This is a genomic window from Nocardia sp. NPDC058658 (genome assembly GCF_042716665.1).
Lineage (GTDB): Bacteria > Actinomycetota > Actinomycetes > Mycobacteriales > Mycobacteriaceae > Nocardia.
In genome coordinates this window covers 674,334-732,004 of the sequence record NZ_JBHXRR010000001.1, presented here as the reverse complement: position 1 = coordinate 732,004, position 57,671 = coordinate 674,334, and the positions used below count along the sequence as shown (strand labels likewise).

The window sequence follows — 57,671 nt, the reverse complement described above, 5'->3', positions numbered from 1 at the left end:
CCCGGACCGCGGACCTGATTGTCGCGCTGCTCGGCGTGCTGAAAGCAGGCGGCGGATACCTGCCGATCGACCCGGCCTACCCCTCGGACCGCCTCGCCTTCGTCCTCGCCGACGCCGCACCGGTCGTCGTGCTCACCGATTCGGCTACCGCAGACGTGCTACCTCGCCCGGCACCACCGTTGCTGTTCGTGGATACAGCCTTGACATCGGACAACGTCGAAAAGATCGTCGGCGTCGCACCACAGAATCTGGCGTATGTGATCTACACGTCGGGCTCGACCGGTGTGCCCAAAGGTGTTGGTGTAACCCACCGTAACGTGGTGAACCTGGTCGCTCAGGCATGGGCGATCAACCCGGCCGATCGCGTGCTCGTGCACACCTCGATCGCCTTCGACGCCTCCACCTACGAGATCTGGCCCGCCCTGACCGGCGGTGCGACGGTGGTGCTCACCGCCGAGCAGCGCTCTGACCTGGTCGAGATCACCCACCTGGTCGAATCCCGTTCGGTGACGAAGATGTTCTCGACGCCGCCCATGCTCTCGGCTCTGCTCGATCACGACGAACCCCGGCTCGACAACCCGCTGCGGACTCTGCGCGAGATCATCGCAGGCGGCGCCGAACTGACCGCGACGCTCGTGCACCGGCTGAACGCGAAATACCCTGGCGTACAGGTGATCAACGGGTACGGACCCACCGAAACGACAGCGTGTGTGACCGACTATCACGCAGGCGCCGAGGGTGACGGTGCCGTGCCGATCGGTGTTCCGGTGGCCAATACACGGGTGTATGTCCTGGATTCGTGGTTGGTGCCGGTCCCTGTCGGCGTTCCGGGCGAATTGTATGTAGCGGGAACACAATTGGCGCGCGGCTACCACGGACGTGCCGCCTTGACGGCGTCGCGGTTCGTGGCGGACCCGTTCGACCCGGGCGGTGGCGGTCGGTTGTATCGCACCGGTGATGTCGTGCGCTGGAAAGCCGACGGCGTGCTGGAATTCGCGGGCCGGGTCGACGATCAGGTGAAGATCCGTGGGTTCCGCGTCGAACCGGGTGAGGTGGAAACCGTTCTCGCACAGCATCCTGCGGTGTCTCGCGCCGTGGTGGTGGCGCACGACGCTGAGGTCGGCGGCAGCCAGTTGGTCGGATATGTGGTCGCCGACCGAACGGGCCCGGTGATCGGCGAAGACGAATTGGTCGGCCAGTGGCGCCAGGTCTACGACGACGTGTACGGCGCTGATACCCCCGCCACGGGTTTCGGCGACGACTTCGGCGGTTGGAACAGCACCTACACCGGTGCGCCGATCCCGTTGGGCCAGATGCGGGAATGGCGCTCGACCACCGTCGATCGTATCCGTGCGCTGCGGCCCGAGCGTGTCCTCGAAATCGGTGTGGGCTCGGGGCTGCTGCTGTCGCAGGTGGCACCGGACTGCGCCGAGTACTGGGCGACCGACTTCTCGGCCGCGACCATCAGCACGCTGCAGCAGCAACTCGATCCGACGCTCACCGACCGCGTCTTTCTGAGTGTCCGAGCGGCCGACGACACCGACGGCCTGCCCCAGCACTACTTCGACACCGTGGTGGTGAACTCGGTGGTCCAGTACTTCCCCGGCGAACGGTATCTGCGCCGAGTCCTCGAGCGCGTGTTCGAACTGCTCGCTCCCGGCGGGGCGGTGTTCCTCGGCGACGTGCGTAACCTGGCTTTGCTGGAGGAGTTCACCACCGCCGTGCAGGTCACCCGTGAGGGCGGTGAGGATCCCGCGGTGGTCGAGGATCGGGTCCGTCGTGACATCGCGGCGGAGAAGGAACTCCTGCTGGCACCGGAGTACTTCCTCGCACTGGGTCGTGACCTGGGAATCGGCGCGGTAGATATCGAGCTCAAACGCGGTTTCGCGGTGAACGAGCTGACCCGATACCGCTACGACGTCGTTCTGCGTAAGCATGCCGAACAGCCGCTGTCGGTCGCAGAGACGCCGAAAATCGAGTTCCACGACCAGGATTCACTCACCACCCTGCTGCGCACGGACCATCCCGACGGTCTTCGCGTCACCGGGATCCCACACGCCGGACTCATCGGCCAGATCGCGGTGACCGAGCAGATCAGATCAGGACTCCCGGTCTCGGCCGATGATCGAACCGACCTGCTCGGCGCCGGTTTCGAAGGAATCCTCGCCGCCGATCGGCGAGGTGTCAGTCTACTGCCCGAGGACCTGCACGCGCTCGGTCGGGAACTCGGATACCGGACGGCGGTCACCTGGTCGTCGGAACCCGGTCGGATGGACGCGGTCTTCCTCGAAGCCACCTCGGCGCAGGACCGAGTACTGACCGACGTGTACCTGCCGTCGGATGTGGTGGGTGATCCCGCCGCGTACGCCAACAGCCCCCAGGACACGCTGCTCCCCGCCGGCGTGCGCGCGTTCGCGGCCGAACGACTGCCCGACTTCATGGTGCCCACGGTGGTGATGGTGATCGACTCGGTGCCGTTGACCACCAACGGCAAGCTCGACCGCGCGGCGCTGCCCGCACCGGAGTGGGTGTCGGCCAGCAAGTATCGGGCGCCACGCTCCGACCACGAAAAGACCCTGGCCGAACTGTTCGCCGAGATCTTGGGGGTTGGCCGCGTCGGCATCGACGACAGCTTCTTCGCACTCGGCGGCCATTCGCTGCTGGCGACCAGGCTGACCAGCCGAATCCGGTCGGTGCTCGGCGTCGAAGTGCCGATTCGAGTGATGTTCGAGGCCGCCACGGTGGCCGAACTCGCCGCGCGGTGGCCGCAACTGGCTCCCACCCGGCGACCGGCTCTGCGCAGGATGAATCGAGAGGTGAGCTAGTAATGATTCCATTGTCGTTCGCCCAGCGCCGGTTGTGGTTCATCCATCGGCTGGAGGGGCCGTCCGCCACCTACAACATGCCGGTGACGGTCCGGCTGGCCGGCGTCTTCGACGCATCCGCCTTCGCGGCCGCGGTCGGTGACGTCGTCGCCCGCCACGAAAGCCTGCGCACGATCTTCGTCGAAGCCGACGGGGTACCGACCCAGCGCGTGCTCGATCCCGGCAGCGTCGAGGTGCCGGTGACCGTCACCGACGTCACGCCCGCCGAGCTGGACCGGGCGGTCACCGCGGCGACCCGCTACGCCTTCGATCTGTCCAGCGAGATCCCCATCCGCACCAACGTGTTCCGCTGCGGCACCGAGGAATGCGTGCTGGTCCTGCTGATCCACCACATCGCCGGCGACGGCTGGTCGATGACGCCACTGCTGCGCGACCTGTCGGAGGCCTACGCGGCACGTCGAGACGGCCGTGAACCGCAGTGGGAGCCTCTGCCGGTCCAGTATGTCGACTACACGCTGTGGCAACAGGAACTGCTCGGCTCGCCGACGGATCCCAACAGTGTGCTCTCGCGCCAATTCGACTACTGGCGTAGGGAACTGGAGGATCTGCCCGAACAACTGCGGTTGCCGACGGATCGGCCACGGCCACGAGTCGCGAGCTATGCCGGCGATGTGGTGGTGGTCGGCATCGACGGCCGGATCAGAGCCGGAGTCGAACGCTGCGCGGCGGGTGCGGGCGCGACGTCGTCGATGGCATTGCAGGCGGCCTTGGCTGTGCTGTTGTTCAAACTCGGTGCAGGCGAGGATATTCCGATCGGATCGCCGATCGCGGGTCGCACCGACGACGCGCTGAACGACCTCGTCGGATTCTTCATCAACACGTGGGTGCTGCGAACTCGAGTGTCGCCGGGGGCCTCGTTCAGCGAGATCCTCGGCCAGGTCACCGCGAAAGCGCTTGCCGCGTACGAGAATCAGGATGTCCCGTTCGAACTGCTGGTGGAGATGCTCAATCCCGCCCGCTCGGCGGCACGCCACCCGCTCTTCCAAGTGCTGTTGAGCATGCAGAACAACACCGCACCCACGCTGGAACTGGCGGGGGTCGGATTCGAACCCTATGCCATGGCCGCGACGACCTCGCAGTTCGATCTAACCTTCACCATCACCGATCAGGTATCCGGTAACGGTGCCGGACCCGGGTGGGGCCTGCATATCGAGTACTCGACCGACCTGTTCGATCGGTCCACGGTCGAGGCCATGGCGTCGCGGTTCGTGCGGCTGCTCGGCTCGATCGCCGTGGACGCGCACCGGGCGGTGGGCTCGATCGATGTGCTCGACGCCGAGGAACGCGAAGACGTGCTGCACCGGTGGAACGACACCACTGTCGAGCTCACCGAGACCACCCTCATCGGACTGTTCGAGGCCCAGCTCGCGCGGACGCCGGATGCGGTCGCGCTCGTCTGCGGCGACACGGAACTCACCTACGCCGAACTCGACAGTCGGGCTGAACTGCTCGCGCGGGTGCTGGTTTCGCGTGGGGTGGGTGCCGACAGCATCGTCGCTGTCGCTCTGCCGCGGAGCGCGGACCTGATCGTGGCGTTGGTGGCGGTGGTGAAGGCCGGTGGCGCGTACCTGCCGATCGACCCGGCGTATCCCTCGGACCGCCTCGCATTCGTCCTGGGCGATGCCGCCCCGGTTGTCGTCGTGACCGACCGTGCGACGGCGAATCTCCTGCCGCACCACGATATTCCGAATCTCTACCTCGGCGAGGAAGAGCATTCGAGTGCTGAGTCCCGGAGCGTTCCGGGGGCGCACAATCTGGCCTATGTGATCTACACGTCCGGTTCCACCGGTGTGCCCAAGGGTGTCGGGATCACCCACCGCAATGTCGTGAACCTGGTCGCGCAGGCGTGGTCGGCCGAGCCGGGGGATCGGGTGCTGGCGCATTCCTCGATCGCGTTCGACGCCTCGACCTACGAGATCTGGCCCGCCCTCTGCGGCGGTGCGACCCTGGTCGTCGCCGCAGAACAACGTTCGGATCCGTCGGAGATCGCCCAGCTGGTCGAAACCCTCTCGGTGACAATGCTGTTCGCTACACCGCCCTTGCTGTCGGTATTGGTCGAGCAGGCGCAGTCGACACCTGGCAACCCGTTTCACACTGTGCGACAGGTGAATACCGGCGCTGACACCCTCACCCCGGGACTGGTGTGTGCGATGCGCCAGGAGTTCGGCGATGTCCGGATCGAGAACCTGTACGGTCCGACCGAGGCAACGGTCGATGTGACGTCGTATCGGGTGCCAGACGGTGGCGTGGACACGGTCGTGCCGATCGGTACCCCGGTCGCCAATACGCGGGTGTACGTACTGGATTCGTGGCTCACGCCGGTGCCCGTCGGGGTCGCCGGTGAGCTGTATGTAGCCGGTACACAGCTGGCTCGCGGCTATCAGCGACGACCGGGATCGACCGCTGCCCGATTCGTGGCCGACCCGTTCGATCCAGCCGGTGGTCGGCTGTATCGGACCGGCGATGTGGTGCGCTGGAATGCCGACGGCCAGTTGGAGTTCGCCGGGCGCAGCGATGATCAGGTGAAGATCCGGGGCTTCCGGGTCGAGCTCGGCGAGGTCGAATCGGTACTGGCCCAGCACAGTTCGGTCGCGCAGGCTGTGGTGGTCGCCCATGAGACCGACACCGGCGGCAAACAATTGGTCGGGTATGTGGTCGCCGATCGGAATGCTGTCCTCGACGGTGCCGAGGTGCGCGGCTTCGCAGCCGAACGGTTGCCGGATTTTATGGTGCCGACCGTGGTGATGGTGATCGACGCCGTGCCATTGACCACCGGCGGCAAAGTAGATCGCTCCGCGCTGCCGATCCCGGAGCTCAGGTCGTCGGTGCCCTACCGCGCGCCGAACACCGCCGAGGAACGCAAGGTGGCGGAGTTGTTCGCCGGTGTGCTCGGGCTCGACCGGGTCGGCGTCGACGACAGCTTCTTCGCTCTCGGCGGCCACTCTCTGCTGGCAACCCGGCTGGCGAGCCGGATCCGGGCGGAACTGGGCGCCGAGGTGGCGATTCGGACGATCTTCGACGCTCCGACGGTGGCGCAGTTGGCGACCCGGCTGGATTCGGGCATCCGGGTGCGCCCGGCACTGGTGGCGCTGCCGCGACCGGACGAGGTTCCGCTGTCGTTCGCGCAGCGGCGGTTGTGGTTCATCCACCGGCTCGAAGGCCCCTCCGCGACCTTCAACATCCCGCTGGCGGTGCGGGTGCGTGGGCTCGACGTGGCGGCCTTGCGTGCGGCGATCGCCGATGTCGTCGCCCGCCACGAAAGCCTGCGCACCGTCTTCGTCGACACCGGCGGGGTGCCCCGACAGCAGGTCCTCGACAGTGTCGAGGTCCCGTTCACGGTCGCCGAACCGGACTCCGACGAGGTGGACGCGGCGGTCACCGAGGCAGCACGGCACACCTTCGACCTGACTTCGCAGATCCCTTTGCGCACCAGTGTCTTTCGATCCGGAACCGACGAGCACATCCTCGTCCTGCTCATCCACCACATCGCCGGCGACGGCTGGTCGATGGGCCCGCTCCTGCGAGACCTCTCCACGGCGTACGCGGCCCGCCTGACAGGCCTGGAACCGCAGTGGACACCGTTGCTGGTGCAGTACGTGGATTACACGCTGTGGCAGCAGGACATGCTGGGCTCCTCGGACGACCCCGACAGCATGCTGTCCCGGCAATTCGACTATTGGCGTGGCGAACTGGCCGGACTGCCCGAACAATTGCGTGTGCCGACGGATCGGCCGCGCCCACGGGTCGCGGGCCATCGAGGCGACGTGGTGTCGTTCGATATCGATCCCGAGCTCCGCGTCGCAGTCGAGCGGTTGGCGGCTCGCGAGGGCGCGACGGTGTCGATGGTCCTGCAATCGGCCCTCGTCGTGTTGTTGCTCAAACTCGGTGCGGGGGAGGATATTCCGATCGGCTCGCCGATCGCGGGCCGGACCGACGAGAACCTCACCGACCTGGTCGGGTTCTTCGTCAACACCTGGGTGCTCCGCGCGAAGGTGTCGGCATCGATGTCGTTCGTCGAGGTCGTCGGTCAGGTCAGGGCGAAAGCCCTGTCGGCCTACGAGAACCAGGACATTCCGTTCGAATTGCTCGTCGAACTGCTCAACCCGCCCCGATCGGCGGCGCACCACCCGTTGTTCCAGGTGTCCCTCGCGTTCCAGAACAACGCGTTGCCCGCCCTGGAGCTGCCGGGCGCGGGATTCGAACCCTACGGAGCCTCCGTGGCGAGCTCCCGGTTCGACCTGTTCTTCAATATCGCCGACGGCGCCGCCGGAGACCGGTGGAGCGGACTTGTCGAGTACGCGACCGAGCTGTTCGATCGGTCCACGGTCGAATCGATGGTCGCCCGGTTGGTGCGACTGCTGGGTCTGGTCGTGTCGGCACCCGATGTGGCGGTGGGATCGCTCGACGTTCTCGACGTCGACGAACGTGACGCGGTGCTGCGCCGCTGGAACGAGACCGCCGGAGACGCCGTCGACACCACCATGATCGAGCTGTTCCGGTCGCGAGTGTCGCGGACCCCCGATCTGGTTGCCGTCCTCCACGGCGACACCGAGCTGACCTATCGAGACCTCGACCTCCGTGCGGAACGGCTCTCACGGGTACTGGTCGCTCGCGGGGTCGGCGCGGATCGTGTTGTCGCAGTGGCATTGCCGCGGTCCGCGGAGTTGATCGTGGCCATGCTGGCGGTCTGGAAGGCGGGCGGTGCGTACCTGCCGATCGATGCTGGCTACCCCGCGGATCGCTTGACGTTCATCCTCACCGACGCCGCACCGGTCGTTGTGCTGACCGATGCCCCGACCGCCCCACTGCTGCCGCACACGACCGTGCCACAGGTCTGCCTCGACGCGCCTGGCATCGCTTCAGGGGACACGTCTGTCCCGCATCGCGCTGTGGTGAACCCGCAGAATCTGGCGCAGGTGATCTACACGTCCGGGTCCACTGGTGTGCCGAAAGGCGTGGGAGTCACGCACCGGAACCTGGCCAATCTGGTTGCCCAGGCATGGCGGACGGAGCCGGGGGACCGGGTGCTGGTGCACTCCTCGATCGCCTTCGACGCGTCGGGTTACGAGATCTGGCCCGCACTGTGTGGTGGCGCGACGCTGGTCACCGCCGGTGAGCGGCGCTCGGATCTGGACGAGATCGCCCACCTGGTCGAATCCCGTTCGGCCACCCTGATGTTCGCCACCCCGCCGCTGCTGTCGGCGCTGCTCGAACACGTCGAAACCGTGCCGGGCCGTCCGTTGCGGAGTCTGCGGCGGGTGGTGGCAGGCGGTGCCGAGCTGACAGCGGCCATCGTGCATCGGGTGCACGCGCAGTACCCCGACCTCGAGGTAGTGAACGGTTACGGCCCCACCGAAACGACAGCGTGCGTCACCGACCACGTGGCAGAGCTCGGCCTCGACGGAGCGGTGCCGATCGGGCGGCCGCTGGGGAATGTCAGGGTGTTCGTGCTGGACGCGTGGCTGGCGCCTGTGCCCGCCGGTGTGCCCGGCGAACTGTATGTCGGCGGCGCGCAAGTGACCCGCGGCTATCAGGGGCGGGCGGATCTGACCGCGGCCCGGTACGTCGCCGACCCGTTCGACCCAGTCGGCGGTGGTCGGCTGTACCGCACCGGTGACATCGTGCGCTGGACGACCTGCGGACGGCTGGAATTCGGGGGACGCGTCGACGACCAGGTGAAGATCCGCGGGTACCGGGTGGAACCGGGTGAGGTCGAAACCGCACTGGCGCAACACCCTTCGGTCTCCCAGGCGGTGGTTGTCGCACACGGTGATCAACTGATCGGCTACGTGGTGGCCGAGGCGTCTACGTCCGATGAACTCGATGCAGGCCAAGTCCGCGGGTTCGCCGCCGAGCGGTTGCCGGAGTTCATGGTGCCCGCGACGGTGATGGTGATCGACGCGGTCCCGCTGACCGCGAACGGCAAACTCGACCGCGCCGCACTGCCGGACCCGCAGTTCGCCGCATCCGCGCGCTATCGCGCACCCCGAACCGACCAGGAACAGATCCTGGCCGCCGCGTTCGCCGAGGTGTTGGGGCTGGAACGCGTCGGCGTCGACGACAGCTTCTTCGAACTGGGCGGCGACAGCATCCGCTCGATTCAGCTGGTGTCGCGGGCGCGGGAAGCGGGCCTGGAGATCAGCCCGCGCGAGGTCTTCGAGTATCGAACAGCAGCCGGGTTGGCGGCCGTCGCTCGCGGCCTCGGCGCCGCGAACTCGCAATTGGCGGAGCTCGACGGAGGAGCGGTGGGCTGGCTGCCGTTGCTGCCCGCGGCTCGATTCGTGCGCGAGCTGGGGGCGGGATTCGATCGATTCACGCAGTCGTTGACGGTGGAACTGCCGGTGGGTATCGACCGGGCGGGGCTGGTGGCGACATTGACGGCGGTGCTCGATCGCCACGATGTGCTGCGGTCCCAGTTGGTCGATGACGGCCGGGGCGCAGGGCTCGAGGTGGCGCCGGTCGGCGCGATCGACGTCGACCCATTCGTGTGTCACGTCGAGATCCCCTCGATCACAACGGATTCCAGCGACCCGTTCGACGATCAAGCCGAGCTCATCGCGGCACAGGTGGCTGCGGCCACGGGCCGGTTGGCGCCGTCGGCGGGGGTGATGGTGCAGTTCGTGTGGTTCGACGCTGGACCCACTCGCGCGGGCCGGTTGTCGATCGTGGCGCATCACCTGGTCATCGATGGGGTGTCGTGGCGAATCCTGTTGCCGGACTTGGCCATGGCGTGGCAGATCGTTGTCGCGGGATCGGTGCCGGTGTTGCCTGCCGCGGGAACATCGATGCGGCGATGGGCGCACGGGCTGGTCGAGATGGCGGCAGCACCCTCGGTGGTGGAGCAATTGCCTTGGTGGCGTGCGGTTCTCGACGGACCGGATCCGATGGTGGGCGTCCGCCCGCTGAATCCGGCCATCGATGTCATGGGGACTGTGCATCGCGTCGCTGTCGAGATACCGACGGCACAGACCGAGGCGTTGTTGACCACCTTGCCCGCGCTGTTCCACGGTGGAGTAGAGGACGGGTTGCTGGCGGCCTTGACAGCAGCGGTCAGTCGCTGGCGCCACGACCAGGGCGTGCACGAGGACTCGGTGCTGATCCGGCTGGAGGGGCACGGACGGGAAGAAGATGCCGTTGCCGGTGCCGATCTGTCGAGCACGGTCGGCTGGTTCACCAGCGTGTACCCGGTGCGATTGACGGCGACCACCCCCGAATGGAACCAGGTCTGCGCTGGCGCCGCTGCCGCGGGAACCTTGTTCAAGTCGGTGAAAGAGCAGTTGCGTGCTGTGCCGGACAAGGGCATCGGCTTCGGGCTGTTGCGGTATGCGAATCCCGCTGCCGCGCCTGAGCTGCAGCACCTTTCGACCGGCCAGTTCGGGTTCAACTACCTCGGTCGGTTCACCGCCACGGACCTGTTGCCGCAACGTCTGCGGGGAGCAGGGTGGGCCCCGGCCGGGGCGGGCGCCAACGCGGCACCGGATCCGGCGATGCCGGTGATGTCGGTGGTCGACGTGACCGCGATCGTCGTCGACACCGGTGATGGTCCGGTGCTGCAAGTGGTGTTCTCGGCGCCGGACGGTGTGCTGGATCGCGCCGAAACGGCGCACCTCGCCGAGTTGTGGCGTAGCGCGGTGGTGGGCCTGGCCGGGTACGCCACTTCGTCGGCGGGCGGACTGACTCCGTCCGACGTGTCGTTGGTCGAACTCGGTCAAGCCGAGATCGAGGGGTTGGAGCAGCGGTATCCGGGGTTGGTGGATGTGTGGCCGTTGACTGCGATGCAGTCGGGTCTGCTGTTCCATCAAGCCATGGCGAGCTCGGGCTCCGACGCTTATCACATGCAGGTCGTCTTCGGCCTGACCGGAAACATGGATGCCGACCGGATGCGCTCGGCCGGGCAAGCACTGCTGGACCGGTACCCGAATCTGCGCGTGGGATTCGTTGCGGGTACCCGAGGAAAGCTCGTGCAAGTCATCGTCGACAACGTCGAATTGCCCTGGCGTGTCCTGGATCTCCGCGCGCTGGCCGACGCCGATCGCGCCTCGGCGTTGCGGCACATGCTGGCCGAGGACCGCGACGCACAGTTCGAGATGGCGACGCCGCCCTTGCTGCGACTGACGCTGGTCCTGATGTCCGAAGACCGTTCAGAACTCGTGCTGACCTCTCACCACGCGTTGATGGACGGATGGTCGCTGCCGCTGCTCCTTCGGGACCTGTTGCGCCTCTACGCTTCGGACGGCGACGCGACCACCTTGCCGCAAGCGCCCGACTACCGGGAATTCCTGCAATGGCTGGGCGAGCAGAACCCCGACGCCGGGATGGCGGCCTGGCTCGAAGAGCTCGACGGTGTCGACGAACCCACGCTGCTGGCAGTCGACACAGGTGGCGCCGGGAGTGCGGGCGTCGAACAGCTCGAGGTGCCGCTGACCGCGGAAACCGCGGCGCGAGTGAGCAAGCGGGCCGGGGAGTTCGGCGTCACGGCGAACACCGTCGTGCAGGCGGCATGGGGAATTCTGCTCTGCGCGTTGACCGGCCGACACGATGTGGTGGCCGGGGCCACGGTCTCCGGACGCCCACCGTCGATCGAGAGCGTCGACTCGATGGTCGGATTGTTCATCAACACCGTGCCGGTGCGGGTCCGCGTCGGCCCCCGCGACACCCTCGCGGACGTGCTGGTCGGCTTGCAAGCGCGCCAAGCCGCGCTGCTCGACCACCACCACGTCGGTTTGAGCGACATTCACCAGGCGACGGGCCTGCACGTCCTGTTCGACACCCTGATCGGGTTCGAGTCCTATCCCGTCGACCAGGCCGGAATCGGTGCGGCGGCCACCACCAGCGGCATCGCCATCGCCGACCTGCACTCCGACGCCCCCACCCACTACCCGCTGACCGTTTTCGCCGCCGCGAACCCCACCCTGCAACTGCGACTCGAGTACCGCACCGACGCCTTCGACGCACCCGCCGCCGAGGCGATCGCGGCCCGGTTGGCGCGGATACTGCGACAGATCGTGACCGACCCGGACCTTCCGGTGCGGTCGATCGACCTGCTCGGTGCCGAGGAACGTGAAGCGGTCCTGCACCGCTGGAACGACACCGCCCTCGACGTCGAGGACCGTACGCTCGACGGACTGCTCGAAGCACAGGTCGCCCTGACCCCTGACGCCGTCGCGGTCCGTTGTGCGGACGTCGAACTCACCTACCGCGAACTCGATACGCGGGCAACGGAACTCGCCCATATGCTGAGATCGCAAGGCGTCGGTCCCGACACCGTTGTCGCGGTCGCCCTGCCCAGGTCCGCGGACCTGATCGTCGCGATGTCGGCTGTGCTCAAAGCGGGTGGCGCGTATCTGCCGATCGATCCCGCTTACCCCTCCGAGCGACTGGCGTTCATCCTCACCGACGCCGCACCGGTGGTCGTGGTGACCGACACTGCTACCGCACCGCTGCTGCCTGACACCGCGCCTCGCCTGTTCCTCGACACCCTCGAGGCACCGGGGGGAACGACGTCGGGCGCGGTGTCCACACCGCAGAATCTGGCGTACGTGATCTACACCTCCGGATCGACCGGTGTGCCGAAAGGCGTTGGTATCACGCACCGCAACGTGGCGAACCTGATCGCCCAGGCCTGGACGGCGGGCACCGGGGATCGAGTGCTGATGCACTCGTCGGTCGCGTTCGACGCGTCCACCTATGAAATCTGGCCCGCACTGTGCGGTGGCGCGACACTGGTGATCGCGGCCGAACAACGATCGGACCCGGCGGAAATCACCCGATTGATCGAAACCCATTCGGTGACGAAGATGTTCGCCACCCCGCCACTGCTGGCCGCCTTGGTCGAACACCTCGACACAGTCGCGGGCGAGCCGCTGCGCAGTCTGCGGCAGGTGAACACCGGCGCCGACACACTGACCCGCGGATTGGTTGCGGCACTGCGCGCCAAGTGCGACAACGTCCGGATCGACAACCTGTACGGCCCCACCGAGGCGACAGTCGACGTGACAGCCCTCGAGGTGCCCGCCGACATCGAGACCGTGGTGCCGATCGGTGCGCCCGTGGCCAATACGCGGGTCTATGTCCTGGATTCGTGGCTGGCGCCGGTGCCTGTCGGCGTGGCGGGGGAGCTGTATGTCGCCGGTGCGCAGTTGGCGCGCGGATATCACGGCAAGCCCGGCCCGACCGCGGCCAGGTTCCTCGCCGATCCCTTCGACGCCGCCGGAGGCCGCTTGTATCGCACCGGTGACGTGGTGCGCTGGAATGCCGACGGGCAGCTGGAGTTCGCGGGCCGAGCCGATGATCAGGTGAAGGTCCGTGGGTTCCGGGTCGAGCCGGGCGAGGTCGAAACCGCACTGGCACAACATCCTTCAGTGTCCCGTGCGGTAGTGATCACCCGTGACATCGGCGTTGGCAAACAACTGCTGGGCTACGTGGTCGGTGCGGACGGGCTCGACGGGAAACAGGTGCGCGACTTCGTCGCCGAGCGGCTGCCGGACTTCATGGTGCCCGCGGCGGTGACCGTGATCGAGTCGGTGCCGTTGTTGCCGAGCGGAAAGCTCGACCGCGCCGCCTTGCCGGAACCGGAACTGACCTCGTCGGCGGACTATCGCGCGCCAGGGACCGATCACGAACAGGTCCTGGCGGGCGTGTTCGCCGAAGTGCTCGGCCTGGAACGCGTCGGCGTCGACGACAGCTTCTTCGAATTGGGTGGGGACAGCATCCGCTCGATCCAGGTGGTCTCGCGGGCACGCGAATTGGGAGTGGAGATCAGTCCGCGGGAGGTGTTCGAGCACCGGACGGCCGCTGCGTTGGCCGCGCTGTCGATCGGTCGCGGCGATGCGGGACCGGTCTTGACGGAACTGCCAGGTGGTGGGATCGGATGGATGCCGTTGCTGCCGGTGGCCCGGTTCGTGCGGGACAGGGGCGGGGCGGGATTCGACGGCTTCAGCCAATCGCTGCTGCTCGACCTACCTGCCGGGATAGACCGGGCCGGGTTGGTGACGACCCTGACAGCGGTGCTCGATCGTCACGACGCGCTGCGGTCGCGGCTGGTCGACGACGACCGTGGTGCGGGACTCGAAGTGGCGCCCGTCGGCTCGGTGGACGTCGACCTGCTGCTGCATCGTGTCGAACCGACTCAGAGCGTTGCCGAGTCGGTAATCGTCGCCGAGCTGGCGGCGGCTGCAGGCAGGCTGGCGCCCTCGGCGGGGGTGATGGTGCAGTTCGTGTGGTTCGACGCCGGACCCACCGAGCCGGGCCGGTTGTCGATCGTGGCGCATCACCTGGCGATCGACGGGGTGTCGTGGCGAATCCTGTTGCCGGACTTGGCGATGGCCTGGCAGTCGGCAGCGGCGGGATCGCCGCCGAAGTTGGCGGGCACGGGAACATCGTTGCGGCGGTGGGCGCACGGGCTGGTCGAACAGGCGAGCCGACCGGAGCGGCTGGCGGAAATGTCCTGGTGGCGATCGACTTTGGACGGCCCCGATCCGATGCTGGGCGACAGGCCGCTCGACCCCACCGTCGACGTTATGGCCACCGCACGCAATGTCGCGGTCCGGATTCCGGCGGCGGACACCGAAACCTTGTTGACCACGCTGCCCGCGCTGTTCCACGGCGGCGTCGACGACGGCTTGCTCGCGGCACTGACCGCGGCGATCACCCACTGGCGTCACCGCAGGGGCGTGGAAGAGCAGTCGGTGCTGGTCCGGTTGGAAGGCCACGGGCGCGAAGAGGGGGCCGTCCCCGGTGCTGATCTGTCGAGCACGGTGGGCTGGTTCACCAGCATGTTCCAGGTGCGGTTGAATGCGCAGGCAACGGACTGGGACCAACTCTGCGCCGGTGGTCCCGCGGTCGGCACCCTGTTCAAGTCGGTGAAAGAGCAGTTGCGGGCAGTGCCGGACAAGGGCATCGGCTTCGGGATGCTGCGGTACCTGAATCCGGACACTTCCGCTGAGCTGCAACAGTTCTCGGCCGGTCAAATCGGATTCAACTACCTGGGTCGGTTCACCTCCACAGACCTGCTGCCGCAGCGACTGCGCGCAGCCGGGTGGACGCCCGCCGTGGATGCCGGACAACTGATCACTCCCATGGATCCGGCGACCTCCGCGATGCCCGCGCTGTCGGTACTCGATGTCAACGCGATGGTGGTCGACACCGAAGACGGACCGGTCATGCAAGCGGTCTTCGCCGCACCCGAAGGCGTGCTGGCGGAATCCGAGGTCAAGGAGTTGGCGGGGTTGTGGCGCAGCGCGGTGCTGGGTCTGGCTCGGCACGCCGCGACGACCGTGGGTGGTCTGACGCCCTCGGACCTGTCGTTGGTCGATCTGGATCAAAGCGAGATCGAGGCGGTCGAGCGGCAGTATCCCGATCTGGTGGATGTGTGGCCGTTGACACCGATGCAGTCGGGGTTGCTGTTCCACCAGGTCATGGCGGGTTCGGGCTTCGATGCCTATCACATGCAGGTCGTCTTCGGCCTGACCGGCGGGGTGGACGCGGCCCGGCTGCGGGCAGCTGGACAGGCACTGCTCGACCGCTACCCGAACCTGCGGGTGGCCTTCGCCGCCGATCGAAACGGAAACACGATCCAGGTAGTCGTCGACGGTGTCGAATTGCCGTGGCGAATAGTCGATCTGCGCGATCACGACGCCCAGGCGACAGCGTTGGAGCGGGTCCTGATCGAAGACCGGAACGAGCACTTCGACACCGCGGTCCCGCCTCTGCTGCGGTTGACGCTCGTACCGATGACCGAGCACCGTTCGGAACTGATCGTCACCGCCCACCACGTGCTACTCGACGGCTGGTCGCTGCCACTGCTCGTCCAAGATCTGTTGCGCCTCTACACTTCCGCCGGTGACAGCGCGACCATGCCGCCCGCGCCGGACTACACGGACTTCCTGAAATGGCTGAACCGCCAGGACCCCCAGGCCGGCCTACAGGCTTGGACTCAGGAGCTGCGAGGCGTCCAAGAACCCACACTGCTGGCCGGTGGCACAGACGGCACTGCTTCGCCGGAAGTCGGCGTCGAGCGGGTCCAAGTTCCACTGCCCGCGACGACAGCGATGGCAGTGAGCAGGCAGGCCGCGGCACTCGGGGTCACCGTGAACACCGTCGTGCAGGGCGCATGGGGGATAGCGCTGGCCGTCGCGACCGGTCGCCGCGAGGTGATCGCCGGTGCCACCGTCTCGGGCAGACCGCCTTCGATCGCCGGGGTCGACGCGATGGTCGGGTTGTTCATCAACACGGTGCCGGTGCGGGTGGTCATCGATCCCCGAGACACCCTGGCCGACATGCTGATCGCCCTGCAAGACCGCCAGGTCGCCCTGCTGGATCACCACCATGTCGGCTTGAGCGATATTCACCAGGCGGTCGGGCTGAACATATTGTTCGACACCCTGATCGCGTTCGAGTCCTACCCCGTCGACCACGCCGGAATCGGGCAGGCAGTCACCACCAGCGGCATCGCCATCACCGATCCCCGCCCCAACACGCCCTCCCACTACCCGCTGACCGTCATCGCCAATGCCACCCCCACGCTGACACTGCATCTGGAATACCGCACCGATGTGTTCGACAGGGCCGAGGTCGAGGCGACTGCGGCACGCCTGGCGCGGATACTCGAGCAGGTTGCCGCAGACCCCGCCGTGCCGGTGCGAGAGATCGACGTTCTCGGCAGCGATGAGCGAAACCTCTTGCTGCACAAGTGGAATGACACTGCAGCCCGGGTCCCCGACGCCACCGTCGTCGAACTGTTCGCAACACAGGTCGCCGCGACACCGGAGGCGATAGCCGTCTTCTGCGCCTCCACCGAGCTCACCTACCGGGAACTCGACACGAGAGCCGAAGACCTGGCCCGCGTGCTCCAGTCGAAGGGAGTCGGCCCCGACACGATCGTGGCGGTCGCACTGCCCAAATCGGCGGACCTGATCGTGGCGTTGCTCGCGGTGTTGAAAGCGGGCGGCGGATACCTGCCTATCGACCCGGCCTACCCCTCGGATCGACTCACCTTCATTCTCACCGACGCCGACCCGGTCATCATCATGACCGAGAATGCCACCGCCGCAACACTTCCCGACACCGCGATACCTCGTCTCTTTCTCGACACTCTCGACCGCGCCGCCCACGCGGTGCCCGAGCTCGTTCGCTGCACGGCGGCGCCGGACAACGCGGCGTACCTGATCTACACCTCCGGTTCGACCGGTGTCCCCAAAGGCGTTGTGGTGAGCCACCGTAACGTCCTCAACCTCGCCTCCCAGCCGTGGTCGACCGGACCAGGGGAGCGGGTACTCGTGCATTCCTCGGTCGCGTTCGATGTGTCGACCTACGAGATCTGGCCCGCGTTGATCAGTGGCGGTGCCGTGGTGCTCGCCGGTGCGCAGCGCTCGGACCCGGCCGAGATCGCCGAGCTGATCGCGGACCTGTCGGTGACGAAGATGTTCGGCACACCCGGCTTGCTGTGGGCGTTGCTCGACCACGCGAATACCCTGCCCACCAACACATTCCAGACTGTGAAGCAGGTGATCGCGGGCGGCGCCGAACTCGGCGCGGAACTGGTGGACAGACTGCGGCACCGCATCGACGGTGTGACGGTGACCAATGGCTACGGTCCGACGGAGACCACGGTATTCGCCACGGTCTTCGATGCCGAGGCGGACAGCGAGACCGCGGTGCCGATCGGTTCGCCGCTGGTCAATGTGCGGGTGTACGTGCTCGACACGTCGTTGATGCCGGTTCCGGTGGGTGTGGCCGGTGAGTTGTATGTGGCAGGCGCCCAGGTGGCGCGCGGCTATCACGGTCGAAGTGCTTTCACCGCAAGCCGATTCGTCGCCGACCCGTTCGACCCCGCTGGTGGTCGCCTGTACCGGACCGGAGATCTGGTGCGCTGGACCGATGGCGGCCAGGTGGAATTCCTCGGCCGACTCGATGACCAGGTCAAGATCCGCGGGTTCCGGGTGGAGCCCGGCGAAGTCGCCGACGCCCTGGCGAAACACCCCTCGGTATCCCAGGCTGTCGTGGTTGCGCGTGACACCGACACCGGCGGCAAGCAGCTGATCGGCTACGTGGTCGGTGAGCGTGGCGACGACCTCGACGGCCGAGCGGTGCGACTGTTCGCCGCGGACCGACTTCCTGAGTTCATGGTGCCCGCGGCGGTGATGGTGATCGAGTCGATGCCGTTGACCACCAACGGGAAATTGGATCGCGCGGCGCTGCCGGAGCCGGAACTGGTGTCTTCGGTCAGCTATCGGGCGCCGAGCACGGCCAGGGAAAGGGCATTGACCGAGCTGTTCGGCGAGATCCTGGGCGTGGGACGGGTGGGGGTGGACGACAGCTTCTTCGAACTGGGCGGTCACTCGCTGCTGGCCACCCGCCTCGTCAGCCGAATTCGCGTGGTGTTGGGGATCGAGGTGCCCATCCGAACTGTCTTCGACGCGCCGACAGCTGCACAACTGGCTCGCAGGCTCGATCCCGGGGGAGCGGTGCGGGCCATGCTGGCGCCCAGACCGCGCCCGGATACCGTTCCGCTGTCGTTCGCGCAGCGGCGGTTGTGGTTCATCCACCGCCTGGAAGGCCCCTCCGCCACCTACAACATTCCGCTGACGGTGCGGCTGCGCGGGGCGGATGTGTCGGTCCTGCGGGTCGCCATCGACGACGTGGTGGCCAGGCACGAGACCTTGCGGACGGCCTTCGTGGAAGTCGACGGCGTGCCGTCGCAGCGGGTACTCGACAACGTCGAGGTCCCGTTCGCCGTAACCGAGGCGGACCCGGCCGAGGTGGCGACCGCGGTGAACGCGGCGGTGCGGTTCGGACTCGATCTGTCGACGCAGATCCCGATCCGGGTCACCGTGATCCGCACCGGCGACGATGAGTGCGTGCTGGTGCTGCTGATCCACCACATCGCCGGTGACGGCTGGTCGATGGCCCCACTCCTGCAAGACCTCGCGACGGCGTATTCGGCGCGCCTGGCACAGCGGGCACCGGGCTGGCAGCCGTTGCCGGTGCAGTACGTGGATTACACACTGTGGCAACAGGAATTGCTCGGTTCGCCCGACGAACCCCACAGCGTGCTCGCGCGACAGTTCGACTATTGGCGCGACGAACTCGACGGTTTGCCCGAGCAGTTGCGGCTGCCCGTCGACCGCCCGCGTCCCCGGGTGTCGAGTTACCGCGGCGACCTGGTGATGTTCGCCATCGATGCCCAGACCAGGGCCGGGTTGGAACGGATGGCCGCCGACGCGGGCGCCACGGTGTCGATGGTGCTGCAGTCGGCGCTGGCGGTGCTGTTGTTCAAACTCGGTGCGGGTGAAGATATTCCGATCGGCGCCCCGATTGCCGGCCGCACCGACGACGCACTCACCGACTTGGTCGGCTTCTTCGTCAACACCTGGGTGCTGCGCACGGCGGTCGCCCCGGCCGCGACATTCGGCGAGATCCTCGCCCAGATTCGCGCGAAATCCTTGGCAGCCTACGAGAACCAGGACGCACCGTTCGAACTGCTGGTGGAAATGCTCAACCCGGTTCGGTCGGCGGCCCACCACCCGCTGTTCCAGGTGTCGCTCGCATTCCAGAACAATGCCCTGCCCACCCTGGACTTCGCGGGCGTCGAATTCGAGCCGTACAACGCGTCGGTCGCCGCCGCGCGATTCGATCTGTTCTTCAATATCGCTGATGCCCCGGTCGGGCAACCCTGGGGTGCGTTCGTCGAATACGCGACCGACCTGTTCGATCGGTCGACGGTCGAGTCGATCGCGGCACGGTTGGTGCGGATCTTGCGGCGGGTGGTGTCGGACCCGAGCGCGCCGGTGGGGTCGATCGATGTCCTCGACAGCGGCGAACAAGAACTGGTCCTGCACCGGTGGAACAAGACCGCTGTCTCGCTCGATTCGAACCTGACCTTGGTCTCGCTGTTCGAGGCGCAGGTGGCGGCGGCCCCGGACGCGGTTGCTGTGATGTGCGGAGATGTCGAGATCTCGTATCGGGAACTCGACTGTCGCGCTGAGCAATTGGCCGCGAGTCTGCTGTCGTACGGTGTTGGTCCCGATCGTATCGTCGCGGTGGCCTTGCCCAGATCAGCGGACCTGATCGTGGCCTTGCTCGGTGTGGTGAAGGCGGGCGGTGCGTACCTGCCGATCGATCCGGGTTACCCCTCGGATCGGCTGGCCTTCGTTCTCGCCGACGCCTCGCCGCTCGTCATCGTGACCGACTCGGTGACCGCGCAGGTCCTGCCCGACGACGCGGCAGCACCACGGCTCTTCCTCGATGCCGTGGAGCCGCAGGGCACGGGCATCGGCGGTGTTCGGTCGCGGGCGCAGAACCTGGCGTACGTGATCTACACGTCGGGTTCCACCGGGGTGCCGAAAGGCGTGGGGATCACTCATCGGAACGTGGTGAACCTGGTCGCTCAAGCATGGTCGGTCGATCACGACGACCGGGTGCTTGTGCATTCGTCGATCGCCTTCGATGCCTCCACCTATGAAATCTGGCCTGCGCTGTGCGGGGGTGCCACGTTGGTGCTCGCCGGGGAGCAGCGTTCGGATCCGGCGGAGATCACCCGGCTGGTCGACACCCGGTCGGTGACCAAGATGTTCGCCACACCGCCGTTGTTGTCGGCACTGGTCGACCACGTCGCATCGGTGCCGGGTAGCCCGTTGCGCAGTGTGCGGCAGGTGAATACGGGTGCCGACACGCTCACGTCCGGGCTGGTCGACGCGGTCCGGGGGCAGTTCGGGGATATTCGTCTCGACAACCTGTACGGCCCGACCGAGGCGACAGTCGATGTGACCGCGTTCCGGGTGCCCGACGATCAGTGTGGTGCGGTGGTGCCCATCGGTGCTCCGGTCGCGAATATGCGTGTGTACGTGCTGGATTCGTGGTTGGCGCCGGTCTCCGTCGGCGTCGCTGGTGAGCTCTATGTCGCCGGTGCGCAGTTGGCGCGCGGGTATCACGGTAAGTCCGGGTTGACCGCGGCCCGGTTCATCGCCGATCCGTTCGATCCGACCGGTGGCGGGCGGCTGTACCGGACCGGAGACGTGGTGCGCTGGAATGTCGACGGGCAGTTGGAGTTCGCCGGGCGCAGCGATGATCAGGTCAAGATCCGTGGGTTCCGGGTCGAGCCCGGCGAGGTCGAAACCGTACTGGCGCAACATCCCTCGGTGTCACAGGCCGTTGTGGTCGCGCGGGAGATCGACACCGGCGGCAAGCAACTGGTCGGCTATGTGGTGGCGGATCGGTCGGGGCCGGTCGCTGGTGAAGACGAACTGGTGGGGCAGTGGCAGCGGGTATACGACGATCTCTATTCGGGTGTGTCCCACGCGGAGACCGAACCCGAAACAGTCGAGTTCGGTTCCGATTTCGGTGGCTGGAACAGCAGCTACACCGGTGCTCCCATTCCGTTGGAACAGATGCGGGAGTGGCGGTCGACGACCGTCGATCGAATTCTCGGGTTGAATTTGGGGCGAGTGCTCGAAATCGGTGTGGGCTCGGGGTTGGTGTTGTCGCAGGTGGCGCCGGAGTCCGGGGAGTATTGGGGGACGGACCTATCGGGGGCGACGATTTCTTCGCTGGGTGAGCAGTTGGCCGAGCTGGGGGAGTCGTGGGTCGGTCGGGTCGTGCTGCGAGCTCAGGCGGCCGACGATATCGACGGGTTGCCGGTCGGCCATTTCGACACGGTGATCGTGAACTCGGTTGTGCAGTATTTTCCGAGTCACGGTTATCTCCGTACGGTTTTGGAGCGGGTGTCGGAGTTGTTGGCTCCCGGTGGTGCGGTATTCGTCGGCGATGTGCGCAGCTTCGCGCTGTTGGAAGAATTCGCGACGGCGGTGCAGGTGAGTCGTGGTGGTGGTGAAGATCCGGCCGTGGTGCGGGATCGAGTCCGTCGGGATATCGCCGCTGAGCAGGAGTTGTTGCTGGCGCCCGAGTTCTTCTCGGGGTTGTGCGGTGACGGCGTCGGGTTCGGTGCCGTCGATATTCGGCTCAAGCGGGGGTATTCGGTTAACGAGTTGACGCGATACCGGTATGACGTTGTCCTGCACAAGGATCCGCTCACCTCCTTTTCTGTCGCCGATGTGCCGAAAGTCGATTTCGGTGCGGTCGACTCCCTGCCGGAAATCCTGCGTGGCCCGCACCCCGAAGGCATTCGCATCACGGGAATTCCGCATGTTGGGCTGGTCGGCGAGACCGACGCCGCACAACGCATCCGAGCAGGTGAACCGGTGGATGGTGGTCGAACCGGCCCGCTCACAGCTGGATTCGAGGGAATCCTCACGGACATGGCTGAGGAGGGCCTACTGCCCGAGGACCTGTATGTGCTGGGGCAGCGGCTCGGCTACGCGACAGCGGTGACCTGGTCCGCCGAGCCGGGACGCATGGACGCGGTATTCGTCGAACAGGATGCGGCACTGGACCGCCCACTGACGGATGTCTATCTCCCACGGGTTGTTCTCGAGGGATATGCGAACAATCCGCAGGCCGGTCTGCTGGCGGCCGACGTGCGTCGCTGGGCGGCCGAGCGCCTGCCGGAATTCATGGTGCCCGCGACGGTGATGGTGCTGGAATCGGTGCCGTTGACCGCCAGCGGCAAACTCGATCGCGCGGCACTACCCGACCCGGAGTTGTTGTCGGCAAAGGAATATCGAGCCCCGCGCACCGAACGAGAACGGACCCTGGCCGCATTGTTCGCCGAGATATTGGGCGTAGGCAGGGTCGGTATCGACGACGACTTCTTCGCCTTGGGCGGCCATTCCCTGCTGGCCACCCGCCTCACTAGCCGAATCCTCGCGACCCTTGGCGTGGAAGTCCCCGTTCGGGTGATCTTCGATGCCCCCACCGTCGCCGAACTGGCCGACCGACTCGACGATGGCACCGCAGGCAGCGATTTCGACCAGGTGCTGGTCCTGAAGAGCTCCGGCTCGCAGCAGCCACTGTGGTGCCTGCACCCCGGCGGCGGCCTCGGCTGGTTCTACCAGCAGCTCGGCCGCGACCTCCCCGACCGGCCGATCTACGCCATGCAATCGCGCGGCCTCGACGGCGGACCATTGGCCGGTTCCTTCGCCGAAATGATCCACGACTACACCGACCGGATCATCGAACACCAACCCGACGGACCGTACTACCTGCTCGGCTGGTCCTACGGCGGCATCGTCGCCCACGCACTGGCGAGCGAACTGGCCCGGCGAGGCAAGTCGATCGGCCTGCTCGGCATCATGGACAGCAAGCCCCCGATCACCACCGACCCCCAACCCGACGTCTCCGAAGACGACGCCATGGCCGGTATTACGGAGTGGGTGGTCGACAGATTCGGCGACCAACTCGAGTCCCCGGCCATCCAAGGCCTGGCAGAGAGAGCAACAAAGGTCCTCATCAACAACAGCACCCTCCTCGCCGACTTCACCACCCCCGTATTCGACGGCGGCGCAACCATATTCGCGGCGACGGTCGACGTGGAAGGCAACCGACCCGACAATGCCAAGACTGACCTCGAGCAAGCCTGGCAGCCCTACATCCGTGGACCGATGGCGATCTTCGACGTGGACTGCGCCCACGGCGACTTCGACCGCCCGGAGAACATGGGCGCGGTCGGCCGGATCCTCAGTCGCTTCCTGTGAAGTGCTGGGCCAGGTTCCGCAATTCGGTGGAACCCGGCCCAGCACAGTGATTTCGGATCACCTGGCAACCTTCGTGCCCGACCACGTAGGTTGGACCGCGAGGCAGGTGCCGTGTACCGGCGGCGACGACGTGCAGGCAGGGGGAGAAGGCTGTGAGGCGACATGTCGATTTTCCGGGGCTCCCGGGGGGCGTCGGATCCCGCTACATCGACAACGTCAACGGGTTACGTGTGCATATCCTGGAAGCAGGCCACGGCGGCTCCGAGCGTCCACTGGTGCTGCTACTGCACGGGTTTCCCGAACTGGCCTACTCGTGGCGCAAGATCCTGGTTCCACTCGCCGACGCCGGTTTCCACGTCGTCGCGCCCGACCAGCGCGGCTACGGCCGAACCACCGGCAGCGATATCACCGACCTCGCATCGTTTCGCGCCGACAATCTGGCCCGCGACGCCCTGAGCCTGATCTCCGCACTCGGCTACGACCGCGCCCATCTCGTCGGGCACGACTTCGGCTCACCCGTCGCCGGGTGGACCCGCACATGACCTGGCACAGCTGCCCCGGTACTACGTCATGGACGCCGACACCACCATGCCGGAAAACGTGGCGCCGCACCTACCTTCACCGCAGCAGCGAGCCGCGTGCACCTGGCTGACCGACGAGGAGCTGAGTTTCTACGCGCACGAATTCGGTCGAACCGGATTCGGCGGCGCACTCAACTGGTACCGGGCCCTGGCCCTGCCGGGGGCCGCCGCACAGCACGATCTGCGGATCGGCGTACCCACTCAATTCCTTGCCGGACAGCAGGATTGGGGAATCTGGCAGTCGCCCGGCGCGCTGCGAACGATGGCCGAAGCCGTCTGTGCCCAGTTCGCGGGCACCGTCCTGGTCCCCGATGCCGGGCACTGGGTCCAGCAAGAGCAGCCACTTCCTGTCATCGAACAGATCTCGAGATTCATCAACGACGCCGGGTCGATCGAAGCTCGAGCCCCGCCGCGCGCGCTTGGCCGTACTCTGTTGAGAGCCTGCATGTTTGGTGACCGTAGCCCGTAGGATGGAGCCTGATGGACCACACGGACCCTTTCCCTCGCCCTGTTCCAGTCACGGTGCCGAAGCTGCTAGTGGGCTTAGGGGCGGCGCTAGCTGTCGCGGCGGCGATCGCATCCTTCACCTTCACCTCCACCCTCGCGCAGGCCGCGGGAGTACCTGAACATCTGACCTGGTTGTGGCCGGTGGTGGTCGGTCTCACCGTCGCGCTGATCGCCTGCACCTTCATCACCCTGGTGGGCATCCGCGACGAGAAGGCCACGTCGCTGGTGCGGGTCTACGAGTTGTTGCTCGTCGCCGCCGTGCTGTCGAGCATCTGCGGAAACCTGCTGTCCATCTCCCGGAATCCGGTCGAGATGGGAACCCTCGGCACCGCGATCGTGGTTTCCCTTCCGCCGATCTGTCTGATGATCTGCGTGGGCAATTACCTGCTGCTCACCGCAGTCGTACCCGTCCGGATCGTGGCCGCGATCCGCGAGGACGACTGGCGGCTCAGGGTCCTCGGTATACCCAGCGCGCCGACGCCGACGAAAGACCTCCCCGACCGTGACAGCGACTCCTGGTGGGACCAGCACCGGAGTGAGGCGAGGACTCCGCCGACGACACCGAGGACCCGGACATAGGAACCTCGAGTCCGGCGGCTGAAGCATTCTCGACGGCTATCGACCGAGTCGTTCGCGGACGAACGCGGCGGCTTGGTCCCGGTTGTCATTGACGAAGTACGCGAAATGCCCGTAGCTCAGGGCATTTCCGAACCCGGCGGCCGGGTCGCCGCCCTGGCAGGCGCGGTCACCGGCGTTGCAGAAGTCGCGCACGCGGTCGGCGTAGTCCGCGAGCGCGCCGAGGGGCAGTGAACCGGTGCCGGACAGGGCTGGGTCGAAGTTGCCTCGGTTGTAGGGTTCCGCTCCGTTGAACAGCGGGCTGCCGAACATCGCGATGGCGTCGATTCGCGCGGAGGCCTGTTCTGTCAACAGATTTCGCGCGTTGAGGGTATTGCCGATGACGCGCCCACCTTGCGAGTAGCCGAGCAGGACGAGCCGTTGGTCGGGGCAACCGGCGGTGGCCTCGTTCAGCAACGCCGTGAGATTCTCCACGCCGCGCACACCGCTGTCCGGGTTCATCGAAGCCGGATACTCGAGTTCGGTCACCGTGGTGCGCAGGCCGGATTCCTGGGCGATCCGTCGGCCCAGTGGAGTGAGCAGCAGACTGCCGGACTGCGGTTCGAGAGTGCCCCGCACGGTGACGACCCGGACCTCCGCACATCCGGCATCGCCCGGGTCGGCGGCTGCGCTAGGAAGGGTGGGCAACGCCAGTGCGGCGGCTATTACGGTCGAGTGCAACAGGATTCGTCCACGCATCCGGCCACTGTATTGCATCCGGGGCGGTCGCAATGGTGCGCGAAATCAGAAACCGACGAGTCCCGAGGCCAGGCTGCCGGTGTCGATGATTTGTTTGACCTGCTCGCGGGCATTGGGGCAATTCTCGCGAGTGACCACGTCGATCGTTTCGCGGTGGCGGGCGAGGGCGATATTGATCGCACCGTTGCGCAGCGCCCAGGTGTGGACGACGCCGTTGAATTTCACGCGAGCGATGGCACTGCCCTGTTGGCGCCAGTTATCGATCTCGGCACGCATCGTCTCGCACAACTGCGCAGCGGCGGCCGCGTCGATCACCGGCGCGTCGACACCAGTGGGATTCCCGTCGGGACTTCGCGAATCGGTAGTAACCGCGCAGGCGATGACACCGGCCGATACGAGCAGACCCAACAAAACGACGCGGGCCATGCGGTGGACGCGACGGCTCGTTCGTCTCATGAGCATCGGGCCTTCTTTCATTCGGGACACGGTGGTTTCACCGTTCGAATGCCCGCGTCTTGTGAGATGAATCAGATATCGCGCGTCGAAATGCGTTGTAGTGACGGCAACTACGGAGATTCGGCGTGTCTGTTACGGGTAAGCGGCGCGGTCGCCGGACCTTCCAGCACGGCCCCGTCCGGTGCGAAACGGGACCCGTGTAAGGGGCAGTCCCAGGTCTTCTCCGCGTCGTTCCAATTCACAATGCCCCGCAGGTGTGTGCACACTGCCGACACCCTGTGGGTCCGACCATCGACGGTGCACAGTGCCGTCGGCTGCAGACCCTGGCGGTCGACGGTGCCTTCTCCTTCAGCGGGGTCCGATCCGGAGCCGGGCTCGAACAAGTGAAGCCATCCGGTCGAGAGATGCCGTGCCACTGCGGCATTCGCTTGCACACCCGCGAACAGGGACTTCACCGCACCGGTGCGCCAACCGTCATAGGCGCCCGACCACGCAGGCTGACGCCCGGACAGTCGGTCGGCGGCGGCGAGTGCGGCGGCGACGCCGTTGGTCATGCCCCATTTGGCGAACCCGGTCGCACACAGAACGTCGTCGGCACCGAGCTGCACGGGGCCGACGAAGGGCAGTTCGGAGATCGGGTGGTAGTCCTGGGCAGACCACCGATCGAGTAGTCGTGCGCCGGGATACCAGCGATCGGTCCAGTCCAGCAACTCTGCGACATGATCGGCTTCGGAATCGACGCGCCCGACGTCGTGGCCGTTGCCGCCGACCAGCAGGACGTCGCCGGACTCGGTGGGGCACCAGCGCAGCGAGCGAATGGGTCGACCGGCGCTGACGAGCATCTCCCGCGGGATCGGTTCCGATACCTCGAACGCCGCCAGGTAGGAGCGTTGGGCAATCAGCTGACCGAAAATCGCGCGGCGGTCGAACACGGGTGATCCGGTCGCGACGATCGCGTTCGCCGCGCTGACATCGCCGTGGTCGGTGCCGATCACAACGCGGTTGTTGTGTCGGCGAAGTCGTTGCGCGCGAGTCGATTCGAAGATCCGACCGCTGTGTGCCTCGATATCGGCCGCGAGCGCGGTGAGCACCGCGACCGGGTCGACCTGCGCCTGCTCCCTGAGCCGAACACCGCCGTGCGTGGGGAAAGGCAGCTCGAGCTCGTCGAGCAACTGGGTGGGCAGCCCGACCGAGCGGGTGGCCTCGTACTCGGCGCGCACTGCTGCGGCTTCGTCGCCATTTTGCGCATAGGTGACGGCCGGGACGCGCTGGACGGCGACGTCGTGATCGGCGCAGAAATCCAGCAACCAGTCGAATCCGACTTGATTGGCCATTACGTATTGCGCCAGAACTTCGGTGCCGTGCCGACGTGCGATCGCCTGCGCGCGCGTCCCCTGCAGCAGCGAGATTTTGGCGGTGGACGCGCCGGTCGTCACGGCACCGACCTGACGTGCCTCGAGCACAGCGACCCTGCGGCCTTGCTCGGCTAACACCAGCGCCGCGGTCAACCCGACAATCCCGGCACCGATCACGACGGTGTCGACCTCGATGTCACCGTCGAGGGGCGATCGGGTCGGCACCGGCACATCGGTCAACCAAAACGACGTCATGGGGACCGCATACCCCGCTGCGTCGAACGAAACGAGCGCAGCCGACATTGTCACGAGAGTGCTCGAGAAGCGATATTCACCACGGCGGGGCAGCGCGTAATCAGCAAGAATTCGGTTCGTGGAGCGAGCGCGCATATCTGCCATGCGGACAGGCGTAATTGCCCGATTCGTCTGGCTCAGGCGGCGCCGAAATCAGGAATGGTGATCGACCCATCCGCGGCCAAGGGGAAACCCGGGTTGTGCGCGATCTCCCACGGATAGCCGTCCGGATCGACGAAGACACCCGAGTAGAAGCCGACCGGGTTGATGGCCGCGGGCTTGGTGATCGTGGCACCCGCCGCCTGTGCCACCGCCAGCAGGTCGTCGACCTCGGTATCGGATCGCACGTTGTGCGCCAACGTGATACCGCCGAACCCAGCCCCTTCATCGGGCAGACCGGAATCAGCGGCGAGTTTGTCCCGGCCCCACAACACCAAGCCGAGTCCGCCCGCCTGGAAGAAGACCGTCTCCTCGATCTCCTGGCCACACCAGCCGAGCGCTTCGTAGAAGGCACGGGCACGCGCCAGATCGGCGACGCCCAGCGTGATCAGGCTGATTCGCTGTTCCATACGACCACGGTAACCCCGCTCGGGTGGGCCGTCCTTGCTTCGTGCGTCGATGTGGCGCACGACTGTTTGCAATGTTCGGCAAAGCCACGGTTCCTGAACGGCGATCGAGGGGAGGGTCGGGGACGTCAGGTCGCGTCGTCGGCTTTCGTCCCGGCCGACCTGCGAGGGCTTTGCCGAGCCTCGCGAGGAGCTTCGAGGATCCCCAGTTGGGCGCAGGTCAGCAGGGCCACTTCGATGTCGAGCCTGCGTTCGCCGAGCGGGTGTCCCAGGAGCTCTTCGGCTTTGCGTACCCGGTAATGGACGGTGTTCTTGTGGACGTGCAGGCGGGCAGCGGCGTCGGTATAGCTGCCGCGGGCGTCGAGGAACGCGCGGACGGTCTCACGTAGTCGCGCTGCTGTGTCGTCGGTGCCCATCAGCGTGCCGAGCACGCGCCCGGCCCACACCCGCATCTCCGGTACCCGGTCGGCGAACAGGGCGGTCAACGCCACGTCGGAGTGGACGGTGAGTCCGTGCTCTCGCCTGGTCAATGCGACGGCGCGGGCCCGTTGCGCGTCGCGGAAGGTCTGGCGGAATCCTTCGAGGCCGGTGGCCGGATCGCCAAGGGTAATGGACAGATTCGGGTGGGTGCGCAGGTCGCGGACGAGTTGTTCGGTGTCGAGCACGGGTCGTGCCACCGAGGAGAGCCACACCCACCGGTTGTGATCGTCGACCTCCACGGTCATCGGTGTCTTGCCGGTCGCGGTCGCCAACAGGGTGGTGCCCGCGCGCAGGGACACGCGAGGCTCGCGGGTCCCCGGTGGTGTCCACAGCATCGCGAACTGGTGCCAGCCGCGCAGCGAGGCCGACAGCATCTGCTCGGCCGAACCCACATCCAGATCATCGGCGTCGACGACGGCACGCACCTGGGCGGCGCGGGCAGCGTCGGTGCGCGCGTCCCACCGACGGCGCTCGCTCTCGTAGATATCGATCAAGCCCTCGATCACCTGGTCGATGTAGCCGTTGACCAGGTAGGCGATGCGGGCCGCGGTGGCCATCGCGACGTCGGTGGGCGGGTTCAGCTCGGCCAGCAGCGTCAAGGTCCATTGGACGAACATGTTCTCGCCGAGCCGGTAGGCGCGCAGCAGTGCCTCGAGTGACAGGTCGTGCTGGGCGAAGCGGCGGGCGTACTCGGCGGCGGCGGGCGGCACGGTGATGTCGTCGAGGCCGATGGCCAGGGTGAGCATGTCCAGGATCGCGGAGATGTTGGACTCGGTGCTGGCCACCATCAGCCTTCGCACTTCGTCGTCGTGCCGGAATTCGGGAATGACCTCGGCGAACATCGTGGTCATCCGCGGTGACAGATGGTCCAGGTCGGCTTTGATCCGGCCCGCCACCGCACGCACCAGTGGGTCGTTGTCATGGGCCATGGCCGCAGACAGTACCCCGCACCTCGGTCGGGTGGCGCTGTTTGTGCTCGTGGCACAACACGTCGGTACAACGCTGGTCTGCTGGCCCGTAGTCGACGTCGAATACGCGCCCTACCGTGAGTGATGTAATCCAGATCACATTCATCACCGGTGAGGAATCATGCGACACATCGCCGAATTGCCCGAGGTCAGAGCCGCTGCCGACCCGCACGGACACTGCATCGCCGACGACACCGTCACACTGTCCAACGCGCAGTTCCGTGCTCGGGTCGACACCGCCGCCGCGGTCCTGCACCGCGAGGGTGTGCGACCCGACGATGTCGTCGCGGTCGTGCTGCCGAACCGGGTGGACCTCGTGGTGGTCCTGTTCGCGGTCTGGCGGCTCGGCGCCGCGGTCACGCCCGTGAATCCCGGGCTCACCGACGACGACATCCGGTATCAGGTCGAAGACTCCGGCGCCGTCGTCGTGATCGGCGAATCCGGCAGGCCCGCAATCACTCTCGACATCGCCGCGCTTGCCCACTATGCCGGTCCCGTCGCGGCCGCGGCCTCCACCGACGATCTCGCCCTGATCATCTACACCAGCGGCACCACGGGTAGGCCCAAGGGTGTGCTGCTCGGTCACGAGAACCTCGCCGCCATGTGCGCGATGATCATCGATTCGCTCGGCTTGGAGCCGACCGACCACAGCCTGCTGATCCTGCCACTGTTCCATGTCAACGGCATCGTGGTCAGCGTGCTGTCGCCACTGCTGGCCGGCGGACGCACCACCATCGCCGGAAAGTTCTCCGCTTCAGGATTTTTCGTCACGGTCGAGTCGGTCCGACCCACCTATTTCTCGGCGGTGCCTGCCATCTACGCGATGCTCGTTGCCCAACCCGATGGTCTGCGCCCCGACAGTTCCTCCTTGCGCTTGGCGATCTGCGGTGCCGCGCCGATGCCCGCCGAGCTCATCGCCCGGTTCGAGCAGCGCTTCGGTGTGCCGATCGTCGAGGGTTACGGTCTGTCCGAGGGGACGTGTGCGTCGACTCTCAATCCCATAGCGGGCCAACGGAAGCCGGGGACGGTCGGGCTGCCGCTGCCCGGCCAGAGGGTGGCGATCATGGATGTCGACGGTGCGTTGTCGGCGCCCGGTGAACCCGGCGAAGTCGTCATTCGCGGAGCGAACGTGATGCGCGGTTACCTCGGCAGGCCGACGGAGACGGCGAAGACCGCCGTGGACGGCTGGCTGCACACCGGCGACGTCGGCTATTTCGACGCCGACGGCTACCTGGTCCTGGTCGACCGGATCAAGGACATGATCATCCGGGCAGGCGAGAACCTGTACCCCAAGGAAATCGAGAACGCGCTCTACCGACACCCGGCCGTCCTCGAGGCCGCGGTCGTCGGTGTGCCCGACGCCGTGCTGGGCGAGGTGCCGGTCGCCCACGTGGTTGCCGCACCACATTCCACGGTCACCGTCGAAGAGCTGACCGAGCACTGCCGTGCGGAACTCGCGACGTTCAAGGTGCCGGCCGCGATCGTGTTGACCCCGGAAATGCCACGCAACCCGGTCGGCAAGATCGACAAGAAGCAGTTGCGGGTCATGGCCGCGCGCGCCTGATCGGTTCCGCGCCGCAATTCAATTCGAACGAAAGACAGAAGAGAGGGACCGAGCCATGGGTTTCAAGACGGGAGACTTCCCGCCGGTGGACACCGAGACATTCTTGGATCTGCCGCTGCGCGAACGTATGCGAACGCTGGCACTGCACTGGGCGGAATACGGATTCGGTACGCCGAAGATGATCCACACCGTGTATCTCGCGAAAGTGTTGGTGCTCTACATCATCGGCGGTATCGCGATCGCGACGGCCACGTCCGGCACCGGTCCGTTCTGGGATGTGGCGCAGTGGTGGAACGAGCCGGTCGTCTACCAGAAGCTGGTGCTGTGGACGGTGTTGCTCGAAGCCGTCGGCGTCGCGGGCTCATGGGGGCCGTTGGCGGGCAAGTTCAAGCCGATGACCGGCGGCATCCTGTACTTCGCCCGACGAGGGAGTATCCGGTTGCGGCCCTGGTATCGGGTGCCGTTCACCAACGGTGACTCGCGCACCACGGCCGACGTGGTCCTGTACCTCGGCTTTCTCGCCTCGCTGGCCATCGCCCTTGTCGCACCGGGACGGACCACCGCCGCGCTGCTGGAAGCGCTGCCGGACAACACCTCCGGGCTGGTCCGACCCGTGCTGTTGATCGCGCCGATCGTGCTCTACATTCTGTGTGGGCTGCGGGACAAGACAATCTTCCTCGCGGCTCGTGGCGAGCAGTACCTGCCCGCGCTGCTGTTCTTCGCGGTGCTGCCGTTCACCGACATGATCATCGCGGCCAAACTGCTGATCGTGATCGTATGGGTCGGTGCGGGTGTCTCGAAGTTCGGCAAGCACTTCAGCAATGTGGTGCCCCCGATGGTGTCCAACAGTCCGGCTATGCCGTTCCGGTCGATCAAACGCGCCCACTACCGCGACTTTCCGAACGATATCCGCCCGTCGCGGGTGGCGTCGTTCATGGCCCATATCGGTGGCACGGCCGTCGAGGTGGTCACACCGATCGTGTTGCTGTTCTCGACGAATCACTGGTTGACGCTGGCCGGGGTGGCGATGATGGTGATCTTCCACCTGTTCATCACCTCCACCTTCCCCCTTGCGGTGCCGCTGGAGTGGAACATCCTGTTCGCCTACCTCACCGTTTTCCTGTTCCTCGGTTTCCCGAACTCGCGGGGCTACGGGCTGTTCGACATGTCCTCGCCGTGGCTGACGGTGGCGATCGCGGCCGGACTCGCCTTCTTCCCCGTGTTGGGCAACCTGCGCCCGGACCTCGTGTCGTTCCTGCCGTCCATGCGCCAGTACGCGGGCAACTGGGCCTCGGCGCTGTGGGCCTTCGCACCGGGCGCGGAAGCGAAGTTGAACACCATCGCGCACCGCCCCGCCGACAACCAGGTCGACCAGTTGCTTGCCATGGGCTATCCGCCTGCGGTCGCCGAGATCACCATGCAGCAGACCATCGCCTGGCGTTCCATGCACAGTCAGGGCCGCGGCCTGTTCTCCCTGCTGTACAGCCACGTTCCCGACATCGATCGCTGGACCGTGCGTGAAGCCGAGTTCGCCTGCAACTCGCTGATCGGGTTCAACTTCGGTGACGGCCACCTGCACAACCTCGACCTGATCGATGCGGTGCAGACCCGGGTCGGGTTCGCCCCGGGGGAGTGGATCGTAGTGTGGGTGGAGTCGCAACCGGTGCACAAGAGCACCCAGGAGTACATGGTGGTCGACGCGGCGCTGGGTGTGATCGAACGCGGGACATGGGAGGTGGCCGACGCGGTCGAGGCGATGCCGTGGCTGCCGGACGGACCGATTCCGCACACCGTGACCTGGCGGCGTGATGACGTCACCGCCGCACCGCCCCAGGGCGTGGTTGCTCCAGCTGAATAAACCGGTACCGCAAGTTATTTCGAGCAGAGGAAGAAGTCGATGACAACGGCGACAGTGGTCGGCAGCGGCCCCAACGGACTGGCCGCGGCGATCACCCTGGCTCGGGCGGGCGTGGAGGTGACGGTCCTCGAAGCGGCCGACACGATCGGCGGCGGTACCCGCTCGAGCGAGGCGATCCTGCCCGGCCTGCTGCACGACCACTGCTCGGCCATCCATCCGATGGCCGTGGGGTCGCCGTTCCTGCAGCGCATCGACCTGGAACGGTACGGATTGCGGTGGGCGTGGCCGGAACTCGACTGCGTCCACCCTCTCGACGACGGCACCGCCGGTGTGCTGCACCGCTCGGTCATCGAAACCGCGACCGGCCTCGGCGCCGATGAACGGCTGTGGCGCACACTGTTCGAACGCCCGGTCGCCGACTACGACGTGTTCGCCGCCGACATCATGCGCCCACTGCTCCGGATTCCCCGGCATCCGATCCGCCTGGCGCGCTTCGGTATTCCGGCAACAGCACCGGCCGCGCTGCTGGCGCGAGCCTTCCGCACGGAAGCGGGACGCGCGCTGTTCGGCGGCGTTGCCGCACATGCCTTCCAGCCTCTCGAGCGCCCGCTGAGCGCCAGCGTCGGGCTCGGCATCCTGACAGCGGGACACCGATACGGCTGGGCGGTCGCGGTGGGCGGGTCCCAGCAGATCGCCGACAGCATGGTCGCGGTGCTGGCCGACCACGGCGGAAAGGTCGAGACCGGCATCCGCGTCCGCTCGATCGCCGACCTGCCGCCATCTGACATCATCATCTGGGACCTCGCCCCGACAGCGGTCGCGGAGATCCTCGGCGATCGGCTCCCCGCCCGAATCTCGCGCGCCTACAACCGGTTCCGCTATGGACCCGGCGCTTTCAAGGTCGACTTCGCCGTCGAGGGCGGCGTTCCGTGGACCAACGAGGTCGCCCGCCGCGCGGGGACAGTGCACCTTGGCGGCTCCTTCGCCGAGATCGCCGCGGGCGAACGCGACATCCACGCCGGCCGAATGCCCCAGCGCCCCTTCGTCCTGGTCGGCCAGCAGTACCTCGCCGACCCCCAACGCTCCGCCGGCTCGGTACACCCCGTATGGACCTACGCCCACGTCCCCAACGGCTACACCGGCGACGCCACCGAAGCGATCATCGCGCAGATCGAACGCTTCGCACCAGGCTTCCGAGACCGCGTGAACGGCCTGACCACCCGCACCACAACAGAATTCGCCGAGTACAACCCCAACTACGTCGGCGGCAACATCATGACCGGCGCCAAGAACATCCCGCAGCTGCTCTTCGGCCCCCGAAAAACCCTGCAGCCCTACGACATCGGCCTATCGGGCCACTACCTGTGCTCGGCGGCGACCCCGCCCGGCCCCGGCGCGCACGGCATGTGCGGTGTCAACGCCGCGGAACGAGCGATACGGGGGCTGCGCTGACGAATCGGCGGTCCCACCTGGCCCGTCACGCTGTGGTATCGAGCTCAGAGGCCGTAGTACCGGCGGACCAGGTGTTCGTAGAGTCGGGCCGGGACGAGGCGGCGGGTCCAGAAGGAGGTGCGGACGTCGGATCCGCACAGATAGGGCCGGGGTCGTGCGGTGAACTCATCCGGGCGGCCTCTCCGCCGGGGACCAGCAGCAGACCCGAGTCGCCGTTCCACTGCTCGTGGTTCGTGGAGACGCCGATCTGATCAATCCGCTCTCCGCCAGCCGCCGGGTGGTCGACCTCGTGCCGTCGGCGACTCTGCGGACCTGTCCAGGTGGCTACCACGGGTTGGAGGAGGAAGCCGAGGGCCCGGTCACCGAAGGCGCGATGCGGGGCCAGGTCCAGGCGGACCGCAGGATGAAGGCGATGAGGATCAATTCCAAGACGATGCCGAGGCCGTAGAAGTACAGCCAGGACGCGCCCACCACGTTGAACACCGTGACGGGGACATAGAGCGACGCCACGATGAGGTTCGCGAGGCGGTTGACCCCGGCGGGCAGTGTCATCGACAACACGACCATGAAGATCGGGACAGCCAACATAGTCAGCGCTGCGGTCGAAAACGTCTGGGAGAGACTGAATTCGAAGACCCTGCCGTCGAGGATGTCCTCGACGACGCCGGGCGTGAAGAAGTTGAGAATATCCACGTAGGCGTACAGGAACATGAAGCTCGTCCACGCTGCGGCGAGCTTGGCTCGCACCGGCATCGGCTGGTCTTCCAGGGAGGTTGTCATCATGGGCTCCACTTGTCGGTCGGATCGGTAGATCAACGATCGTTGAGCCCGGCGCCGAACACACCGGCCCGGAGGCTGGAGTTCACCTGGCCGATGGCACGGTCTCTGTCTCGTACTTTCGGCGGATACGCCCAGGCCCGCCGATCCCTAGGCTGGGGTGGTGGTCACTGTCCGTCGCTCCCTCTGGCACGAGCCTCGGCCTGCTGACGCCCCACCCATCGGTCGTCTCGACTGGCTGCTGGTGGGGGTGTTCGCGGCCGCCACCGTGGTCGAATGCATCGTCGCGCCGGGCTCGCCCTGGCGACCCCTTGTGGTGGTGCTCGCCCTGGCACTGATGCCTGCCCTGCTCTGGCGGCGAAGCCGCCCCCTGACGGCCGCCCTGGTCGGGTGGGGCGTCGCCGGGCTGCTTTCGGTTCTGCAGCTGACCGCGCATGCCGGGGACCTCGGCCGCTATTCCATGCCGGTCGTCTTGATCCTGCTCTACTCCCTGGTGCGGTGGGGTTCAGGACGGGAGATCGTCTCGGGGACGGCGTTCGTGGCAGTCGTCGTCGCGCTGGGGATGTACGCCTCTTCCGCGGGCTGGGCCGACGTTTTCGGCGGAACCGTCCTCGTGCTGTTGTTCATCGCCCTGGCGGCAGTGTTCCGCTACCGCGCCGACCTCTGGCACCGCCAACAGCGCGAGATCCGCAATCAGGAACGGGTGTCGTTGGCGCGCGAGCTGCACGACATCGTGGCCCACCACGTCTCGGCCATCGCGGTGCAGGCGCAGGCCGGTCGCGTGGTCGCCACCATCCAGCCAGAGAAGGCTGCGGAGGTCCTGGCCGCGATAGAGTCCGAAGCGTCGCGAACCCTGGCAGAGATGAGATCCATGGTGCGGGTGCTCCGTGAGGACGAAGCCGTCGCCTACTCACCGCAACCAGGTGTCGCGGACCTGCCCGCTCTGGCGCGCACCGACGCGACGCCCACCGTCGAAGTCTCGCTGGACGATTCGTCGACCCGACTGACACGACCTGTGGACGCCGCGCTCTACCGGCTCGCGCAGGAGTCGCTCACCAACGCCGTACGGCACGCCCGGAGCGCGACCCGCGTCGGGATCGACGTACGCCGGGACGGCGACACCGTCAGGCTGCGGGTCAGCGACGACGGACAGACCGAGCCGGGGCCGGTCCCGGAGCCTGGATTCGGCCTGCTCGGCATGGCCGAACGCGCCAAGATCCTCGGCGGATCGCTGTCCGCGGGGCCGGGGCCGACGGGTGGCTGGGTGGTCGAGGCCGTGCTGCCAGTGGAGACCCCGGCATGAGCATTCGTGTGCTCGTCGCCGACGATCAGGACTTGGTGCGGACCGGGCTGGTGATGATCCTGAGCGCGCAACCCGGCCTCGAAGTCGTGGGAGAGGCAGCAGACGGGCTCACAGCACTCGACCTGGCGACCCGACTGCGTCCCGATGTCCTCCTCGTCGACATCCGGATGCCCGGGCTCGACGGCATCGAGGTGACACGGCGCCTGGCCGGGCCGGAGGTGGCGAGCCCGATGGCGGTCGTCGTGATCACCACCTTCGACCTCGATGAGTACGTCCTCGGCGCCCTGCGCGCCGGTGCCCGCGGCTTCCTGCTCAAAGACGCCGGGCCGGAGCTCCTCGTGCAGGCCGTCCACGCGGCGGCCGACGGCGACGCGCTCATCGCCCCCAACGTCACCCGCAGGCTGCTGGCGACCTTCGCCGACCAGGCGCAGGTGGTACCGGTCCAGCCCATCGACCCGCTCACCGAGCGCGAAGAGCAGGTGCTCGCGCTGGTGGCACGCGGCCGGACCAACGCCGAGATCGCCACTGCGCTCTTCGTCGGCCTGAGCACGGTCAAGACCCACGTCGCATCGTTGATGACCAAGCTCGGCGCCCGCAACCGCGTCGAGATCGCGATGTGGGCGTACGACACCAGACGTGTGCGAGCCGATTAGCCGGTGCCTTCTCAGGGTAGAAATCCGGGTCTTTCCCGGATTCGGCCGCCGAAACCTGTTGCTACGGTCCGTGCATGAACCACGATGCCCGCTTGTCAACAACGAATTCTGGTCTGTGTGGCCCGCTTTCGACGTCGAGGGCGAAGCGAATCGACGTCGCGTGGTTCTTCACGATCGCCATCGTGCTGTGCTACGCGCTGTCGGTTCCGATGGTCTTCGGGCTGGTCTCGACGGACTTCAACAACCTGATAGTTCCGATTCTGCAAATGACCCCGCTGCTCGCCGCGGTCATCATGTGGCGTGTCCGACGACCCGGAACGTTCCGAGAAACATTCGCCACCGGGTGGCGCGGCACACCCAAGTGGGCAGGCATCGGCATCGCCCTCATCACCGCGATCGCCACCGTCCAGGCTTGCATCGCACTGGCATCGGGGATCCGGCCGCTCAACCCGCTCGACCAGATCGTGGCGGCGACAGTATGGATCGTTCCGGTCTTGGTACTGCAGTCGATCTTCGCTATCGGAGAGGAGTTCGGCTGGCGCGGCTGGCTGGCGACCCACGCCGCATCATGGGGATTCTGGCCGCTGGCCCTCGTCAGCGGTGTGGTCTGGATCGTCTGGCACCTGCCGGTACTCGCCGTCATCGGAGACCTCCCACCATGGGACATCGTCATCTATTTCGCGGGCATGCTGCCGTGGGCGCCGCTGCTACTCGCGCTTCGCTGGCGGTCGGGCAGTGTCTGGCCGGCAGTCATAACGCACGGAGCGATCAACAGCATCCGGGTGTACCTGCTGCAATCGGTCCCCGATGCGACAGATCATCTGCTGATCGAAGTGATCGGCTGGGTGCTGACCCTCGCCGCCGCGCTGTGGCTGATGCGTACGAACCCGGACTTGAACACAGCCGACCGACGCGCAGACCTCGACACCTTGGCACCCCATCAGGTGCCGATTGATCGCCGGTGATCGCTGCGCTCGGTCGACAAGCCACGAACCCGCATAAACCGCAGGTCAGCCAGGCGATTTGGTTTCCGACAGCGCGTCGGATAATCTTTTGGCACACCAGCAAGTCCGGGTGGCGGAATGGCAGACGCGCTAGCTTGAGGTGCTAGTGCCCGTATTAGGGCGTGGGGGTTCAAGTCCCCCTCCGGACACCAGTGCTAAACCCAGAGAGGGTCGCACTAACATTCGCTCGGAACTCCAGGTGCGCATAGCGCACCTGGAGTTCAACTGCGTTATAGAGCTCCTGCTTGTGCGCGGGCGCACCTGCGGTCAGAATGGCGCGAACGTCTCCCACTGACTCGATCAGCTTGCGAAGCTCCGTTTCGGTCAGGCGTTCGGCCTTCGGAAGATTCTGAGCCTCGACTCTGCAGTAGCCTTCTCTGCCTGCGCGGCGTTGAGCGCGTCGACGACGACCATCGGCTCGACGCCCGCTTCGATCGCGGCGAGGTGTCGGCCGATCTACACCTGAGCTTCCTGGATGCGTTGACGTAGCGCGCACGGCGACGGGCGTCGGTGCTGTCATCGTTGCCGGCCTCGATCAGCGCTGCGATCGTTGAGTCGATATGCGCCCGGTCGAACAAGGTCGCAAGCCAGTTGTCGATTGGCTCCACAAGATGGTCTTCTCGCAAGTTCACCGTGCGAGGGTGCAGTTCCAGCGCTGGACTGCCGGGTGCAAGCGTTGAGGCGCGGCAACGGTAGTAGACCGCACCTCGCACGACTTCCGCTTGCATCTTCCTGTTGCAGCTGTCGCATCGAACGCGGCCACGGCAGAGGTAGCAGTCGCTTGTTCCCGGCGCCCTGGTCCGTTCGAGCTTGCTGCGGGCGCGGTTGCTCGCGCCTGCACGCTTGTGGCGGAGCAGTGTTGCCTCGGTGAAGGTTTCGACAGAGACGATCGCCGGATGCGCGGGCCGACGAGACCTGACGATGCGTTCGGAGGGCGAGCGTTTGAACCGGACAACATGTCCCGCGGCGACATCGTCGGGATCCAACAGCACTTCGCGTTTGCTCCAACGCCCGAAGATCGCATAGCCGGTGTAGCGCGGGTTCTGCAGGATCGCCGCAACTGTCGAGCCCTGCCAGCCATCTCCGGAGCGATGCTTGTTCTGTTCGGGACGATGCGCCGACGGACACGGGATCGCCAATCGATTGAGCTCGGTCGCGATGGCCCTGTCTCCGTAGCCGGCGAGATAGGAGCGGAAGATCCGCTGAACGACCGGCGCGGTCGCAGCATCGATCGACAGAATCCGCAGCTTCAGATTGTCGCCGCGCGGTTGGGATTGGGGTGCGGTGGCCCGTCGACGACGAGATATCCGTAGGGCGGCCTGCCGCCTTGATGGCGGCCCTCGTTGAGGACTTGGGCGTCCATGCTGGCCCGGGTGCGCTGCTGGACATGCTGGCGTTCGGATTCGCTCAGCCCGCCGAGCATGCTCATCATCATCGAGTGCGTGACGTTGTTCGGGTCGAACCGACCCCCCAACTCAGGAACCCAGATCTCGACTCCGTACGCATGAATGCGCGGCGCGACCAGACTGAACTGGTTGCCGAACCAGCACCGGGTGCCTTCCCCGTCCGGATGAGGCGGACCGCCGATAGCACGTTGACGTCGAAATAGGTGCGCCATTGCGCGTCGGTGATCTCGCGCGCCGATACCGATTCGAAAATGCCCAGATTGTTGACCAGGATGTCCACGGCGGGCAATTCCCGCAGCAGGTGCTCGACGCCCTCTTCGGTGGTGACATCGGTGGCAATGCCGATGACATCACCACCCGCACTGCGCAATTCAGCAACAGCGACATCCACGCGTTCGACGTCGCACCAGTTGTTGGCGAGGGCGGGATCGGTGAAGGTGGCGCCCGCGATGGTGACCCACCAGCCGCGTTGGTCGAACGTTCGCCATTCGTCGCTCCAGAGCAGCCGGACCTCGGGGTATTTCACCCGCAGTCGTAGGTGCTGGTCGAGGATCTCGGTCGCCGACCAGGTCACGACCCGGCCGTCGGTGTCCGGTGCCACCAAGCCGACCCGTTTCGACGAGAGTTGCGGGAGCCACCGGTCGGCCAGGCTGCGCTGGATCGAGGGTCGGTCGGCGTCGGCCTGGGCACGCAAGGCGTCGAACGCGAATCGTTCCTGATCGGCGACAGGTACCGAACCCGAGGCTGCCGAAGTACCGGCAGGTCCGGTGCGGGATTGTCCCTCGCGGGGGCCGTTGCTCGTTCCGATGTCCACGCATTCGACGAGCTGATCGTGCACGGTGTCGATCCGCTGAACTCCCGGATCGCCGCCCGCGCCAAGGGTATTGGGTAGGCGCCAGAATGTCCCGAACGGAAACTTGAACTCGTGCGGCACGGCGGTCGCGCCCTGCCCGGCCGGTGGGAGATAGAGCGGAGTGCGTGAGAAGTCGAAGGTGCCGGTCGCCACCGACTGCCCGGCCTGTGTGATCGAGACACGCAGGCCGTCGGTGGAGATGATGTCGCCGCCCGGACAGGCCGCCCGCAATTCCATGCGGACGATCAGCCCGTCGGTGTCGGTGCGGTATTGCACGGGGGTGAGCTGCGGCGGTGTGCCGCAGCGGGTGACGAGTTGGGTCGGCTCGACGGTGGGAGTGCTCGCGCCAGTTGCTGGTCCGCCGGTGGGGGCGTAGTAGGTGAGAAGGTCGCGGTCGGCGACCGCGAAGCCGTTCCCCGCTCGCTGGGGGTTGCCGTCGAAGCCGGGAACAGACCACACCGTCGCGCCGGTTCGAAGGTTGATCGCTTGGAGGGCATCGTCTTTCGTGAACAGAACGTGTTCGCGGTCGGTGAGCCACTGGAACGGCACGGTGTAGGACCGCACCACGTCGAAGGGTTGGGTCCAGCGGGTCGCACCGGTGCGGAAGTCGATGGCGGACAAGGTGTCTTCGCCGACGAGGACGACCGTGTCGTCGATGATGTCGGAAACCCCGGTCGCCCCCGACCATGTTCGGCTGCCATCGGTGAAGTCGTAGGCGGTCCCACCGATCACGTAGCTGTCGGGCGAGTCCGCGACGGTGAGTGGGGCGGCGTATCCGCCCTGACCCTCGTGGGTGCGCAGGGCGTTTCCCGCACTGTCCAGCACGACGGTGGTGCGCTGGGTCTTCGAGCCGCCCGGGCAGGTGACCGCGACGAGTCCGTGTCCTGGATAGGTGGCGACGGCGATCGCGTTGGTGGCGATCACCTGTTTGCCATCGCCCGCGCGCAGGACGATGCTGCCGGTGTCGTTGCCGAAGTAGACGAATTCGTCTGTTGCGCCGAAGTATTGCTGATCCCCGGAGCCGGGACAGGCCTGGGTCGGCGTGCGATCGACACTCCACTCGGCGGTGAGGTCGTCGACGCTGCCGCGCGAGATCCGGTCATAGCCCGCGGTGACGATGTCGTCGCCGACCACCGCGACCCGCGAGATATTCGACGCCGCTAGACGATGGTGCAGCGAACCATCGGACATTCGAAAGAACGCCACGCCCTCGAAATGGTCCGGCCCCATTCCGGTTCGGCCGAAGCACGGCAGCAGTCCGTCGATTGTCCGGTCGGCACACGAGGCGCTGAAACCTACGGTGGAGGTCCAGCGGATCTGCCCGGTGGCCGCGTCGATCGCGACGAGGTCGGGCTCGTAGTCGGAGTCCGGAAGGTAGGCCGTGGTGATGACGGTGTCGCCGAGATCGAGGAATCCCGGCTTCGCGACGCCGGTCGACGACGGAATCGGTGCCGCGAACTGGGCGCGAGCGAACACGCGCGCAGCAGCGAGAGTCCAGTTGGCACTGGGTGTTTCGGGGAATGTGTGGCGAAGCTGACCGCTTGACTGGACCGCCATGGGCTCGGAGGTGGGAGATCGGAGGGTGAACCACCAGGCGATGCCACCCGTCGCGACGAGTAGCGCGACAACGCCAACAGTGGCCAGCACCAACAGGTTCCGGTGACCGGACCGAGGAGCCGATGTGATCGTCGTGTTCTTGACCAGGTTGACACTGGGCCGGTCCGATCGCGGAACCGTCGATGCGACCGGTTGCCGGCTGACGGGCGGTGTCGCGACAAGTGGCGCCTTTGTCAGCGATACGGTCGGCGAAACAGGGTGCACTTCAACGGAAGTCGCTGTGTCACTCTTCGGGTCGGCCAGTTGGACAGTGACGAGAATGTTGTGGACCTGCGGCGGCCACGGCACATCCTTGGTGCGAGTATGCCATTCGCCGAACGCGCATCCCGCGGCGATGATGAACCACGCGACCCCAGGAAGATCGAGAATCGCCAGCACGAACGCCACTACGCCCGCCACCCGTGCCACGTGAAATGGCCGCACAACGAGAATAGGCTTGCCCGCGCGTGCTGTGGTGCCCACCTGGCCGGTCGGCGAGACCGTGTCGGCGGTCAGATCGCGGATCAGGGTCTGCCCGTATGTCCCTTCGCGGATCAGCAGGTCGGTGTAGATCAGCGTCTGCGCCGTGCGGAACAGCGGGACGGCGACCGCCAGATAGACCATCAGATAGAGCGGAAACGCGAACGTCGTCTCCCCGAACACCGCGAGCACGAGCCCGAGCGGGCAGTAGGTCGCCATCAGCACCACGACCACCAGCACCAACCAGGCCAGATGCAGCCCCAGCAGCCGCCAGAACGACGGCTTCGCCAGTGCCGCAGAGCGTTTCAGCGACGCCACCACGCCCTTGTTCTCGAGCATCAGCACAACCGGTGACAGGCTGAACAGGATGCCGAGCGCGAATTCGGCCGCAAGCAGCACCGGCATCGTGACGACCAGCGCGGGCAGGCCACCCACCACCAACGACAGCGCGGGCAGCACCCAACCGGGCACCACCAGCAGGAGGTAGAAGAACGTCATCAGCCTGCACAGCGGCCAAAAGCGTTGCCGCGTACCGGCGAACACCTCGGCGAACTCCACCGGGGCGCCGCGGATCGCCCGGTCCGCCGCGAGGGTGACGACCCCGTTGATCGCGGCGTCACACGGAATTCCGACCACGAACAGCAACCCGACGAACACAACCATCACACCGGCCATGCCCACCATCAGCGACGTGAGCGGATCGTCGGACCCACCCAGCATCGACATCGCCACCTGGACGAGCACATAGCCCGCCATCGCGAAGACCGCGACCGCGCTGACGAGCACAGCGCCCGTGAACCCGATCGAGACCTTCCCGTGCCGCGCCACGGCCCGCGCCGACCCGACGACCATGTCGTTGAGCGTCAGCGGCCGGATCGGGATCACCGGAATCGCCGGGTCGAGCAATTGGCGCGTGATCTCGTGGGCCCGGCCGGTCCGTTCGGGGCTCGGTCCGTTGGTGAATGCCATTTCCGCAGAATGCGCTCCGCGGCGGCGACGCGGTATCAGCTATCCGACCGACACGCGGTGGATCGAATACCGCACGGTCGCTATTTTCTGTGCCGAACGAAAGGAGGCACCATTTTTGGGGCCCTACAACTGCAACCTTCACAGTGAAGCCGTTCAGCCCTTAATGTTTCACACAAGGGTGTTGTGCGGATCGGAGGCCAGGCGATGTCGGTAGTTGGTGTGACAGCAGGAGTTTCGGGTGAGTTCGAGCGTCCCGCGCGACGGTGGGCGGTACCGGGGCTGAGCCCGCGCGAGCTCGAGGTCATGTTGGCGTGGATCCTCAGCGACTCGAAAAGTGATGTGTGCCAGTCGCTCTACCTGGCGCCGGGGACGGTGAACACCCATCTCACCCGGATTCGCGAGAAGTACGGCAAGGTCGGCAGGCCCGCGCCGACCAAGGCGGCGTTGCTGGCGCGGGCTCTGCAGGACGGACATCTCCACCTCGACGAGATCTGACCGCGGCGGTCGTCTCAGCCGATGAAGAACATCCATCCGGTTGTCCAGAAGAGAACGGCGAGACCGATCGCGACAACGAGCAGGACAATTCCCGCGACGGTCGGCATCAGGAATACTCCGAACGCCCCGACCGCGATCAGCAATACGTGGTAGATCACGATGGTGAATGCGTCGACAACGATACCCAACGCCGTGGCGATTTTCTTCAGCATGGGGCAATTTTCGCGCGCATTCAAGTGGAAATTGAATAGGGCGACCGACTGTCAGTTATCCGGATGACAGTGAATTCGCCGACCCGACAACCGGATGCCCGAACGGGCCGAATTCGGTGCGGTGGATCCCGGCGCGCGGGTTGTTGGCCACGATGGTGACCAGAACCGGTCGATGGGGCGGCAGAACGCGAATGTGCACACTGCCGCTGTCGAAGCCGGCGAGCGCGGTGGTGACCGCCGCGAGAATCCGGTCGTGGACGAGGGTGTCGGCATTGTCGAGTCCGTGGTCGTCGACCAGGATCACCTCCACCCCGCGACGCCGGGCCTCGCGTGCCGCGGCGATCACCGCACCGGTCGCGAGGACCGGAGCTCGGAGCGTGTCGCGCAGGTAGGCCTCGACGAGGCCACATTCCTCGGCCACGTCGGATGTCACCGCGGCGGGACCGGCCAGTGTTTCCAGCAGTGGCCGGACCATCCGGTCGAGGCGGTCCGCCTGGGCGAGACGTTCGGCGAACAACGCCGCGGCGGCCGCTTCCGCGCCCGCCTGCTTCGTTGACTCGGCCCGCAGCTGAAAGATCGCGTGGGCCGCCGGGCGCAAGGTGTAGGCGAAGAAGGTCGCCATCAGCAGGGGGCCGAGGTTGATGATCGAAATCGAGACGCCGTGCCAAGCGCCCTGCCCCGTGCGCGCCGCCCACACCGCCGTTGTGGCGATCGCCGCCAGCATTCCGCACCAGGCGGCGAGGGTGCGCCCACGCACACACAGGAAGGTCGCGGTGACCGTCCCCGACCCGAAGGTCCACAGCTGTGCCGAAGTAGCTTGCGGCAGTGACATATTGGTCAGCGTCAGGAAGGTGGTGAAGGGGATCGAAGCGGCCATCGCACTGGTGGTCAGCACCGGAATCGGGTCGGCGCGGACTCGAAGCAACCCGATCGTGACGGCACCGACGATCACCAGCGACACCACGACCGGCCAGCGTTTGTCCATGTAGTTCCACGAGGTCGAAGCCAGCAGCGATTCGGCGAGCAGAAAGAACCCGGCGAGAAACCACGCGGCGCGGGTATCCATGCCCAGCAGCGCGCGGATATCGCGAGAACCGGTGGTGCTCACGCGGCAGGCTCCTTCCAGCCCAAGCGAATAACGGTTCCCGCACCCGGACGCGTGTGGACCTCCACCGCGCCGCCCGGCAGGTGGCGGACGCGTTCGATCACGCTCACCGACAGGCCGAGACGATGTTCCGGCACCTGTGACGGCACGAACCCGACACCGTCGTCAGCGCAAACGATGGCGATGTTGTCGGCGGAGAACGCGAGTTCGACGGTCCGGGTGGCCCGCGGGCCCGCATGGCGGACACTGTTGCGAACCGATTCGCTCACTGCGGCCCCCAGGATCTGGACCGGGTCGGCGGGCAGGACCGCGTCGTCGGGGGAGACGGTGATCGACGGAACCAGCGCGTCGTCGACGTCGGCGATCGCCGCCCGAAAATAGGCGGCGGCCGAGGACAGCGGGTAGCCGAGGCCGGTATCGGGCCGGGTGTTGTCGAGCTTGCCCAGCGTGAGTCGCGCCTGGTGGCGCACATCCTCGCGGCGGGTCCCTCGCGCGGCCGCCAGGAGTGTCGACATCACCCAGTCGTGCAGCAAGGCGTTGAACCGAACCCGTTGCACCGCACGGGCTTGCGTCGCGGCCGCGGTGGCGGCGGCGCTGTGGGCCTCGGCGCGGGTGCGGTCGAGCAGGCGCCCGGTGTGCAGCGCCATCAACGCCGCCGCCACATACAGCAGGCAGAAACTCAGCCCGAACATCAGGTCGGGCAGGAAGGGTGCGTTGTGGTCGGGCGTGCGGCAGAACTGATTGATCAGCTGAACCGTGGCCACCGAGACCACCAGCAACGCGATCGTGCGAGCCGGACCCCACGCCACCGCCGCGGCCAACCCGGCGAGTCCCGGAATGCCGGAGATCCACGCGTCCGCGGTCATCAGGTCGCCACGCCACGCCAACGGCCAGGCCAGCGCGGCAGCCGGATACGTCACCGCGCTCACTGCGGCGACCTGCCGAATCCAGCGCACGTCGTGGCGAAAAGACAACGCGCCCAACACCATCGGCGGACCGAAGACGGCCGCCACCGCGAAGAAGGTCCACCACGGCTCCAGCACGGCGTACTGGGCGGCGATCGTCGGTATCAACAGCAGCAGGTAGAACAGATACCCGGAGGCGATGAAGCGGGCGAACAGCCGGGTGAGCCGGATCTCGGTCGTCCCCGCGCTCAGGGCGCGTGCCGTCGACGCGGTATCGGAAGCCACCCGTCCTCCAAGGCGCGTTTGAACAGTTCGGTTTTCGTGCGCGCGGGCCGCCCGGCCTCGGCGTACTTCAGTCGGATCCGGCCGAGATAGGCGTTGACCGTCTCCTCGGTGAGGCCGGTGAGCCGGGCCACCCGTGCCGCGGGCTCACCCGACGCGTACAGGGCGAGCACTTCACGCTGTCGAGGACTGAGTTTGACGACGGTGAAGTCGTCGTCACCGTCGATCGCGATCGCCCAATCAATGGTCGGCACTTGCTTGCCCGCCGCCGCGTCGCGCACCGCCGCGGCGACCACCTCGTCACGTTCGGATTTGCGGACCACCCCGAGCACCCCCGCCCGCGCCGCCGCCCGCACCAGATACGGCTCGTCCGCCGACGTGAACACCAGCGTCTCGATGCCCGCCGCCCGCAACCGCTCGATGTTCTCCGCCGGCGTCGACCCGTCGGGCAAACGAAGATCGAGCACGACCAAAGCCAGATCGGTGGTGATCGCCAGCAACTCCGGCACCGACGGCGCGGTCGCCACGATCTCCACGCTCGACTCGTCGGCGAGAACCTGACGAAGCCCGGTGATGGTGACCTGATGGTCCTCGACCACCCCGATCCGGCGCACGCCGACCCCTTCGTCCACCATGCCTCCTGAGATCCACTCGGCGATCGTGCCAATTGTGCTGCATCGATGCTGGTTTCACCACCTCGTGCGCGACCGGCTTCCACTGTGGGCCCACCCGTGGGCCGCCGCGTTGTCGGCTGTTCGGTGGATACTGGCGCGCGGCCGCTGTTCCTAACATTGAAACCAGATGTTCGCTGGTGCTCGATGGACGGAGAATTCTCTTGTCGGCAGACGTATTTCGAAGGGTGATCATGGTTGCGGCAACCGGAATCGCGGTGTCCGCGGGTGCCAGTGGTTGCTCGCTGCTCGACACCGAATTCGCTGTCGGAGACTGTGTTTCGGTGAAGTCCGGGTTCACCGACGACGGCATCGAAAAGGCGGATTGCTCGGACGGTGGTTCTGCCGACAAGTTCTCCGGTGACGGCATCTACCGGGTCACCTCGGTCGAGGACTACCTGTCGAATTGCCGACGGGGACAGGTGGAGTTCAACCACGAACCTCACGACAAGACCTACTGCTTGTCGGCATTGAGCACACGGTGAATCGAGGACTCATGCTTTCACGACTGCTGCCCGCGGCGCGCACTGCGGCGTTGTCCGCGCGGGTCGGAATCTGCGCGGCTCTGCTTGCGGCGACGGCTGTTTCGGTGGGGACCGGAACTGCTTCCGCTGCCGCATGTCCCACTGTCGCGATCGGTGTGCCGGGTACCTTTCAAGGTCTGGCGCACGCCGGTAGGCAGGACAAGAACAACCCGGTTGTTCGTTTCGGGTCTGAAGTCGCCACCGTCATCGCGACACTGCGGCAGAAGATCGAGATCAAGGACCACCACATCGTCTACCCGGCTGACGGCGCGGCAGACCTCGACGCCGCCGGTGCCCGACTGGTGTACGACTGGTCGAAGTACAAGGCAAGCAAAGACGCCGGCTATCGAGCGGCCTACGACGCGGTCAAAGATCACGCCGCCACATGCGCGACAACCAACTTCGTGTTGGTCGGATACTCGCAGGGTGCACATATCGCGGGTGACCTCGCGCAAACCGTGTTCGATGGGAAAGGCCCGGTGGATCGGTCCCGCATCAGCGCCGTCGTGCTGCTGGCTGATCCTGCTTACAACGGCCCGTCACCGCGCACCACCGAGGTGATCTACACCAACGGCAAGCTCACCCAAGACCAGGATCATTGGAAGATCGGCGGCGGGCTCGGCCAACGGGCCCACTTCGCCGGCAGCGATCCGGTCTTCTCGGTGTGCGTGTACGGCGATCCGGTGTGTGATGGCGCTGATCTCGGTGGGCAGGACGGGAAGTTCAAGGGCGTCGAGAACAAACATCTCCACGCGATCTATCTGGGCCAGCGGTTCGAGAACGAGGCCGACATCGCGACCTGGGCGGGTGTGCAGGCAACCCGACTGATCCAACCGGCCGCACCAGCGCCTGCTCCAGCGCCCGCACCTCCTACGAAACCGGCGGAGTCGGTAACCATCGCGCAGGCGGGGCCCCGCAGTGTCACCGTCACCGTCACCGAGGCCGGCGGCGCAGGTGACCGAACCGTTCGCTGCTGGAACGCGACCGATGCCACCCATAAATGGGCCGAGAACTACCTGGGCGAGACCAAGGTGTCCATTCCTCGGACAGGAACATTCACGGTCACCTGCCCGACAGCCCCGAAACCGGGCACTTTCTCCGTAGAGTTCTTGAATTGGCGGTGGTCGCCGTCGATTCAGTGGCGATAGCAGGCGGGATGTCCCATCAGGTTTCGGTCGGTGCGCCTGCCAGGCGTGTCGGCGTGGTCGATGATCAACGCGATTTCACCGTCTCCGCGCTTCGGTCGTATCTGAGGCCGCACCCGGATATCGTGATCGTCGCGGCGGCCGAGAGCGTCATCGACCTGCTCGCGGTCACCGATGAGGTGGACCTGGTCGTGCTGGATCTGCTGTTGGGCGACGGTTCGACCCCGTTCGACAACGTCAACGCGTTGCAGGCGAAGGGAATCGAAAGCCTGCTGTTCACTTCCGGTGAGGAGCCGGAGCTGGTGCGAATGGGCGCTCGCGCGGGCGCGCGTGGGATGGTCAAGAAGTCGGATCCGCCGGAAGTTGTGGTCGCGGCGATTCGTGCTGCGGCACACGGTGAGTCGGTGATCTCGGCCGATCTCGCCATGGTGATCGACGCCGATCCCGACTTCGCCCCGACCCTGTCGACCAGGTTGCAGCGCACGCTCGCGTTGTACGCGTCCGGCGAATCGGAGAAGGACATCGCCGAGATCATGGGGTTGAGTCCGCACACAGTGAAGGCGTACCTGGCCAAGATCCGCGCCGCGTACGCGGCAGTGGGGCACGAGAACATGTCGCGGTCGGAGCTCACCCGGGCCGCACGGCTCGGCGGGTTCGTCCGGCGGCCGTGGTACCGCCCGCGTCGGCGGCCGTAGTGACCCAGGTCGACGACGATGCCGGAGATCGACTGCTGCGGTTGTACTGCCGTTTCGTCGGGGTCGGCTACCTTACGTACTTCGGGCTGGTCCTCCATCAGATCGTGGCCGAAGCGCCCGTCACCTCGGCGTGGTGGGTGTGGCTGGCCGTCGCGATGATCTTCGTTCCCGGGATCGCAACGGGAGCAATGACCTTCCGGCGAACATGGCGGGCCCCGACGCGCTACGCGGCGCAGACTGCCGCCGTCGGATTTCTGGTCCCGACACTGTTGTGGCTGTCGGCATGGAACGGTCAGGTGCCGCCGATGACCTATCTCTGGATCTCGGCGATCCCGGGTCTGGCAGGCTGGTGCGCCGCCGCGTTCTGGTCGGCACGGGTCGCGCTCGCCTACACCTGCCTGCTCGTTGTCCTCACTCAGAGTTTGAACCACCTCAGCGGTGCGGCGACCTCGTACCTGGTGTCCGACCTGATCACCAACCTCAGCTACTGCGTACTTCTCGTCGGCGCCGGCTGCATCACCGTCCGCACCGGGCGAACTCTGCACGAGACCCGAAGGCGCGCAGCGCAAGACGCCGCGATTGCCGCCGCCAAGAGCGCGCAGATCACCGAACGCAGGTTGTTCATCGACCTGGTCCATACCTGGGTGATGGCGACTCTGCTCGCCGCCGCACGCCAGACCCTGTCGGAATCCGACCTTCGCCGACATGCTCGAGCGGCCTCGGCCAGGCTCGAAGTCCTTGCCGCGCAGCCGCCCAGCAGCGGACCCGTCCCGATAGCCGAAGTGGCCGATCGGCTTTCCCTGGCGGTGTACGACGTCGATGTGGGCACCGCGTTGTGGATCGACAGGAACGGTCGTTCGGCGTTCCCCGCAGCTGTGGTCGACGCGTTTGTCGCCGCGCTCACCGAAGCAGTGCGCAACAGTGTTCGGCACGCCGACGGATGTGCCGCTGTCCGCATCGAACTCGGCGACGGCAGCGCTTGCGTTCGAATTTCCGACAAGGGGCCAGGTTTCGGGCAGAATCAGGTGGACGACAAACGGCTCGGCGTGACCGCGATGAAGGACCGCATCGAAGAATTGCCCGGCGGCTCGGTGTCGATTCGGACGGGCGTGGGGCGGGGGACGACGGTCACGTTGAGGTGGCGCGCGCCGCGGGTGGAACCCGACGGCATCCGGACCCTGCTCGGAATGCGCCAACCGGCGGCGTGGATCGCCACGTTCGGTTTCCTCCTCGGCATGGCTTCGCAGGCGGTCACCGGGCGCTCCGGCATCACGCCGTGGTGGCCGGTGGGAGTTGCGCTGCTGTTGTTCGTCGCGGCGGCGCTCGCCCTGCTCTTCGTGCCCGACGACCCGATGCCCTTGCTCGCCGCGATCGCTGTGACGCTGACCGGTCCGGTGGCAATGGTACTGGTCTGCGCGGTTCTGCCCGTCCCCGTCCATTCCGGCACCCAGTTGTGGCCCCTGTTCCTCGCGACCACGGTGTACGCCTTCCTGTGTGTCCGTGGTCGGGTTGCGCTCGGGTGGGTCGGTTCGGCCCTGATCGCCGCGGTCGCGATCGGATGGTCGATACGCACCGGGCAAGGGCTCGTCTACGGCGTCGAGATCACCGCGATCGATATCGCGCCGATGACGATCGCGACGGTTGTCGCGCGAACGATTCGGCCCGCGGCCTACGACATCTTCGCGGTCCGAGACGAATCCATCCGCCGCGCAACGCGATCCGCGCAGCTCGCGGCCGCAACCGCCCAACGCGGCACCCAGCTCAGAACCCTCGATCCGCAGATCTTCCGGCTACTCGCGACTATCGCCGCCGAAGGTCGACTCGACGAACAGGACACGACGACAGCCGGACTGTTCGAAGTGCACCTGCGAAGTGTCGCCCGAGCTCCCGGTCTGGTGCACCCCCTCGTGGTCGCCGCCGCATGGGCGGCGCGGCGTCGCGATGTGGACGTTCGACTCGTCGACGACGGCGCCGACCGAATCGACGAACTCACCGAGTCGGAGCGCGAGAACTTCCTGCTGTGGGTAGCTGCCGAAATCGACAGCTGCGACCGCGGCACGACCATCACGATCCGCGTGAACCCGCCACGGCGACCCGCAGTGGCCACCGTTGTCGCGACGACGACCGAGCACACCCGGCGCCTGTCCTACGAGACCCCCAATGGTGAGCAATGCAAAGGAAAACCCCGGAAATAGACATCTTCTCGAACTGGATTCGCGTCGATACCTTGGCAGAAGCAGGTCAACGCAGCAGCAATCATCCAGAGGAGTCGAAAATGGCCAATTTTCAATGTTGGTGTGGTCGCAAAGTCCACGACTGCACAATCTGTAAGGGTTTCTCCGGCAAGACATGCTCCAAATGTGAAGGGACCGGCTACATGTGTGGCTCCCACGACGGTTACTGGAAGAGTAAGACATCTTCCTGGCTGTAATCCTGTCGGTACCGAATGGAATGAGAACTTCCGTGCAGCTTTCCAGTGAAGAATATTCCGCCACAGTTTCCGAAGCTACGCTACGGGAGATTCATGAACGCGCCCGAATCGTGGCGGAGATTGCCCTACGTCAAGGGGTGGCGTTCGATGTCACGCTGCGGTCCGAGCCCGAGGTGCTCATGGGCTGGTATCTCAGATCCTACCGGGTGGTGAAAAGTACTGAGCGAGAAGGTCTTACGACGTGGACATTGACAGATATCTCGGTGCTCGGTCAGGACGGAATTCTGTACCTTGCGAGACGGGAGAGGGAGGTCGAGACCTACTCGACATTTCAAAGATGTCGCGACGAACTATCGGCAACGTCAATCTTTTCGACCGATTGTGTGTTCCGGCTCGAGCGAAGTCGCCGAGACAGTACGGCAGTCGGAAACTCAACTGCCTTCGGCGAATCGATTCTCACCGATCTGAAATCACTGGAATTCACGCGCACGACCGAACCGCGACGGTCTATGATTCCGACCCCACGCCCACCGACCACCTCGACCACAAACGCTGCCCCGGCATCACCTCTACGTTCGATAGCCCTCATCTCGGTATGGGTGTCGGTCATCGCTGCAGTGCTCTGGACGACTGTCTTCCCCCCGCTAGCGGTCGTCGCGGTGCTCGGTGGTGTGTACCTGATCGCGAGATCACGCCGCCGACGATGAGATTTCCGTGTACGACAGCCCGTCACAACAGCGGTCGGTGGCCGCGTTGGATGTTGTCCAGCATCGACACCACCCGATCGTGACGGTGCAGCAATTCGCCGTCGACGTGCCCGCGTTCGCGCTGATAGGTGGCGATACTCGAGTGCATGCCCGACAGCTCGGAGCTCAAACTGGTCGACATCGTGGCCACACCTGTTCGGAGTTCGCCGATTTCGTTGGCCAGGCGTGAGCCCATCGTGTCGAGCGCCGAAGCCAACGTGCCGAATCCGGCGACGAGGATCGTATTCGTCTTGCGCTGCTCGTAGATGCTGGCGAAGTGGAAGTCTCGTTGGGCGGGACGGACGAGTTCGTGCAGGCGTGCGACGAGGACCTCGTGGGCGGTCAGGTATTCGAGGCTGGTGGTCGCGACCGGAAACGGCGGAGCGGCGCCTTCGTATTCCGCGGCGGCGACGGCGTACGCGGAGGCACACAGGCGAAGTCGGACGACTGTGGCGCTGAACCGTCCGAGGTGGGCGGTGCCGTTTTCGATCGCGGACCAGAACGGTGCGAAGGCGTTCTCGCGGAAGAGTTGCTCGGCGTGGTCGAGGGTGTCGCGCGCCGCGATCAAGTGGGTCGGCAATTCTTCGAATGCGTTCAGGGCGTCGGCGGTGCACTGTTGGAGCCTGTCACCGAGTTCGCGCTGGCGGTGTGCTCTGGCGTGCGCCTCGCGTTCACGCTGAGCAAGTGCCGCTTCGCGCTCCCGTTGGTCACGCGAGTACGCGTCGAGGACCGCCGCGACCAGGTACGCGACGGCAGCGATCATCGGCGCGCGCCACCACTCGAGGACGGAAAACGCCTGCCCGCCTCCCCGATCGAGGTTTGCCCAGGGGAATCCGAGGATGAAGACGACGACACCGGCGGCGAATCCGAATCCGTACCACCGTGGCGCCCGGTCGGACTTGCCGAAGAAGTGGTCGACGACGAGGGTGGCGCCGATCGAGACCGTCAGCGACAGGATCGTGGCGAGGTAGAGCCCGTCGGGGAAGTAGGTCTCGCCGGGGGCGTGGCTGGACGTGGTTTTGCGTCCGAAGATCGCGAGGATCAAGCAGGTGATTGCGGCGAGGAGGACCGCGGGAAATATTCGTGAGGGTATGCGCATGGTGGTTTCCCTTCGGCCGCAGCACTATCGGCCTGGAGGTGGTCCGGTCTGAGTCGACGGTAGGCCGGACGCTCGGTCGCGTCTGTAGGGCGAACAGCGGACCCCGCACGCGGCTTGTGGGTCGACTGGCGGATATGCCGACCCACCTGAATCGCGAACGATCAATGCCATGCAAAAAACAATCTTGATCTGTGGAATCGTCGGTATCTCGGTGTTCACCGCGCCTGCCGCGCACGCGGTGGTGCCGCTGAACACCGACACCACAGCCAACAGCCTGACGTTCACCTTCGTCAACAACGACAACGACATCACCACCTGTGAGGCCTACGCGGCGGGGCCGGTGTCGTTCCGCACGCCCGCGACACGAGTCCCCGCGCGCAGTCGCGCGGCGGTGGGATTCGTCGACGTGCCCGCCGGAAACTATGTGATCAATTGGGCCTGTAGGGGATTCGAGCAGGGCAAACGGACGGTCACCGTGGGCGGCGATCCGCTGACGGGGGCGACTCCCCGCCAGGGTGTCGCGCCCACCTCGCCCGGTCCGGGATTGGCGACCGGTTCGGCGGGGTCGTCGTGAGCAGAGTTAGGGCCATCACCCGCCCGTCTGGTGGCAGCGGGAATTGAGAGCACGGGCAAAAGGAGGCCGAATTCGTTTGTCGCTCAATACCTGTCACGCCTGCCGATGGTGCGGATAATGTCGATCATGACCGAACCGTCGACCCTCGCCGCGGTGCGAGCACGTATCGACCGGATCGCGTCGACCATGCTGTGGTGCGTCGAGATCCTGGTCGCGGTCGTGTATTCGGCTCAGCGCGACGGGTCGGCGGTCGGTGTGGCCGTGAATGTCGCGTTGCTGTTGTGGGCGGTGACCAACTGGCTGCGCCGACGATGGCAGCCGACGGGGGAGCTAGCTGTCGTCGGCGCCTACCTGCTGTGTACGTCATGGCTGGTGGACGGACCCGAATTCACTTCCGCGGCAAGCCCGATGCTCGCGGTGGCCGGGACGGCGGTGGTGGCGTTCGGGATGTCACGGTCGGCGCGGTGGTCCTTGCCCGCGACAGTCGCGGTGATGGGTTCGTGGGCGGTGGGGGCCTCGTTCGTCCCCGGCGTCGAGCAACCGTGGACGATCTTCAGCCTCGACTTCCTGATCGTCGAATGGGCGGCGGCCGCCGCCCTACGGTTGCTGGTGCTGCGGTCGGCGTCGCTGACCGACGACGCGTTCGCCGAATTGGCAACGGCCAGAATCGATACCGAGGTCGCCGAGGCCCGCAGCCACGCCGAGATGGAACAGTGGGCGACACTGCACGACACTGCGGCCTCGACGCTGGCGATGCTCGGCCAAGGCGCGGTCATCGCCCCCGACCGGCTCGCCACCCAGATCCACCGCGACCTGCGCGCCGTCGAACACAGCGCGAGCCTGCTCGGCCCCGACGATCTCACCGGCCAACTCCACGAGCACGCGCAATGGATCACGACACCTGTCCGGTTCACCGGCCGCGCGCCGGACACCGTCGACCCGGACGTGCGCAAAGCCGTGGTGGCCGCCGCGGGGGAGGCGCTGACCAACGTCGACCGGCACGCCCGGGCGCAGAGCGTCACCGTCGAACTCGGCGAGGGCTTGGTGCGCATCCACGACGACGGCGTCGGCTTCGACCCTGACGACGCGACCCTGCTGGACGGGCGCTTCGGGGTGCGCCATTCGATCCAACGCCGACTCGCGCTGGTCGGCGCCACCGTCGAGGTCCACTCCGCGCCGGGAGCAGGGACTTCGGTCGACATCCGCTGGCGAGGCGATGCCGTGGTGCCGCGCGGTGGCGGTGTCGACCACGTCCGCGGACTGCTGCGCGGACTGGGATACGGGCTGGTGATTCTTGCGGTCCTGGTGACCGGACTCCAAGGCCCCAACGCGCTCTCAGCCGCCCATCCCGTCGCGCAGGCCGCGATCGTCGTCGTCGCGTTGGTGGCCGCGTTGCTCGCGCTGGTCGAGGTCCGATTCGGGTTACCAGATGCGGTGTGGTGGGGCACCGCCGTCGTTGTCGTCGTGCTTGGCCCGGTTCAGGAAATGCTGCTCGACCTCGGTGACCTGGCGACGAGCCGGAACTGGGCGGTGGCCGCGCTGGGCTGGCAGGTCGCGGCGCTGTCGGTCGCCCGGAGCAGTCGACGAGGTTTCACGTTGCTCGGTGCCCAGTGGGTCGCCGGGATCGTCGTGACTGTGACGGCCTCGGGCACCTGGGTGGTGATGTCCTCGCTGATCTACACCGTCGTGAGCGTGACGGTGGTCCAGGTGATCGCGATCGGGTTCAGCGACTTCGTTCGTCACGCCGTCGCCCGCACTGAACAGATCAGCGCCGACATCACCGACCTGCGGGTGCGCACAGAACTCGCCGAGGCCCTGCGCGAGGACCGACGACGCCGCTACAACCGGCTCTCCACCTGCCTCGTGCCCCTACTGAACCAGCTCATCGAACACCCCGACACGGCCATCGACCCGAAAGTTCGTGCGAACTGCCTGTTGGAATCGGTGCGACTACGTCGACTTTTCGGCACGAAATCAACGACGGACCCCTTCCTCGACGAGCTCACCCCGGCCGTCACCGCCGCCGAATCCCGCGGTGTGGCCGTATCACTGCACGTTCTCGGCCCGATTCCCGAACTTGACCCTGTAGAACGCACTCGGATGCTGACTGTGCCGATAATCTTGCTCACAGGAGCCCGCACCCGCGCCAAACTCGTTGTCACCGCAGAACCTTCGCTGATCGTCAGCATCACCTGCGACTGTGACGAACACACGCGATGCGCGGCCGAGGCCGTCGCGCCGGAATCGAGCGTGGTCTGCGCCGGTCCGCTGGTATGGGCGACCGTGGCGTTGTCCTGACCCGTTCGGAGGAAGCTTGATCGAGGTGAAGGTGTGACCGCCATCAGCGATCCGATGGCGGTCGCCGTGGTCGACGACCATGCCGTTGTGCACGCCGGGATCGCCGGCTGGTGCGCCGCCGCTGATCCGCCGATCCAGTTGGTGGGCAAATACCAGACCCCCGCGGAATTCATCGCCGACCCCACCGCGAACCCGAGCAACATCGCCGCAGTCGTGCTCGATCTCCAGTTCGGTGACCAGTATGCAGACCTCTCGGCACCAGCGATACTGTGCGAGAAGGGATTCCGGGTGGTGATCTTCTCCCACTACATCCGCAGCGACATCGTGCTCGACTGCCTCGACATGGGCGCCGTCACCTACCTGTCGAAACTCGAAGGCGAACACCACCTCGTCGCCGCCCTCCACGCCGCCGCAGCCGACCGACCCTACCTCAGCCCGACCATGGCACAGGCGATGACCGAAGACACCCGCCCCAGTCGACCCGCCCTGTCACCACGCGAACGCGAAGTACTGCTGGCATGGTTCCAGACCGAGTCCAAAGCACTTGTCGCACAACGTCTCTACATCTCCACCGGCACGG

General features: G+C 66.3%; 32 protein-coding genes, 1 tRNA gene and 2 pseudogenes (2 of these 35 cut by a window edge). 20 read left to right on the top strand and 15 right to left on the bottom strand.

The genetic code is table 11. From position 1 onward, the window contains the following. The 5 genes from ACFWUP_RS03425 to ACFWUP_RS03405 all read left to right on the top strand — a co-directional run. On the top strand, positions 1-2,825 hold the final stretch of the coding sequence (locus ACFWUP_RS03425; RefSeq protein WP_379230293.1) for an amino acid adenylation domain-containing protein. It extends 12,217 nt beyond the left edge of the window; the window shows 2,825 of its 15,042 coding nt (coding positions 12,218-15,042); its start codon lies beyond the left edge, outside the window; its stop codon occupies positions 2,823-2,825. 2 nt (positions 2,826-2,827) lie between these two features. Beyond that, positions 2,828-23,473 carry a non-ribosomal peptide synthase/polyketide synthase gene (locus ACFWUP_RS03420; RefSeq protein WP_379230291.1) on the top strand — a complete coding sequence of 6,882 codons (20,646 nt, stop codon included), beginning with the start codon at positions 2,828-2,830 and terminating at the stop codon, positions 23,471-23,473. A 152-nt stretch (positions 23,474-23,625) separates the two neighbouring features. Then, positions 23,626-24,015: an alpha/beta fold hydrolase gene (locus tag ACFWUP_RS03415; RefSeq protein WP_379230289.1), complete on the top strand. Its 390-nt coding sequence runs from the start codon at positions 23,626-23,628 to the stop codon at positions 24,013-24,015. Positions 24,016-24,043: 28 nt separating this feature from the next. Then, on the top strand, positions 24,044-24,523 hold the full coding sequence (locus tag ACFWUP_RS03410) for an alpha/beta fold hydrolase (RefSeq protein WP_379230288.1): 480 nt from the start codon (positions 24,044-24,046) through the stop codon (positions 24,521-24,523). Positions 24,524-24,576: 53 nt separating this feature from the next. Then, complete coding sequence (locus ACFWUP_RS03405) at positions 24,577-25,140, top strand: DUF2637 domain-containing protein (protein WP_379230286.1); 564 nt, start codon at positions 24,577-24,579, stop codon at positions 25,138-25,140. A gap of 36 nt (positions 25,141-25,176) precedes the next feature. Here the strand turns inward: ACFWUP_RS03405 and ACFWUP_RS03400 are convergent, their stop codons facing one another. From ACFWUP_RS03400 to ACFWUP_RS03380, 5 genes are all read right to left on the bottom strand, one after another. After that, positions 25,177-25,875: a cutinase family protein gene (locus ACFWUP_RS03400; protein WP_379230284.1), complete on the bottom strand. Its 699-nt coding sequence runs from the start codon at positions 25,873-25,875 to the stop codon at positions 25,177-25,179. A gap of 45 nt (positions 25,876-25,920) precedes the next feature. Then, positions 25,921-26,301: a hypothetical protein gene (locus ACFWUP_RS03395; protein ID WP_379230282.1), complete on the bottom strand. Its 381-nt coding sequence runs from the start codon at positions 26,299-26,301 to the stop codon at positions 25,921-25,923. A gap of 140 nt (positions 26,302-26,441) precedes the next feature. Beyond that, positions 26,442-27,941, bottom strand: a complete 1,500-nt coding sequence (locus tag ACFWUP_RS03390; protein WP_379230281.1) for an FAD-dependent oxidoreductase — start codon at positions 27,939-27,941, stop codon at positions 26,442-26,444. A 176-nt stretch (positions 27,942-28,117) separates the two neighbouring features. Next, positions 28,118-28,549, bottom strand: a complete 432-nt coding sequence (locus tag ACFWUP_RS03385; RefSeq protein ID WP_379230279.1) for a VOC family protein — start codon at positions 28,547-28,549, stop codon at positions 28,118-28,120. Between the two features lie 125 nt (positions 28,550-28,674). After that, a complete protein-coding gene (locus tag ACFWUP_RS03380) occupies positions 28,675-29,955 on the bottom strand; it encodes a helix-turn-helix domain-containing protein (RefSeq protein WP_379230277.1) in 1,281 nt (426 codons plus the stop codon). 160 nt (positions 29,956-30,115) lie between these two features. Between ACFWUP_RS03380 and ACFWUP_RS03375 the strand changes: the two genes are divergently transcribed. Genes ACFWUP_RS03375 through ACFWUP_RS03365 form a run of 3 tightly spaced genes read left to right on the top strand, consistent with a single transcriptional unit; the run spans position 30,116 to position 34,868 of the window. Continuing rightward, positions 30,116-31,558 carry a class I adenylate-forming enzyme family protein gene (locus ACFWUP_RS03375; protein ID WP_379230276.1) on the top strand — a complete coding sequence of 481 codons (1,443 nt, stop codon included), beginning with the start codon at positions 30,116-30,118 and terminating at the stop codon, positions 31,556-31,558. Between the two features lie 55 nt (positions 31,559-31,613). Next, positions 31,614-33,416: a DUF3556 domain-containing protein gene (locus ACFWUP_RS03370; protein ID WP_379230274.1), complete on the top strand. Its 1,803-nt coding sequence runs from the start codon at positions 31,614-31,616 to the stop codon at positions 33,414-33,416. Between the two features lie 39 nt (positions 33,417-33,455). Beyond that, entirely contained in the window at positions 33,456-34,868 is a 1,413-nt protein-coding gene (locus ACFWUP_RS03365) for a phytoene desaturase family protein (protein ID WP_379230272.1), read from the top strand. Between the two features lie 324 nt (positions 34,869-35,192). On the opposite strand, the gene ACFWUP_RS03360 is transcribed toward ACFWUP_RS03365, so the two are convergent. Then, a complete protein-coding gene (locus ACFWUP_RS03360; protein WP_379230270.1) occupies positions 35,193-35,648 on the bottom strand; it encodes a DUF6326 family protein in 456 nt (151 codons plus the stop codon). Positions 35,649-35,808: 160 nt separating this feature from the next. Here ACFWUP_RS03360 and ACFWUP_RS03355 point away from each other — a divergent pair, with 160 nt between their 5' ends. From ACFWUP_RS03355 to ACFWUP_RS03340, 4 genes are all read left to right on the top strand, one after another. Continuing rightward, on the top strand, positions 35,809-36,948 hold the full coding sequence (locus ACFWUP_RS03355) for a sensor histidine kinase (protein WP_379230268.1): 1,140 nt from the start codon (positions 35,809-35,811) through the stop codon (positions 36,946-36,948). Then, positions 36,945-37,601, top strand: coding sequence for a response regulator (locus ACFWUP_RS03350; RefSeq protein ID WP_379230266.1), 657 nt, complete (start codon positions 36,945-36,947; stop codon positions 37,599-37,601). Before ACFWUP_RS03355 ends, ACFWUP_RS03350 begins: the two co-directional genes overlap by 4 nt. A gap of 74 nt (positions 37,602-37,675) precedes the next feature. Beyond that, positions 37,676-38,566, top strand: a complete 891-nt coding sequence (locus ACFWUP_RS03345; RefSeq protein WP_379230264.1) for a CPBP family intramembrane glutamic endopeptidase — start codon at positions 37,676-37,678, stop codon at positions 38,564-38,566. Positions 38,567-38,669: 103 nt separating this feature from the next. Beyond that, positions 38,670-38,757 (top strand) — tRNA-Leu (locus ACFWUP_RS03340). Between the two features lie 78 nt (positions 38,758-38,835). Here the strand turns inward: ACFWUP_RS03340 and ACFWUP_RS03335 are convergent. The 4 genes and pseudogenes from ACFWUP_RS03335 to ACFWUP_RS03320 all read right to left on the bottom strand — a co-directional run. Continuing rightward, positions 38,836-39,765 (bottom strand): recombinase family protein, encoded by a 930-nt coding sequence (locus ACFWUP_RS03335; RefSeq protein WP_379230941.1) that lies wholly within the window; start codon positions 39,763-39,765, stop codon positions 38,836-38,838. 89 nt (positions 39,766-39,854) lie between these two features. Next, positions 39,855-40,040 carry a hypothetical protein gene (locus tag ACFWUP_RS03330; protein WP_379230262.1) on the bottom strand — a complete coding sequence of 62 codons (186 nt, stop codon included), beginning with the start codon at positions 40,038-40,040 and terminating at the stop codon, positions 39,855-39,857. 128 nt (positions 40,041-40,168) lie between these two features. Continuing rightward, positions 40,169-40,462, bottom strand: a pseudogene (locus tag ACFWUP_RS03325) (SDR family NAD(P)-dependent oxidoreductase); the annotation flags it as partial. Between the two features lie 861 nt (positions 40,463-41,323). After that, positions 41,324-42,055 (bottom strand): annotated as a pseudogene (locus ACFWUP_RS03320) (hypothetical protein); the annotation flags it as partial. A 2,058-nt stretch (positions 42,056-44,113) separates the two neighbouring features. Here ACFWUP_RS03320 and ACFWUP_RS03315 point away from each other — a divergent pair. After that, positions 44,114-44,404 carry a helix-turn-helix transcriptional regulator gene (locus ACFWUP_RS03315; protein ID WP_379230260.1) on the top strand — a complete coding sequence of 97 codons (291 nt, stop codon included), beginning with the start codon at positions 44,114-44,116 and terminating at the stop codon, positions 44,402-44,404. A gap of 14 nt (positions 44,405-44,418) precedes the next feature. Here ACFWUP_RS03315 and ACFWUP_RS03310 read toward each other — a convergent pair whose 3' ends face one another. Genes ACFWUP_RS03310 through ACFWUP_RS03295 form a run of 4 tightly spaced genes read right to left on the bottom strand, consistent with a single transcriptional unit; the run spans position 44,419 to position 47,543 of the window. After that, on the bottom strand, positions 44,419-44,616 hold the full coding sequence (locus ACFWUP_RS03310) for a hypothetical protein (protein ID WP_379230259.1): 198 nt from the start codon (positions 44,614-44,616) through the stop codon (positions 44,419-44,421). Between the two features lie 55 nt (positions 44,617-44,671). After that, on the bottom strand, positions 44,672-45,724 hold the full coding sequence (locus ACFWUP_RS03305; protein ID WP_379230257.1) for a hypothetical protein: 1,053 nt from the start codon (positions 45,722-45,724) through the stop codon (positions 44,672-44,674). Beyond that, entirely contained in the window at positions 45,721-46,911 is a 1,191-nt protein-coding gene (locus tag ACFWUP_RS03300) for a sensor histidine kinase (RefSeq protein ID WP_379230255.1), read from the bottom strand. Before ACFWUP_RS03300 ends, ACFWUP_RS03305 begins: the two co-directional genes overlap by 4 nt. Further along, the gene (locus ACFWUP_RS03295) at positions 46,875-47,543 is read right to left on the bottom strand and encodes a response regulator (protein WP_379230253.1); all 669 of its coding nucleotides are present in this window, start codon (positions 47,541-47,543) and stop codon (positions 46,875-46,877) included. The genes ACFWUP_RS03300 and ACFWUP_RS03295 overlap by 37 nt, the downstream gene beginning before the upstream one ends. Positions 47,544-47,773: 230 nt before the next feature. On the opposite strand from ACFWUP_RS03295, the gene ACFWUP_RS03290 reads away from it, so the two are divergent. From ACFWUP_RS03290 to ACFWUP_RS03275, 4 genes are read left to right on the top strand one after another with little or no spacing between them, the layout of a single operon-like run. Further along, on the top strand, positions 47,774-48,064 hold the full coding sequence (locus ACFWUP_RS03290; protein WP_379230252.1) for a hypothetical protein: 291 nt from the start codon (positions 47,774-47,776) through the stop codon (positions 48,062-48,064). Between the two features lie 11 nt (positions 48,065-48,075). Further along, positions 48,076-49,251, top strand: a complete 1,176-nt coding sequence (locus tag ACFWUP_RS03285; protein WP_379230250.1) for a cutinase family protein — start codon at positions 48,076-48,078, stop codon at positions 49,249-49,251. Between the two features lie 8 nt (positions 49,252-49,259). Then, positions 49,260-49,943: a LuxR C-terminal-related transcriptional regulator gene (locus ACFWUP_RS03280; RefSeq protein ID WP_379230248.1), complete on the top strand. Its 684-nt coding sequence runs from the start codon at positions 49,260-49,262 to the stop codon at positions 49,941-49,943. Continuing rightward, positions 49,943-52,138 (top strand): ATP-binding protein, encoded by a 2,196-nt coding sequence (locus ACFWUP_RS03275; protein WP_379230246.1) that lies wholly within the window; start codon positions 49,943-49,945, stop codon positions 52,136-52,138. The genes ACFWUP_RS03280 and ACFWUP_RS03275 overlap by 1 nt, the downstream gene beginning before the upstream one ends. 965 nt (positions 52,139-53,103) lie before the next feature. Here the strand turns inward: ACFWUP_RS03275 and ACFWUP_RS03270 are convergent. Next, on the bottom strand, positions 53,104-54,219 hold the full coding sequence (locus ACFWUP_RS03270) for a hypothetical protein (RefSeq protein ID WP_379230244.1): 1,116 nt from the start codon (positions 54,217-54,219) through the stop codon (positions 53,104-53,106). Positions 54,220-54,388: 169 nt separating this feature from the next. On the opposite strand from ACFWUP_RS03270, the gene ACFWUP_RS03265 reads away from it, so the two are divergent. The 3 genes from ACFWUP_RS03265 to ACFWUP_RS03255 all read left to right on the top strand — a co-directional run. Beyond that, positions 54,389-54,793, top strand: coding sequence for a hypothetical protein (locus tag ACFWUP_RS03265; protein WP_379230243.1), 405 nt, complete (start codon positions 54,389-54,391; stop codon positions 54,791-54,793). A gap of 126 nt (positions 54,794-54,919) precedes the next feature. Then, a complete protein-coding gene (locus tag ACFWUP_RS03260; protein WP_379230241.1) occupies positions 54,920-57,091 on the top strand; it encodes a sensor histidine kinase in 2,172 nt (723 codons plus the stop codon). Between the two features lie 54 nt (positions 57,092-57,145). Further along, positions 57,146-57,671: the 5' portion of a LuxR C-terminal-related transcriptional regulator gene (locus tag ACFWUP_RS03255; RefSeq protein ID WP_379230939.1), read on the top strand. It continues 122 nt past the right edge of the window; the window shows 526 of its 648 coding nt (coding positions 1-526); its start codon is at positions 57,146-57,148; the stop codon falls past the right edge of the window.

Coding starts and splice junctions, on each gene's coding strand:
- ACFWUP_RS03420 (WP_379230291.1), top strand. CDS start 2,828: ATGATTCCATTGTCGTTCGCCCAGCGCCGGTTGTGGTTCATCCATCGG.
- ACFWUP_RS03410 (WP_379230288.1), top strand. CDS start 24,044: ATGGACGCCGACACCACCATGCCGGAAAACGTGGCGCCGCACCTACCT.
- ACFWUP_RS03400 (WP_379230284.1), bottom strand. CDS start 25,875: ATGCGTGGACGAATCCTGTTGCACTCGACCGTAATAGCCGCCGCACTG.
- ACFWUP_RS03395 (WP_379230282.1), bottom strand. CDS start 26,301: ATGGCCCGCGTCGTTTTGTTGGGTCTGCTCGTATCGGCCGGTGTCATC.
- ACFWUP_RS03390 (WP_379230281.1), bottom strand. CDS start 27,941: ATGACGTCGTTTTGGTTGACCGATGTGCCGGTGCCGACCCGATCGCCC.
- ACFWUP_RS03385 (WP_379230279.1), bottom strand. CDS start 28,549: ATGGAACAGCGAATCAGCCTGATCACGCTGGGCGTCGCCGATCTGGCG.
- ACFWUP_RS03380 (WP_379230277.1), bottom strand. CDS start 29,955: ATGGCCCATGACAACGACCCACTGGTGCGTGCGGTGGCGGGCCGGATC.
- ACFWUP_RS03375 (WP_379230276.1), top strand. CDS start 30,116: ATGCGACACATCGCCGAATTGCCCGAGGTCAGAGCCGCTGCCGACCCG.
- ACFWUP_RS03370 (WP_379230274.1), top strand. CDS start 31,614: ATGGGTTTCAAGACGGGAGACTTCCCGCCGGTGGACACCGAGACATTC.
- ACFWUP_RS03365 (WP_379230272.1), top strand. CDS start 33,456: ATGACAACGGCGACAGTGGTCGGCAGCGGCCCCAACGGACTGGCCGCG.
- ACFWUP_RS03360 (WP_379230270.1), bottom strand. CDS start 35,648: ATGACAACCTCCCTGGAAGACCAGCCGATGCCGGTGCGAGCCAAGCTC.
- ACFWUP_RS03350 (WP_379230266.1), top strand. CDS start 36,945: ATGAGCATTCGTGTGCTCGTCGCCGACGATCAGGACTTGGTGCGGACC.
- ACFWUP_RS03345 (WP_379230264.1), top strand. CDS start 37,676: ATGAACCACGATGCCCGCTTGTCAACAACGAATTCTGGTCTGTGTGGC.
- ACFWUP_RS03330 (WP_379230262.1), bottom strand. CDS start 40,040: ATGATGATGAGCATGCTCGGCGGGCTGAGCGAATCCGAACGCCAGCAT.
- ACFWUP_RS03315 (WP_379230260.1), top strand. CDS start 44,114: ATGTCGGTAGTTGGTGTGACAGCAGGAGTTTCGGGTGAGTTCGAGCGT.
- ACFWUP_RS03310 (WP_379230259.1), bottom strand. CDS start 44,616: ATGCTGAAGAAAATCGCCACGGCGTTGGGTATCGTTGTCGACGCATTC.
- ACFWUP_RS03295 (WP_379230253.1), bottom strand. CDS start 47,543: ATGGTGGACGAAGGGGTCGGCGTGCGCCGGATCGGGGTGGTCGAGGAC.
- ACFWUP_RS03290 (WP_379230252.1), top strand. CDS start 47,774: ATGGTTGCGGCAACCGGAATCGCGGTGTCCGCGGGTGCCAGTGGTTGC.
- ACFWUP_RS03285 (WP_379230250.1), top strand. CDS start 48,076: ATGCTTTCACGACTGCTGCCCGCGGCGCGCACTGCGGCGTTGTCCGCG.
- ACFWUP_RS03280 (WP_379230248.1), top strand. CDS start 49,260: ATGTCCCATCAGGTTTCGGTCGGTGCGCCTGCCAGGCGTGTCGGCGTG.
- ACFWUP_RS03270 (WP_379230244.1), bottom strand. CDS start 54,219: ATGCGCATACCCTCACGAATATTTCCCGCGGTCCTCCTCGCCGCAATC.
- ACFWUP_RS03265 (WP_379230243.1), top strand. CDS start 54,389: ATGCAAAAAACAATCTTGATCTGTGGAATCGTCGGTATCTCGGTGTTC.
- ACFWUP_RS03260 (WP_379230241.1), top strand. CDS start 54,920: ATGACCGAACCGTCGACCCTCGCCGCGGTGCGAGCACGTATCGACCGG.